Origin of the sequence: Bradyrhizobium macuxiense (assembly GCF_001542415.1) — a bacterium.
In the GTDB taxonomy this organism is placed as follows: domain Bacteria; phylum Pseudomonadota; class Alphaproteobacteria; order Rhizobiales; family Xanthobacteraceae; genus Bradyrhizobium; species Bradyrhizobium macuxiense.
This window is the reverse complement of the sequence record NZ_LNCU01000042.1, coordinates 164,169-218,913: the sequence shown is the minus strand read 5'-3', so window position 1 is coordinate 218,913 and position 54,745 is coordinate 164,169. Positions and strand designations below refer to the sequence as shown.

General features: G+C 63.2%; 51 protein-coding genes, 1 tRNA gene and 1 pseudogene. 32 read left to right on the top strand and 21 right to left on the bottom strand.

The genetic code is table 11. The annotated features are described in order from the left end of the window. The first annotated feature begins 232 nt into the window (after window positions 1–232). On the top strand, window positions 233–457 hold the full coding sequence (locus AS156_RS15990) for a hypothetical protein (RefSeq protein WP_066500179.1): 225 nt from the start codon (window positions 233–235) through the stop codon (window positions 455–457). Between the two features lie 607 nt (window positions 458–1,064). On the opposite strand, the gene AS156_RS40700 is transcribed toward AS156_RS15990, so the two are convergent. Further along, window positions 1,065–3,569 carry an MASE1 domain-containing protein gene (locus AS156_RS40700; protein ID WP_245312838.1) on the bottom strand — a complete coding sequence of 835 codons (2,505 nt, stop codon included), beginning with the start codon at window positions 3,567–3,569 and terminating at the stop codon, window positions 1,065–1,067. 352 nt (window positions 3,570–3,921) lie between these two features. Then, a complete protein-coding gene (locus AS156_RS15980; protein WP_066505860.1) occupies window positions 3,922–4,716 on the bottom strand; it encodes an adenylate/guanylate cyclase domain-containing protein in 795 nt (264 codons plus the stop codon). 305 nt (window positions 4,717–5,021) lie between these two features. Between AS156_RS15980 and AS156_RS15975 the strand changes: the two genes are divergently transcribed. From AS156_RS15975 to AS156_RS15955, 5 genes are all read left to right on the top strand, one after another. Beyond that, window positions 5,022–6,680: an alkaline phosphatase family protein gene (locus AS156_RS15975; protein WP_066505917.1), complete on the top strand. Its 1,659-nt coding sequence runs from the start codon at window positions 5,022–5,024 to the stop codon at window positions 6,678–6,680. A gap of 986 nt (window positions 6,681–7,666) precedes the next feature. Continuing rightward, the gene (locus AS156_RS15965; RefSeq protein ID WP_066505855.1) at window positions 7,667–8,122 is read left to right on the top strand and encodes an Hsp20 family protein; all 456 of its coding nucleotides are present in this window, start codon (window positions 7,667–7,669) and stop codon (window positions 8,120–8,122) included. Window positions 8,123–8,194: 72 nt separating this feature from the next. Then, complete coding sequence (locus AS156_RS40690) at window positions 8,195–8,518, top strand: hypothetical protein (RefSeq protein ID WP_136626245.1); 324 nt, start codon at window positions 8,195–8,197, stop codon at window positions 8,516–8,518. Window positions 8,519–8,528: 10 nt separating this feature from the next. Continuing rightward, on the top strand, window positions 8,529–8,849 hold the full coding sequence (locus tag AS156_RS15960) for a hypothetical protein (RefSeq protein WP_245312836.1): 321 nt from the start codon (window positions 8,529–8,531) through the stop codon (window positions 8,847–8,849). Then, window positions 8,846–9,028 carry a hypothetical protein gene (locus AS156_RS15955; protein ID WP_066505853.1) on the top strand — a complete coding sequence of 61 codons (183 nt, stop codon included), beginning with the start codon at window positions 8,846–8,848 and terminating at the stop codon, window positions 9,026–9,028. The genes AS156_RS15960 and AS156_RS15955 overlap by 4 nt, the downstream gene beginning before the upstream one ends. 1,007 nt (window positions 9,029–10,035) lie before the next feature. Here AS156_RS15955 and AS156_RS42075 read toward each other — a convergent pair. Together AS156_RS42075 and glmU are read right to left on the bottom strand one after the other, a co-directional pair. After that, window positions 10,036–10,407 (bottom strand): Crp/Fnr family transcriptional regulator, encoded by a 372-nt coding sequence (locus AS156_RS42075; protein WP_066505850.1) that lies wholly within the window; start codon window positions 10,405–10,407, stop codon window positions 10,036–10,038. A gap of 886 nt (window positions 10,408–11,293) precedes the next feature. Beyond that, a complete protein-coding gene (gene glmU, locus AS156_RS15940; RefSeq protein ID WP_066505847.1) occupies window positions 11,294–12,652 on the bottom strand; it encodes a bifunctional UDP-N-acetylglucosamine diphosphorylase/glucosamine-1-phosphate N-acetyltransferase GlmU in 1,359 nt (452 codons plus the stop codon). A gap of 638 nt (window positions 12,653–13,290) precedes the next feature. Here glmU and AS156_RS15930 point away from each other — a divergent pair. Together AS156_RS15930 and AS156_RS15925 are read left to right on the top strand one after the other, a co-directional pair. Further along, window positions 13,291–14,157, top strand: a pseudogene (locus tag AS156_RS15930) (hypothetical protein); the annotation flags it as partial. A 95-nt stretch (window positions 14,158–14,252) separates the two neighbouring features. Continuing rightward, window positions 14,253–14,633, top strand: coding sequence for a hypothetical protein (locus AS156_RS15925; RefSeq protein ID WP_066505822.1), 381 nt, complete (start codon window positions 14,253–14,255; stop codon window positions 14,631–14,633). Here the strand turns inward: AS156_RS15925 and AS156_RS15920 are convergent. Beyond that, the gene (locus AS156_RS15920) at window positions 14,593–16,218 is read right to left on the bottom strand and encodes a glycoside hydrolase family 17 protein (protein WP_066505820.1); all 1,626 of its coding nucleotides are present in this window, start codon (window positions 16,216–16,218) and stop codon (window positions 14,593–14,595) included. The genes AS156_RS15925 and AS156_RS15920 overlap by 41 nt on opposite strands. 242 nt (window positions 16,219–16,460) lie before the next feature. On the opposite strand from AS156_RS15920, the gene AS156_RS15915 reads away from it, so the two are divergent. From AS156_RS15915 to AS156_RS15885, 7 genes are all read left to right on the top strand, one after another. Next, on the top strand, window positions 16,461–17,057 hold the full coding sequence (locus AS156_RS15915) for a beta-1-3, beta-1-6-glucan biosynthesis protein (RefSeq protein ID WP_066505809.1): 597 nt from the start codon (window positions 16,461–16,463) through the stop codon (window positions 17,055–17,057). Between the two features lie 191 nt (window positions 17,058–17,248). Further along, entirely contained in the window at window positions 17,249–20,077 is a 2,829-nt protein-coding gene (locus tag AS156_RS15910) for a glycosyltransferase (RefSeq protein ID WP_066505807.1), read from the top strand. Between the two features lie 218 nt (window positions 20,078–20,295). Beyond that, window positions 20,296–20,371, top strand: a tRNA-Lys gene (locus AS156_RS15905). 373 nt (window positions 20,372–20,744) lie between these two features. Then, window positions 20,745–20,894: a hypothetical protein gene (locus AS156_RS43315; protein ID WP_201456044.1), complete on the top strand. Its 150-nt coding sequence runs from the start codon at window positions 20,745–20,747 to the stop codon at window positions 20,892–20,894. A 62-nt stretch (window positions 20,895–20,956) separates the two neighbouring features. Then, window positions 20,957–21,139, top strand: a complete 183-nt coding sequence (locus AS156_RS43725) for a hypothetical protein (protein ID WP_066505804.1) — start codon at window positions 20,957–20,959, stop codon at window positions 21,137–21,139. A gap of 3,009 nt (window positions 21,140–24,148) precedes the next feature. After that, window positions 24,149–24,601 (top strand): universal stress protein, encoded by a 453-nt coding sequence (locus tag AS156_RS15895; RefSeq protein WP_066505912.1) that lies wholly within the window; start codon window positions 24,149–24,151, stop codon window positions 24,599–24,601. A 970-nt stretch (window positions 24,602–25,571) separates the two neighbouring features. After that, window positions 25,572–25,862, top strand: a complete 291-nt coding sequence (locus AS156_RS15885) for a hypothetical protein (RefSeq protein WP_066505795.1) — start codon at window positions 25,572–25,574, stop codon at window positions 25,860–25,862. Window positions 25,863–26,134: 272 nt separating this feature from the next. Here AS156_RS15885 and AS156_RS15875 read toward each other — a convergent pair whose 3' ends face one another. Both AS156_RS15875 and AS156_RS42070 read right to left on the bottom strand, forming a co-directional pair. Further along, the gene (locus tag AS156_RS15875) at window positions 26,135–26,593 is read right to left on the bottom strand and encodes a hypothetical protein (protein ID WP_066505791.1); all 459 of its coding nucleotides are present in this window, start codon (window positions 26,591–26,593) and stop codon (window positions 26,135–26,137) included. A 24-nt stretch (window positions 26,594–26,617) separates the two neighbouring features. Further along, window positions 26,618–26,848, bottom strand: coding sequence for a hypothetical protein (locus AS156_RS42070; RefSeq protein ID WP_136626244.1), 231 nt, complete (start codon window positions 26,846–26,848; stop codon window positions 26,618–26,620). A 394-nt stretch (window positions 26,849–27,242) separates the two neighbouring features. Here AS156_RS42070 and AS156_RS15870 point away from each other — a divergent pair, with 394 nt between their 5' ends. Beyond that, window positions 27,243–27,431, top strand: a complete 189-nt coding sequence (locus tag AS156_RS15870) for a hypothetical protein (protein WP_066505789.1) — start codon at window positions 27,243–27,245, stop codon at window positions 27,429–27,431. Between the two features lie 181 nt (window positions 27,432–27,612). Here the strand turns inward: AS156_RS15870 and AS156_RS15865 are convergent, their stop codons facing one another. Next, window positions 27,613–28,464 (bottom strand): 3-hydroxybutyryl-CoA dehydrogenase, encoded by an 852-nt coding sequence (locus tag AS156_RS15865; RefSeq protein ID WP_066505780.1) that lies wholly within the window; start codon window positions 28,462–28,464, stop codon window positions 27,613–27,615. Between the two features lie 1,214 nt (window positions 28,465–29,678). Here AS156_RS15865 and AS156_RS15855 point away from each other — a divergent pair. The 7 genes from AS156_RS15855 (at window position 29,679) to AS156_RS15830 (ending at window position 33,894) form a co-directional block, all read left to right on the top strand. Next, a complete protein-coding gene (locus tag AS156_RS15855) occupies window positions 29,679–29,957 on the top strand; it encodes a hypothetical protein (RefSeq protein WP_066505775.1) in 279 nt (92 codons plus the stop codon). 94 nt (window positions 29,958–30,051) lie between these two features. Beyond that, a complete protein-coding gene (locus AS156_RS15850; protein ID WP_066505770.1) occupies window positions 30,052–30,252 on the top strand; it encodes a hypothetical protein in 201 nt (66 codons plus the stop codon). A 140-nt stretch (window positions 30,253–30,392) separates the two neighbouring features. Further along, window positions 30,393–30,641: a hypothetical protein gene (locus AS156_RS15845; RefSeq protein ID WP_066505768.1), complete on the top strand. Its 249-nt coding sequence runs from the start codon at window positions 30,393–30,395 to the stop codon at window positions 30,639–30,641. Window positions 30,642–30,851: 210 nt separating this feature from the next. Beyond that, window positions 30,852–32,141 (top strand): hemolysin family protein, encoded by a 1,290-nt coding sequence (locus AS156_RS15840; protein WP_066505765.1) that lies wholly within the window; start codon window positions 30,852–30,854, stop codon window positions 32,139–32,141. A gap of 102 nt (window positions 32,142–32,243) precedes the next feature. Beyond that, on the top strand, window positions 32,244–32,843 hold the full coding sequence (locus AS156_RS15835; protein ID WP_066505762.1) for a formyltransferase family protein: 600 nt from the start codon (window positions 32,244–32,246) through the stop codon (window positions 32,841–32,843). Window positions 32,844–33,035: 192 nt separating this feature from the next. Then, window positions 33,036–33,395, top strand: a complete 360-nt coding sequence (locus AS156_RS44400; protein WP_082747525.1) for a hypothetical protein — start codon at window positions 33,036–33,038, stop codon at window positions 33,393–33,395. Beyond that, window positions 33,340–33,894, top strand: a complete 555-nt coding sequence (locus AS156_RS15830) for a hypothetical protein (RefSeq protein ID WP_066505757.1) — start codon at window positions 33,340–33,342, stop codon at window positions 33,892–33,894. The genes AS156_RS44400 and AS156_RS15830 overlap by 56 nt, the downstream gene beginning before the upstream one ends. A 61-nt stretch (window positions 33,895–33,955) precedes the next feature. Here the strand turns inward: AS156_RS15830 and AS156_RS15825 are convergent, their stop codons facing one another. Further along, on the bottom strand, window positions 33,956–34,153 hold the full coding sequence (locus AS156_RS15825; RefSeq protein WP_066505753.1) for a hypothetical protein: 198 nt from the start codon (window positions 34,151–34,153) through the stop codon (window positions 33,956–33,958). Window positions 34,154–34,164: 11 nt separating this feature from the next. After that, a complete protein-coding gene (locus AS156_RS15820) occupies window positions 34,165–34,563 on the bottom strand; it encodes a RidA family protein (protein WP_066505751.1) in 399 nt (132 codons plus the stop codon). Window positions 34,564–34,704: 141 nt separating this feature from the next. Between AS156_RS15820 and AS156_RS15815 the strand changes: the two genes are divergently transcribed. Further along, the gene (locus tag AS156_RS15815) at window positions 34,705–35,583 is read left to right on the top strand and encodes a DMT family transporter (protein WP_066505749.1); all 879 of its coding nucleotides are present in this window, start codon (window positions 34,705–34,707) and stop codon (window positions 35,581–35,583) included. Window positions 35,584–35,694: 111 nt separating this feature from the next. On the opposite strand, the gene AS156_RS15810 is transcribed toward AS156_RS15815, so the two are convergent. Then, window positions 35,695–35,934, bottom strand: coding sequence for a BrnA antitoxin family protein (locus AS156_RS15810; RefSeq protein WP_066505747.1), 240 nt, complete (start codon window positions 35,932–35,934; stop codon window positions 35,695–35,697). A gap of 3 nt (window positions 35,935–35,937) precedes the next feature. Further along, the gene (gene cysK / locus AS156_RS15805; RefSeq protein WP_066505745.1) at window positions 35,938–36,912 is read right to left on the bottom strand and encodes a cysteine synthase A; all 975 of its coding nucleotides are present in this window, start codon (window positions 36,910–36,912) and stop codon (window positions 35,938–35,940) included. A 225-nt stretch (window positions 36,913–37,137) separates the two neighbouring features. Here cysK and AS156_RS15800 point away from each other — a divergent pair, with 225 nt between their 5' ends. After that, a complete protein-coding gene (locus AS156_RS15800) occupies window positions 37,138–37,353 on the top strand; it encodes a hypothetical protein (protein WP_066505742.1) in 216 nt (71 codons plus the stop codon). 9 nt (window positions 37,354–37,362) lie between these two features. Here the strand turns inward: AS156_RS15800 and tgt are convergent, their stop codons facing one another. Next, on the bottom strand, window positions 37,363–38,496 hold the full coding sequence (gene tgt, locus AS156_RS15795; protein WP_066505739.1) for a tRNA guanosine(34) transglycosylase Tgt: 1,134 nt from the start codon (window positions 38,494–38,496) through the stop codon (window positions 37,363–37,365). Between the two features lie 240 nt (window positions 38,497–38,736). Between tgt and AS156_RS15790 the strand changes: the two genes are divergently transcribed. The 4 genes from AS156_RS15790 to AS156_RS15775 all read left to right on the top strand — a co-directional run bounded on the left by AS156_RS15790 (window position 38,737) and on the right by AS156_RS15775 (window position 42,886). Next, complete coding sequence (locus tag AS156_RS15790) at window positions 38,737–39,876, top strand: patatin-like phospholipase family protein (RefSeq protein WP_066505736.1); 1,140 nt, start codon at window positions 38,737–38,739, stop codon at window positions 39,874–39,876. A 98-nt stretch (window positions 39,877–39,974) separates the two neighbouring features. Then, entirely contained in the window at window positions 39,975–40,718 is a 744-nt protein-coding gene (locus AS156_RS15785; RefSeq protein WP_066505733.1) for a TetR/AcrR family transcriptional regulator, read from the top strand. Between the two features lie 279 nt (window positions 40,719–40,997). Then, a complete protein-coding gene (locus AS156_RS15780) occupies window positions 40,998–41,618 on the top strand; it encodes a PepSY domain-containing protein (protein WP_066505730.1) in 621 nt (206 codons plus the stop codon). Window positions 41,619–41,860: 242 nt separating this feature from the next. Then, window positions 41,861–42,886 (top strand): aspartate-semialdehyde dehydrogenase, encoded by a 1,026-nt coding sequence (locus tag AS156_RS15775; protein ID WP_066505728.1) that lies wholly within the window; start codon window positions 41,861–41,863, stop codon window positions 42,884–42,886. Window positions 42,887–43,098: 212 nt separating this feature from the next. Here AS156_RS15775 and queA read toward each other — a convergent pair whose 3' ends face one another. The 5 genes from queA to coaD form a co-directional block, all read right to left on the bottom strand. Next, a complete protein-coding gene (gene queA, locus AS156_RS15770; protein ID WP_066505725.1) occupies window positions 43,099–44,190 on the bottom strand; it encodes a tRNA preQ1(34) S-adenosylmethionine ribosyltransferase-isomerase QueA in 1,092 nt (363 codons plus the stop codon). Window positions 44,191–44,326: 136 nt separating this feature from the next. Next, on the bottom strand, window positions 44,327–44,791 hold the full coding sequence (locus AS156_RS15765; protein WP_066505723.1) for a peptidylprolyl isomerase: 465 nt from the start codon (window positions 44,789–44,791) through the stop codon (window positions 44,327–44,329). Next, a complete protein-coding gene (locus AS156_RS15760) occupies window positions 44,767–45,204 on the bottom strand; it encodes a hypothetical protein (protein WP_066505714.1) in 438 nt (145 codons plus the stop codon). The genes AS156_RS15765 and AS156_RS15760 overlap by 25 nt, the downstream gene beginning before the upstream one ends. 6 nt (window positions 45,205–45,210) lie before the next feature. Further along, window positions 45,211–45,774, bottom strand: a complete 564-nt coding sequence (locus AS156_RS15755; protein WP_066505712.1) for a peptidylprolyl isomerase — start codon at window positions 45,772–45,774, stop codon at window positions 45,211–45,213. 46 nt (window positions 45,775–45,820) lie between these two features. Further along, window positions 45,821–46,318, bottom strand: coding sequence for a pantetheine-phosphate adenylyltransferase (coaD, locus tag AS156_RS15750; RefSeq protein WP_066505703.1), 498 nt, complete (start codon window positions 46,316–46,318; stop codon window positions 45,821–45,823). A 266-nt stretch (window positions 46,319–46,584) separates the two neighbouring features. Here coaD and AS156_RS15745 point away from each other — a divergent pair, with 266 nt between their 5' ends. The 3 genes from AS156_RS15745 (at window position 46,585) to AS156_RS15735 (ending at window position 49,916) form a co-directional block, all read left to right on the top strand. Beyond that, entirely contained in the window at window positions 46,585–46,842 is a 258-nt protein-coding gene (locus AS156_RS15745; RefSeq protein WP_066505700.1) for a hypothetical protein, read from the top strand. Window positions 46,843–46,985: 143 nt separating this feature from the next. Beyond that, window positions 46,986–48,881, top strand: coding sequence for a potassium transporter Kup (locus AS156_RS15740; protein WP_066505910.1), 1,896 nt, complete (start codon window positions 46,986–46,988; stop codon window positions 48,879–48,881). 114 nt (window positions 48,882–48,995) lie between these two features. Continuing rightward, window positions 48,996–49,916, top strand: a complete 921-nt coding sequence (locus tag AS156_RS15735; protein ID WP_245312834.1) for a phosphotransferase family protein — start codon at window positions 48,996–48,998, stop codon at window positions 49,914–49,916. 131 nt (window positions 49,917–50,047) lie between these two features. Here AS156_RS15735 and gyrA read toward each other — a convergent pair whose 3' ends face one another. The 3 genes from gyrA to AS156_RS15720 all read right to left on the bottom strand — a co-directional run bounded on the left by gyrA (window position 50,048) and on the right by AS156_RS15720 (window position 54,159). After that, entirely contained in the window at window positions 50,048–52,786 is a 2,739-nt protein-coding gene (gene gyrA / locus AS156_RS15730; protein WP_066505697.1) for a DNA gyrase subunit A, read from the bottom strand. Window positions 52,787–53,019: 233 nt separating this feature from the next. Beyond that, the gene (locus AS156_RS15725) at window positions 53,020–53,418 is read right to left on the bottom strand and encodes a DUF2306 domain-containing protein (protein WP_066505908.1); all 399 of its coding nucleotides are present in this window, start codon (window positions 53,416–53,418) and stop codon (window positions 53,020–53,022) included. Window positions 53,419–53,673: 255 nt separating this feature from the next. Continuing rightward, window positions 53,674–54,159 carry a single-stranded DNA-binding protein gene (locus AS156_RS15720; RefSeq protein WP_066505687.1) on the bottom strand — a complete coding sequence of 162 codons (486 nt, stop codon included), beginning with the start codon at window positions 54,157–54,159 and terminating at the stop codon, window positions 53,674–53,676. Window positions 54,160–54,745 lie beyond the last annotated feature (586 nt).

Genomic DNA, 54,745 nt, shown 5'->3' with positions numbered 1-54,745 from the left:
TCGGCGAGGTTGCTGCAGGCGAGCGGCGGATTGTACTTCACTGACGACTTGCATTGATCCGGCAAGCGACATACATCGTGATCGTCGCGCGATCAGGTATCTTCCGCCATCAGAGCCAAGCCGTCAGGCATCGGGCCAGCAAAACGGAAGCCGCGACCTTCCCCAAATTTCACATTCTGCGACCGTGACCGGCCTTGAGCCGGTTCACGGCGCATGACATCGAGGATCATCAATGGCAGAGACGACTGCGGAGGTTATGGTTCACCCGCTCAAATACGATCGTAAGGCCAAAACCTACCGGATGCGGACACAGGCCGAGCTGCAAGCGGAAGCCGAAAAGATTTTAGTTCGGCGGGAGCGGAAGCAGCTCTATGCTCAACTCGACGCGGAAATTGATCGGGCAATAAAGCTTGGACTCGACGGCTTTGTATTTCCGGTCAAGTTGACTAATCGCTGAACTCAACCCAAAACAGCCCGATGCCGGTCTATGGCATCGGGCTTTTTGTCGTTTAGGGTTGGCTTGCCAGCGCCATCCCGCTGGCAGAGTCGCCCATGCGTTATTCCTGCCCGGATGGCCTTGGGTAGCTCCGGAGGAAACGCCTCTGTACGAGGCCCCTAGAGGCTCTCAGGAAACTGGGAAAACATGCCAACGCATGAGAACGAACTGGGAAACGAAGGACTGGGAAGTCATTGATATCGCTAGATGCTCCGCAAATATTGCGGATTGCGACAGTCTTAAACAGCTGAGTTGATGCGAAAGGCTGGTTAATCCGGACTAACCATGCTGGTGAGAGCGCGTCATCGGCGATCCGTCAGCGCAGGTCAAGCGCCGAGCGCGAACTGGCAGGACTGCTCGGCAAGGGCGACCAGGCCTTGGGCGCCATTATCGGCTGGCTGGAACGGATTCGCGAAAGCATCGCCCCACGCAAAGGCTAGACGTGCGCAAACTGGCACGCCCGCGTGCTCGGCGAACATCGGCGCTGAAGCCGACATCGAAGCATGTCGGCGAGCGCCGGATCACGGCGTCGGCGCGCCGATTCCCCCTTCAAACTGTCAATCGTGACTTACCCCAGAGATACGCCGGATGGTCTCACTGGTTTCGGAGGCGCAACATCCTGGATGAAATCCCTGAGCGCCTCGGTATCGAACGGCTTCCGGAGTATTTTCAGATTTGGCGGAGCTGCTTTTGCAGCATCGCTGTAGCCGGTCGTCAGGGCGACGGGCAAATTTGGATACCGCGACCGAATTTCCCGCGCGAGCCCGACACCATCGATGGTCCCGGGCATGACGATGTCGCTGAAGACGAGATCGATCTTCGTGCCGGCTTCGAGCAGCTTCAACGCCGCTTCCGCCGAATCTCGATAGACGGTCTCATAACCCAGGTCCTCGAACAGCGAGGATGTCACGTCAGCCACATCGGCGCTGTCGTCGACGACGAGAACCGTCTGCCGCTGCGACTGCCGTGTTCTTGCTCTGGCGGCGGCGAGCCCCTTGTTGGCGACTTGCTCGCCGGCGGAAGACGGCAGATAGATTGTAATCGTCGTTCCCTGTCCGACCTTGCTGTCTGCGGTCACCGTTCCGCCGGCCTGGTGCGCAAAACCATAAACCTGCGACAGGCCGAGCCCGGTTCCTTTTCCGACCTCCTTGGTCGTGAAAAATGGATCGAACATCTTGGACAGAAGGTTTGGTGGAATACCGGTGCCTGTATCGCTCAGCGCGATCGCAAAGAAGTCCTTCCCGGCACGATCACCGCCGGTTTGCCGGTCTACGGTCACGGCGTGGATGGACAACGTGAACGTTCCGCCGTTCGGCATTGCGTCGCGCGCATTGACGGCGATGTTGACGATCGAAAGCTCCAGTTCGGCGAGGTCCACCTTAACAGGCGAAACACCATCGCCAATGTTTTCGTTGTACACGATGTTCCCGCGCAGCGAGCTCTCAATCATCGTCCGCATGTTCTTGATCGACGCTTTCAGATCGACGATCGTCGGGCTGAGATGCTGGTGACGCGAGAACGTCAGCAATTGGCGCGTGAGACTTTCTCCGCGCTTGGCCGCGTTCTGTATGGCTTCGATTGCTCTTGGCAGTTTTGGATCGAGCAAGCGAGCGAAGATCTGGGCGCTGCCTCCAATGATCATCAACAGGTTGTTGAAGTCGTGCGCGATCCCGCCGGTCAGCTTGCCGATTGCCTCCATCTTCTGGGACATTGCGAGCTGTTCGCGCGCCTGGACCAGCTTCTCCTCCGCGTCTCGCCGCTCGGTCGCATCCCGGAGGATATTGATGAAGCCGATCAGATTTCCTGCGTCATCATGGCTCGCAGAGACTGAGCCGGTGATGAAAAACGGCGTCCCATTCTTTCTGATGCGCCACCCCTCGACTTCGTGCTTGCCGCTCTGGATCGCCGACTCCAATGCGTGGGCCGGTGAACCCGCGCGGCGTTCATCCGGCCGGTAAAATATCCCAAAATGCTTGCCTATGATTTCGTCCGCGCTGTAGCCGATGATTTTCTGGGCGGTGTTATTCCAACTCGTAACGTGCCCCTCTTTATCAAGGGCAAAGATCGCGTAATCGACAACGCCCTCGATAAGAGTTTGGAAGTGGCGTCTGATGCTGTCGAGCGCCAGCGTTTTTCGTTCAATCCTGCGATTCAGCTCGTCCTGGACAGCGCGTAGATGGGCTTCGGTCGCCTGATGCGTCGCAACTGCCGCAGCCAGGGCAAGTGGCGGCACCGATACGCTGATCGAAAGCACCAGCAACGACAACAGCGCTCCATCCAGATCCGCCTTGGGAAACGGATCGTTGCCTAGCCAGAACCCCCACACGGCCGTTCCGATGAAAACGAGCGCAGCCGTCGCGACGCTGCGTCGATTGCCGCGCAGGCCGGCCCACATCAACGGCAGCAGCACCAGAAAGCCCAGAAGGCTCCGATACGGCAGCAGCACGTTGATGTCGCTGCCGATGAGCTCGCCGCCGATGAGCGGACTGTAAGCAACAAACCCGATGATGCCCGCCAGGACAGAGACTGCGATCGATTCCAACAGGCTCCGCTCGAAGGAAATGCGTAAGGACGTCGTTGCCCAAAGCACGACGATCGGAACGATCACCAGGGTCCCGGCTACGTCTGCAAGCCACCAAGTCGACCAGTTGGTGAGGGAATCGGAAAGGCTTGGTTCGTTGGTGAGAATGAATCCGCCCAACACGATGATTGAACTGATCATCGCTGTTGGCGCAAAGGCAATGATTGCAAACTTCGCGACACTGGAGGCTGTCGAAAACGTCTGCTGGCCGCCCGACCAGCGACCAATCAGCCATGCCCCGGCAAATGCAGCCAGGAGGGTACCGATCCCGACGGAGCCAAACTCCACGATCGGCCGGTCGGCGATGAGATAAGGAAGAAAGGCCCCCACCAGGATCGCGGGCCAGATCCGGTAACCGCGCAGCATGACCAGCGCGAGCGCAAGCCCGGTGGGTGGCCACAACGGTGTCGTGGCCGGATTTATCGCGGGCAGCAATCGCGCGGATGCAGCAAGACCACCGTAGATCGCGGCAACCGCGAGAAGTTCGGCCAAGTAGGTTGCAACGCTTCGCGGGCTGCCGAGAGCGGAAACATCTATTTTACCAAGCCTAGCGCCTTCCATTACAGGCCTTTGCGGTCGGTGCGTCAAACAAGCGGTGGGGATCCGCCCTGCAGTCCAACGTTAGCCCAAACAGTTGTATTGCCGGCACGTCACCCTGCCAAACACTCAATGCAGTTTTGACCAAAGCATGGCGGCACGATGGTCGCTGGAAGGCGGCCTAGCACACGACGCCACGGGCGCTCGGGCAGGACCATTGACCTAACGCCGGAGATCCGAAGGCGAAAAGACGGATGCATATCGGCGCAGACCGGGTCGCAACGCCGCTGTGCCCCCTCTCCCGACTTCAATGTTCGACCCGGTAGAGGCGCCATCGCTCCGGCACGCCTTTGAGCTGGTGCGCACCGCGATCCTTGAAGCGAATTCCGGACTCCGCCATCAGATCCTTGACCGTGCTCGAGACCAGGACTTCGCCGGCACGCGCTTTCGCGGCGACGCGCGCGCCGATGTGAATCGCAAGACCGATGACCTCCGTCCCGCTCACGCTGTATTCGCCCGCGTGCAGCCCCACCCTGATCTCCAGTCCCAGCGTACGCACGGCGTCCCGGATCGCGGTCGCGCAGCGGACCCCGGCAGCCGGCGCGCCGAACGTCGCCAGCAGCCCGTCCCCCGTCGTCACGATCTCTTTGCCACGCAAGGCCTTCAGCTCCCTGCGGACGGCGGCGTAATAGTGATTCATCACTTGCGTCCAACGCGTATCGCCCAGCCGCGCGGCCTTTTCGGTGGAGCGAACAATATCGACGAAAAGGATCGTAGCGAGCGCTTGCTTGAGCTCGGCGCGACGATCCGCAGCTCGACGCCGGTTCGCGATATTTCCGGTCAGCGGTTCATAGCGATGATTGCGTCGCCGCGCGATTGCCGCCTTTGCATAGTCGTTGGCACGCTCCACAGTGCGGCAACGAATGGTCTTTTCCCGCGGCGGAAGCGTCCAGTAGACCTTCCGTCCGTCTCCAGCACCATGGACCTCAACGGCGCCCCACTTCAAGAGGATCGTCGAGCCGACCCGACGAATGCACCATGCCTTTGACGTGTATCCGGAAACGTTCGACTGATGGACTCCGATGCGAAGGAATTTGGGCATGAGCGTCCGGCCGATCGAAAGACCGCTTGGGGGCCTACCTGGGTAAAGCGTAGTCATACATTCGCGCGTTGGCAACAGCACGCCCAATTGAAAAATCCACCGACGGCTCTCGCGCGAATTCGCTTTCGCAATCAACATTCACGACAGAGTGCCATCGAACGGGCCTTGGTCGAGAACCAACTCGGCCCGCGGTACGGTCATTGAAGTCGCACGAAAGCGTCATCGCAACGTCAACGGTCGGCGAAACACTCCCCGCCTCGGTGCAGGCAATTCTCATCCCACTGAAAATGGAGAGGGGCGACCTCATGCATGGTTTTCGTGACTATCTCTCGTCGACTGCCGCGATCGCGGCGGCGATGATCGCCTGCGGCGTCTCAGCCGCGCAAGCGGATGACGACGGCGGGCATTCGCAACGCCACGGCTACAAGCACGTGCTGCTGATCAGCGTCGACGGCATGCACGCCGTCGATTTGAAGCGTTGGGTCGCGAGCCACCCCGGCGGCAACTTCGCCAAGCTCACCCAAAAAGGCGTCGTCTATCCGAATGCCTTCACCACCGCCCCGTCCGACAGCTATCCCGGCATGCTCGCACAGGTCACCGGCGCCACGCCGAAGGGCGGCGGCCTGTTCTACGACGACAGCTATGACCGCACCGAATATCCCGCCAAGGCTTTCTACACCAGCCAGGGTCTCAATGATCCCGGTTGCGTAAATGCGGCCGGAACCGAACTCACCAACTTCGAGGCGCTCGACAAGAGCTACAATTATTCCACCGGGTTGGTCGCCGATTACACCGGCGGCGGCACGCTCGGTCAGGTCTACACGCAGCTCGATCCGGACCACATGCAGCGCAAGCTGGTCAATGGCCAGTGCGTCCCGGTCTATCCGCACGACTACGTGCGCACCAACACAATCTTCGAAGTCATTCATGAGGCCGGAATGCGCACGGCCTGGTCCGACAAGCATCCTGCCTACGAGGATCTGGCGGGCCCGTCGGGCAAGGGCCTCGACGAGCTGTTTGCGCCTGAGATCAACTCGCAGGACACGTTCGACAAAGGCGCCCAGACGGGCGACGACTACACCACCAGCTACACCGGCGTCCGCACTTACGACTCGCTGAAGGTGCAGGCCGTGTTGAACTGGATCGACGGCTACGACGGCTCTCGAATGCAGATCAAGCCCGTGCCCGCAGTCTTCGGCATGAACTTCCAGGCGGTCAGCGTCGGCCAGAAGCTCGCCAAGGCGGGCAACGCCGATACCGACAAATCGCTCGTCGGAGGCTATACCGACGCCCAGGCGACGCCCGGCAATGCGCTCACGCTGCAGTTCCAGTTCGTGGACGACGCGCTCGGCAAGTTCGTCAACGAGCTCAAGACGCATAACCTCTACGATTCGACGCTGATCATCGTCAGCGCCAAGCATGGTCAGTCGCCGATCAACGTCAAGGACCGGGTGGCGATCTCCGACGCGCTGTATAGCAAGGCGCCCGGGTTCGGTGCCAACGGCTTCGAGATCTGCGATGACGAGGCGCTGGTCTGGTTGTCGCCGGAAATGCAGCAGGCGACCAATCCGGCGACCGGCAATCCCTATTATGCAGATGCCAAGGCTTACATCCTGGCCCACGCCACCGATCTGCATATCCAGAAACTGCTCGATCGCGACGAACTCACTAGGCTCTACGAGGATCCGTTCCACAACAGCCGGGTGCCGGACTTCATCGCCATCACCGATCATGGCGTTATCTGCACCGGCGGCAGCAAGCTTGCCGAGCACGGCGGCTTCTCCGACGACGATCGTAACGTCCTGCTGCTGGTCGCCTCACCTCGCATGGACCATGGCAGGGTCGTCGAGGAGAAGACCTTCACCACCCAGATCGCGCCGACGATCCTCCGCGCGCTCGACCTCGATCCGCGCAGCCTCCAGGCGGTTCGCGAGGAAGGCGTTCAGGTCCTGAACGAAAAATAAGAGTCGCAGCGCCGCTTCGACATCGGCTCAAAGCAAAAGCGATCCCGCCGCAAGGGCGGCGGGATCGTTGCGATCGCCCTTGGCGGCCGCCCGGCGCTTGCGGCTTTCGGCTGGACGTCTATGACGCGAAGCGCGCCGGAACCTTTTTCCTTCTTGGGATTTTTGCTGTTTTCGCGGCAGCGAACGTCAGCATCGGAGAGAGGAGCCATCAAGCGGCGACGCCGGGTTAAGCAGATTTTCCCCCTTGAAGAGCGCCTTGCCCAGGAAGCCAAAGAGTTGCGCCAACGGGCTAAGCAGCTTCCGCCCGGTCGAGAGCGAGAAGCATTGCTGGGGAAGGCGCTGCACAACGAGACCACGGCTCAATTGACGGAATGGCTGGCGTCGTCAGGCCCACGGGTGCCCATCTAGGAGGAACGACATGCCGGCAAACCACAACCATATCGACGGAGTGGAAGTAGCCTTTCTCTGCGCTGCGGCGGTGTCCTTTGTGACGCTGATCGCGAGCGTGGCTTGGGTCCTGATTCAGTGAAATCCCGCTCCATGTGGTTCAAACTTCAAAGTCGGCCATTCGCCTGAAGGGCGGCGCTTGGTACTGTGCCTTGCAGTGGTCGCTCCCGGACGTAGCTCAGCCTGCCATCGACGGCGGCCTCGGCACGTGCGAACTCTTGAACTGTCTCTTGCCGCGTCAGACTCGCCTCATGGAACGGCTTCGATAACGCCTGCTCGTCCTCGACAGAACGCATAGCTCCCTTACCTGCAACGGCCGCCAACCCGCCTGGCAAGCTCGGCAATCGCTCTCCGAAACAGCCGGCCAAGGCCGATTTTTTTTCGCCAAACGTCTTGACTTCGAGAACCCGTTTTCTAATTTTTTTCTCGCTAGGTCCCTTGTGGGCCCAGCTCCTGGGCGCCAGTCGGGCTCAGGCAAGACGGGCACCGGTCGTGTCCGGTGCCGTTCATATCCATCTTGCTCTATGGAGGATTTGGCTATGCGCACGTACGACTTCTCTCCCCTATTCCGGTCAGCCATCGGCTTTGATCGGCTGTTTGACCTCGCTGAAACGGTCCAGCGTGCCGGCGAGGACAATTATCCCCCCTATAATATCGAACGACTTGCGGAAGATCGGTACCAGATCGCGCTCGCGGTCGCCGGCTTCGCACCTGACGAGATCTCGGTGACGGCAGAGCAGAACGTTCTGACCATCGAAGGCACCAAGGTCGAAAAGGCTGAACGCGAATATATCTATCAGGGCATCTCGACACGTCGCTTCAAGCGACAGTTCAGTTTGGCCGATCATGTCGAGGTCAAGAGCGCGGCGTTCGATAACGGCCTGCTCAAGGTCGAACTCGCCCGTGAAGTGCCGGAGGCCATGAAGCCGAGGCGAATTGCGATCAACGCAGTTCCAAACAAGGCAACGCGTCAGTTGGAAGGTGTTGCAGCCTGACGACCCGCAAAGCCGCGCTCCGCCGGAGCGCGGCTCCTCATCTCCGATTTCGTCTTAAGAATGGAGGCCCCCATGCGGCCGACGACCGCGCCTATCGACAATGTCCTTGCATTTCGCCTGCCGACAAGGGGCGGGCAAAAATATGAACACCCACGCGACCTGCTACGCGCCCCCGGCCTGACTGCGGCGGAGAAGAGAAGCATTCTGGCATGCTGGGCTTCGGACGCGTTCGCGGTTGCATCCAATCCTGCGCTGCGTGCGCCCCCAGAACTCAATTCGCCCGTTCCAGTCAGCGATATCCTGGATGCGCTGCGCGCCCTCGACGATCCGCGCGAACCGCCAGGAGGAAGACCGGCTCGGCTGCGCTCCACCGAACGCCACGTCGCTGCTGCATAAGGGAGGCCCTATGACCGACATCAGACTGCCGAAACAAGTCATCGACGGGATTGAAGATCGCTGGTGGTCAAGGTTCAACAAGGATCGCCGGCGAACGTCACAACGGATTGATGAGCGTCTCGAACGGCTGCGCGCGCATCGGAACAATATTGGTCGGTATAGGCGGCTGCTCAACACCGAGCTGTCCGACCTGGAACGCGAGTTCGTCGACCGGCGTCTTTCCGAAGAGGTGATGGCGATGCAGTTATTGACGGCCGACATGCCGCCTCTTGTCATGGACCAACCGGCGAACGAGCAAATGGTCGGGCGGTCAGGAGAGGACCAGCCATGACAGAACTGCAGCGTCTGCTCATACGTGGGAGCGAAAAGGTCATAGGCCATTATCAATTCCTGTTCGATACCGCGAAATCAGAGCACGAGCGGGAGCTACTCAAACGAAGAATCGAGAAGGAACGTCAAATGCTGAACGATCTGCTTCAAGGCTCGGATCCGGCCGCGCGTGCCGCCTGATGCAGCCGCGACAAGCTGACCCGGGAGGGGCAACTCAGCAAAAACTCGTCAAGTCCCCGCGAAAGAGATAATGCTGTTTATCAGAATTATTAACTTGGTGTATGAAGAGCCCGTCTCACCCGATTGAGGGGCCGCGTCGCGAGTGTTGCGGTGGGACCATGCGGTGGACGCCGAGCGTGTGACTGACGAGCACGTGCAAGGCGGACGGCGAAGTCGTGCAGGCCTGACGACCTAGTGGCAGGCGTCTCCCCGCAAAACGCGAAAGCGCTTTTGCGAGGACGGTGACAAAAGAGCCCAGTCTCGCCGGGGAGAGCCCGTATAAGCCGTAAACCATCGCGCAGGGAAAGCCGGATTGCTCCGGTTACACCTGTGGTCCTACCTCCCGTGCTTTCTATTCTGCACGGGACCCATGGGTGCGATCGGCACCCGGCTTTCCCTGCGCCCTCTGTTCGCAGAGTGGCGAAAACGAAATGCAAAGCTGGGACGGATCATGCCGCGAGAATGTGGATGTATGAGCCTCCGACTGCGCTACACACTCGCTGTCGTCCCGGGCAAGCGCAGCGCGACCCGGGACCCATAACCACGAATGCGAATTGCGTTACGACGCTGGGACCACAGCCCGCTTCAACAACACAGCCCTGTGGTTATGGGTCCCTGCTTACGCAGGGATGACGACTGGAGCGAGCCCCACGCTGTCATCGCCCGGCTTGCCGCCTTCGCTAAAGCTTTGGCGCGCCAGGGGTTCAGGGCCTCGTCGAAGCCTTGGCGTAGACGGGACCGGGCGATCCAGGACGCCGCGGCCTCTCGATTGAGCCACTGGCGTCTCTGGAATACTGGATCACCCGCATGCGCGGGTGATGAGATCGCGCGCTGTTTAACGGGACTCATAAGCCGCCGATTCCCGGCTGACCGCGTGACGTCGGCGCGCTGATCGTCAAGCGCACCTTCAGCTATGAGCGACAAGAGCCGGCCGAGATGCTACCCACCCTCCAGTTTGCCCCGCTGCGTCAATCGAATCCCCTATTCATCACCCGCAGTCGCTGTGCGAGCGTTCTCATGACCTTGAGGGCGAAATAGGGTGTTTGACTCACAAGGAAAAGAAACTGCTTCTCCGAGATGGGCACCAGCTCGACATCGGTGACCGCGACGGCCGTAGCGCTCCTTGGCTCGTTATCAATCAGCGCCATTTCACCAAAGATGTTGTCAGCCGCAAGCTCGGCGATAGCCCGGTTGCCGACTTGAATGCGCACATGCCCGCTCTTGATCACGAAGAGCTCGTCCGCCGGTTGCCCCTCGCGGAAAATCACGTCGCCTGCTCTCACGTTGCGCGTCTCGACACTATTCCCCGTCAAGACGCTAAAGCTTGCATCGGCCGCCATTACCAACTCCTATGCACAAGATCAGACGCTCTCGGTGTCGAGAGATGTCAGGGCTGAAACAGGTGAAAGACCACGTACGCTGCGACCGAAATCAGCGTCGCTACGGTCCAGCTCGGGACCCAAGCCTTCGCGATATCGCGGATCGCCGACCACTGCGGCCCCGACCCTTTGCCCGTCCGGACGCCCGCGACCCCGGATGATTGAGCGTTGCAGCGGATGAGCGGGAGCGCTGCGATCGCTCCCAGGTGGACAATGCCTGTCAGGGGATGAAAGCCATCTTCAAGATCCGGACCTCTCCCGAGAGCAGGCTCGATCGAACCGGGCAATCGCACTTCGCACATAAATCGTCTCAATGAATTGCAATTTGCGAATTAAAAACGTGTGACATTAGGACTACGATTATGTGACATCGATATGACAGTCGTCTGACAGCATTCGTTCCGCGGCTCCAATGGAAAGCCTTTCGACGGCCGGAATGACGATCGTCCTTGGCACTGAGTTGCCCGACGGCCCGAGTCCCCGCACCAAAAACAGTTCTGTTTTCCAGAACTGAGATTTAGTGTATGAATTATCCCGTCTCACCCGATTGAGGGGCGCGTCGCGATCGTCATGGGTATTGCGGTGAGATGCGGTGGACGCTGATCGTGCGGGCGATTCATGTCGCGAGAATGCGAGTGCACGACTCACAGTTCGTGCATCACGACTCGGTGTCGTCCCTGCGAAAGCAGGGACCCACTAATGCTTATTGGTTCGGCGAAGCTCGAACGACGAGTCCCGTTCACGACGCCCGCCGCGGAATATGGGTCCCTGCTCCCGTGCGCAATTGCGCACTAGGCAGGGACGACATCTCATATGCGGAGGCCGCTTTACGCTGACAGCAACCGGCTCACTTCCCCTTCGCCGCCTTCTGTTTCAGCTTGATCTCGCGGTAGCGCGCGGCGCCGCCTTCGCGGATGGTCTGCTGGCTGCGCTCGACCGCAAGCGCATCGTCGGGCACGTCCTTGGTGATGACCGAGCCGGAGCCGATATAGGCGCCCTTGCCGATCTTGACCGGAGCCACCAGCGACGAATTGGTGCCGACGAAGGCACCCTCACCGATCAGCGTCTTGTGCTTGAGGAAGCCGTCATAGTTGCAGGTGATGGTGCCGGCGCCGAGGTTGGAATTGGCGCCGACATGGGCGTCGCCGACATAGGAGAGATGGTTGACCTTGACGCCGGCCTCGAGCACGGCCGCCTTGGTCTCGACGAAATTGCCGATCCGCGCGCCGTCCCCGAGCGAGGTGCCGGGCCGGAGCCGCGCATAGGGACCGACCGACACCTTCTTGCCGATCCTGGCCTCGACGACGTGCGAGAAGGAATGGATCACGGCGCCGTCGTCAATCGACACACCGGGGCCGATCACCACGAACGGCTCGATGACGACGTCCTTGCCGAATGTGGTATCGGCGGCAAGATACACGGTCTCGGGAGCGATCAGCGTCACGCCCGCTTCGAGCGCCTGCTTGCGCAGCCGCGTCTGCATCACGGCCTCGGCCTCCGCGAGTTGCGCCTTGGTGTTGATGCCGCGCACTTCGTCTTCGCTGGTTTCGATCACGACGGCCTCCAGTCCCATGTCCCTGATGATGCTGACGGCATCGACCAGGTAATATTCGCCCTTGATGTTGGAATTGCCGATCTTCTCGATGATCGCGAGCGCGCGTCTGCCATCGAACGCCATCACCCCGGCATTGCACAGCGTGATCTTGCGCTCCTCCGCGCTGGCGTCCGCATGCTCGCGGATCGCGACGAGCTTGCCGTTCTCGACGATCAGCCGGCCATAGCCGGTCGGGTCGGCGGCATGGAAGCCGAGCACCGCAAGCGCCGCGCCCTCGCGCAGCGGCGCGCGCATGCGCGCAAACGTCTCGGCCGAGATCAAAGGCGTATCGCCGAATGCGACCAGGAGGTCATCGACACCGCGGACCAGCGCCTCGCGCGCGGCAAGCACGGCATGCGCGGTGCCGAGCCGTTCGCGCTGGACGAAGGTCTGCGCCTCGGGCCGCACGCGGTGCGCCTCGTCGGCGACGGCCGCGTGGTCCGGCCCGATCACGACAGCGAGCGACGATCCCTCGCCGGCGTCGGTGGCGTTCAGCACATGCGCCAGCAGCGACTGTCCGGCCACGGGATGCAGCACCTTCGGCAGCGACGAACGCATGCGCGTGCCCTCGCCGGCCGCAAGCACCACCGTCAGGCTCGATCGCGCAGTCATTCCGCATCCTCTGTGTCGCGCGCAATGGTCTGCGCCGGGCCGTCTTTAATTGTTTTCCCCGGGAGAGGAAACCGTTTCGCCGCCCCGCGCACCTGGATTCAGGTTCCCGGGCCATTTCCTGTTAATCTTTACCTTGTGATTCGGCGGGCCTCGAGGAGGGCCAATCCGGCTTTGGCCAAAGATCCCGACAACCTCGCGGCGGACCTGCAGACCGGCGACGGCCTGCTGAGCAGCGTGCTGGCCGAGGAGAACGAGTTCGATCGCCGGATGCTGTGGCGGCTCGGCTCGTGGGGCTTTGCTGCAGTCGGCGCGGTCGTCGTCGCCGTGATGGCCAACCAGTCCGCGCTGACGCTCAAGCGCGACCAGGTTGCCGCGGTCGACCTCACCCGCCAGGCACAGCAACTGCAAACGCTGGCCAAGGAGAGCCACAACGAGACGCGGCGACTCGCTTCCGCCATCGACACACTCAACAGCGACCGCGACCGGCTATATTCGCGCGTCACCACGCTGGAGCAGAGCCTCGATTCCGTGACCGGCGCGATCGCCAAGCAGGCCGTTCCGCCCGTCGCAGCCCTGCCGCCTGCCGCACAGCCGACAGCAGTCAATCCGCCGCCGGCGCAGTCTGCGACCCTCACTCNCAGTCCGTCCCATCCGACAAGCCGGCCGCTCCCGAGAAAGCGGCCGAACCAGTCGAGAAGCCGTCAGCAGCGACGGAGAAGCCGCTCGCTGCCGAGAAGAAGCCGGCCCCCGCTGCCAAGCCACGGGCCGCTTCCGAAAAGCCCATGGGGGCGACGCTGGAAAATGCCCCCGCGGCTGCGGCGTCCGCCGCTCCTGCTGCGGCCAGCCCGGTCGTCGCCGCTGCTCCGGCCGGCGCAGACGACGGAAAACCCTCGACACCTGATCCCTCGAACGCGGCGGTCGGGGACCAGTCGATGATCGGACCGCCGGCCCCTGCCACTGGCAGGCTGGTCGAACTGGCCGCGCGGCCTGCGGCCAAGGATGTCGCGGCCGGCCCGATGCACGAGATGGCTCCCGCAGCGGCGGATGAGGCCGGCACGCCACAGGTGCAGGTCCAGCGCACCGAGTTCGGCGTCGATCTCGGCACCGCCAATTCGGTCAATGGACTGCGTGCGCTGTGGCGCGGGCTGCTGAGGTCCAAGGCCAACGCGCCGCTGGCGCCGCTGCGGCCGATCATCGTGATCAAGGAGAACACCAACGGGCTCGGCATGCAGCTTCGCCTGGTCGCCGGACCGCTGAACGATGCCGGCACGGCGGCCAAGATCTGCGCCGAGCTGAGCCTGAACCAGCGGACCTGCGAGACCGCGATCTATGACGGTCAGCGGCTGTCCCTGAAATCCGACGAGCCGCCGCCGGCACGCAGGCCGGTGCATCGACGGGCCGGTCCGAAACTCGTCCCAGTCGCGGTACCGCCGCCGCCAGCGGTCGAGGAGAAGAAGCCTGAGCCCTCGACGTTCTCCTCGATCTTCCGACGCAACACCCAATGATCATGCGCGACAAGGTGTTGCAGCCGGATTTTCACCTGATTTCGCTGCTCTAGCCGAGCCTTGTCCCACACCCCATTCCCGACCATATTGCCGCAATGACAAAACCTCCGTTCCGCCTCTCGCCCTATCAAGTCCAGTTCCTGATGGTCGTGGGCTTCGTCACCGTCGGCTACGCGCTCTACGTGCGCTACCTGGCGATCGAATTCTCGCCCGTTGCGCTCGCCTGCGACGCCGGCACGCAAACCTTGATCTGCAAGGCGCGCGCGCTCTCAACCGTGCTGTTCAAGAACTCGGTGTTCGGGATCACCGCGCTCGTCATCGCGGTGCTGAACCTGATGCGGCCGTCGATCGTGCTGTTGACCGGCGGACTGATCGCCGCGGGCCTCGGGATCGTGCTCTACAATGTCGTGCTGTCGGGGATCGCGATCGGACTGTTCATCCTGGGTTTTGCGCGGCCCGCCCCCGCCACAGCGTAGCCGCAAGCAGCAGGTAGATCACGCAGGTCCAGTCCGACTGCCAGTTGACCACGCCCTCGTTGAACAACGTATAGGCCGCGGCGATCACGAGCAGGCCGGCGAACACCGATTCCGCGATCGGACGGGTGCCCTCTTTCGGGCGGTTAAACAGGGTCAGCAGCGCGAACGGCACCACGGCCATGGTCAACGACGCAAAGGGGAAATCGCGATAGCGCGGGTCGAAGGTGAAGCCGAGCGCGGTCTCCGCGGCGATCACGGTGGTCACCGCCAGCACGATGGCGAGCAGCGCCGGCAGCACCCCCTTGCCGCGATAGTCGCGCGGTCCGAGCAATTCCAGGAAGGTCGGCAGCGGGCGGCCGGCGATCAGCGCATGCGCCGTCAGCAATGGCGCGGCAATCCCCGCCGCGAGCAGCGCGCCCCATTGCAGCCAGCCGCCGACGCCGTAGCTCTCATAGGTCATCTTGTCGATGGCGACCCCGAGCAGCACGCCTGCCGTCGTCGCCGAGATGCCGACCGCGAGCCACGCCGAGGGACGCGGCGTCCACGGCCGTCGCCGCAGCGTCAGCCACGCCGCAAGGAAGATGAAGGCGCTCAGCACCATGCCGGAGCCCATGTGCAGCTTCCAGGCGGGGAAGTTGCTGATCGCGATACCCGGCGGATACTTCACCTGCCGGTGCACGGAATCGAACAGGCCCCAGTAGCCGCCGACGGTGCCCTCGAGCTTGCGCTTCCAGGGCTGGTCATAGGCCTCGATCAGGTTGACGCGAAAACCCTCGCGCTTGGCGAGATCGAGGATCTCCGAGACCACGCGGGCCTGGTTGGTGCGCGACGGCAACGCACCGTCCCGCATCCGCCCGGCGCTCGGCCAGCCGGTCTCGCCGATCAGGATCTCCTTGCCCGGAAATGCCACCGCCATCCGCTTGCGGATGTCGTCGACATGGGCGGCGGCGAACTTGGCCCTGACCGGGATGTCCTCCCAATACGGCAGGATATGAATGGTGACGAAATCGACCGCATCATAGACCTCGCGGTTCTTCAGCCAGTATTCCCAGACGTCGGCATAAGTGACCGGGACATTGGCCTGCGCCTTGACGGCGCGGATATAGGCGGCGAGATCGGCGGTGGTCATCTCGCCGCGCAGCAGCACCTCATTGCCGACGATCAGCGAGGTCACCACACCCGGATATTCCTTGGCGAGCCGCACCGCGATCGCGATCTGCTGCGCGTTCTTGAAGCGGTTGCTGCCAAGCCAGATGCCCTGCATCACCTTCAGGCCGATCTTGGCGGCAACGCCCGGCACCTGGTCGAGGCCGTTCTCGATCGAATAGGTGCGGACGCAATCGGTGACCTTGGCGAGCTCGGCCAGATCCTGCTCGATCTGCTCGGCGGCGATTTGCGTGGTCGGATCGAGCGGTGTCTGCGCGCCGCGGAACGGCGTGTATGAGACACATTGCAGCTTAGCATTGGGATCGATCGGCGCGCGCGCAAGCGTGATCGGCGTGGCGAGCCACCACCACACGGCTGCGATAACCGAGAGCGAAATCAGGAGAAGCGCCAGCGGCGTACGAAGCGAAATCGGTTCCATCCTCCGGGGGACCGTCGAATTAGCCGGTCGGAGCCCGTCTGCCAATAGCGGGAATCGGTCAATACCATGGTTGTCCTGCGACAGTTTTGCGCTGATGCGATAAAGTTGTGAGTTTGCTGGACAAAATCTCAAATTCCGGTCATGGGATTCCACCAGAGTCTCCGCCGCACTGGAGACCTATTTGGACGGCATCACGCGGACCGTTAGAATGTGGCGCGGGGTAGGAACATATCGGGGAATGCATGCGTCGACGGCTGCTTAAGTTGAAGAACACGGGTTTGCGCCACCTCGCCGTAACCGGCCTTGTGCTTCTGATGGGGGCCGGCGGCGCTTTGGCGCAGAGCGGGACGCCCAATCCGCAGGAGCAGTCCAAGCAGCAGTCCGGAAACCCGGCCGACGCCACTGTGAAAGCCGCACGGGAGAGCAACCAGCGCAAGGTCGAGGAATTCACCGAGGCCCAGCAGGCCATCAACGGCCCGGCCGGCAACCCCGAATGCGTCTGGCTCGGCCGCCGCGTCGTCCGCTTGATGTATAACGACGACCTCGACACCGCCTTCCGGCATCTCGACCTCTATGACCGGTTCGGCTGCCCCGGCGGCCACGTCCAGGCCGCCTTCCGCTGCCTGAGCCGCTTCCTCGCGCAGATCGATGACAAGGTCGCCGGCAGCCTCGACAACCGGATCCACTCGTGCTGGATCAACCCGGGCGCCCAGCCGCAGGCTGCGGCAGCTGCCTCGCCGACCCCGGCCCCGACGACGGCCGGCAATGCGTCGCCGACGCCGGCCGCATCGCCCTCGCCTGCGCCAACTCCGTCGGCGTCACCGACACCTGCGAAATAGCCGAATAGGCCATCCGTTCCGACCGGGATTTTTTGCGGCCGGAACAGCTCACGCCTTTAAAGCGCCATCGCGGCATACCAGTTGTTAAATCGTGTGGTGGAGATATCTTCGCCTCCGCCACCGTACCGGTCGAACCCAGGGGACGGGTTCGCATTAGTCCTCAATCTCAGGCCCCGTATGGTTTAACCGCGATGCGCGCCGTCGTCGCCGTCCTGTTGCTTGTCACCGCCGCTCACGCTGCACTGTGGGGCCTGTTTCAGGAGAAGCAGTCGGCGCCTGATTTCCGCGGCACGCTGCCGAGCCTCTCCTACGCACCGTTCGAGCGGGGCCACACGGTGGTCGACCTCGCCGCCGACACCGAGAAGGTGCGCGCCGACCTGAAGACGCTGTCCACGCTGACCCGCGCGGTGCGTCTGTACTCGTCGACCGAGGGCGCCGAGCTGGTGCCCCCGATCGCGGCCGAGTTCGGCATGAAGGTGATGCTGGGCGCCTGGATCGACACCGACGCCAACCGCAACAACCGCGAGATCGACGCCGCGATCAACCTCGCCAAGCGCAACAGCAACGTCATCGGGATCGTGGTCGGCAACGAAACCGTGTTCCGCGGCGAGCAGATCCCGCTCGAGAACCTCGGCTCGGTTCCGGAGATCGGGATCACGCCCGAGGAGACCGAACGCATTCTTCGCGAGGAGGCGCAACGGCTGCACGACGCAGAGACGCAGCCCGAGGAGAAGCGGGCTGAAGCGTCGAAATGGGCCGTCGCCGAAAACAACGTGCAGCGACTGATCAAGGTGATCCAGCGCGTCAAGAAGTCGGTCAACGTTCCCGTGACGACCGGTGAAATCTGGAACATCTGGCGCGACCATCCGCAGCTTGCCAATTCCGCCGACTTCATCGCCGCCCACGTGCTGCCCTATTGGGAAAACTTCACCGACAAGCAGTCGGTCGACCAGGCGGTGGACCGCTACAACCTGCTGCGCGACCTGTTCCCAGGCAAGCGCATCATGATCGCGGAATTCGGCTGGCCGAGTCAGGGCTACAATCTGCGCAACGCCGAACCCGGCCCGTTCGAGCAGGCCTCGGTGCTGCGGAACTTCGTCGCCCGCGCCGAAGCGATCGGCATGGACTACAACATCGTTGAAGCCATCGATCAGCCCTGGAAATACTTCGAAGGTGGCGTCGGCCCGTACTGGGGCATTCTCAACGCCGACCGTGAAGCGAAGTTCGCCTGGACCGGTCCGATCACCGATCTGAACTATTGGAAGATCGCCGCGGTCGCCGTTCTCGTCGGCCTTTTCATGTCGCTGCCGATCCTGCGACTCGACTCACCGACCGTGATGCAGGCGCTGCTGCTGTCGGCCGCCGCCAACGGTGTCGGCGCGTGGGCTGCGACAGTCTTCTCGTTCTGGACCACGCACTATTTCGTCTGGGGTTCCGCCTTCGCACTGACCCTCGGCCTCGTGCTCCTCGTTCCGCTGGTGCTGATCGCGATGGCGCGAATCGAGGAGATCGCAGCCGTGGCGTTCGGTCGCGGCCCGCGCCGCTTGATCCACAAGAGCGCGGCGCTTGCGCCCGCGACGATCGGCGAGAACGTCGCCTTCCCGAAGGTCTCGATCCACATTCCCGCGTACTACGAGCCGGTCGAGATGCTGAAGCAGACGCTAGATGCGGTGTCGCGGCTCGACTACCCGAATTTCGAATGCGTCTGCATCATCAACAACACGCCGGACCCGGAATTCTGGCGGCCGATCCAGGATCATTGCCGCCTCCTCGGCGAGCGCTTCAAGTTCATCAACGCCGAGAAGGTGCAGGGCTTCAAGGCCGGCGCCTTGCGCATCGCGATGGACCGCACCGCGGCTGACGCCGAGATCATCGGCATCATCGACGCCGACTATGCCGTGCACCCGGACTGGCTGAAGGACCTTGTGCCGGCCTTTGCCGATCCACGTGTCGGCCTCGTGCAGGCGCCGCAGGAACATCGTGACGGCGATCGCTCGCTGATGCACTACATCATGAACGGTGAGTATGCCGGCTTCTTCGACATCGGCATGGTCCAGCGCAACGAGTTCAACGCCATCATCGTGCACGGCACGATGTGCCTGATCCGCCGCGCCGCGATGGACAATGCCGGCGGCTGGTCCAGCGACACGATCTGCGAGGACACCGATCTCGGACTGACGATCCAGCAGCAGGGCTGGCTCACGCACTACACCAATGTGCGCTACGGCGAAGGCCTCCTGCCCGACACCTACGAAGCGTTCAAGAAGCAGCGCCATCGCTGGGCCTATGGCGGCTTCCAGATCGTCAAGAAGCACTGGCGCCGCTTCCTGCCGGGCGCCAGCCGGCTGACGCCGGATCAGCGCCGTGAGTTCTCGCTGGGCTGGCTCAATTGGCTCGGCGCGGAAAGCCTCGGCGTCGTGGTTGCGATCCTCAACCTGATCTGGGTGCCGATCGTTGCCTTTGCCGACATCGCGATCCCCGACAAGATCCTGACGCTGCCGATCATCGCCTCGTTCATCGTCTCGCTGGTGCATTTCGTGGCGCTGTACCGGCTGCGGGTGAAGATCAAGGCCGGCCAGATGCTCGGCGCGATGATCGCGGCGATGAGCGTGCAGTGGACGGTGTCGCGCGCGGTGGCCCAGGGCCTGATCACCGAGCATCTCGCCTTCGCCCGCACCTCGAAGGGCGGCCTGTCGCGGATGTCGATCGAATTCCAGGCGTTCTGGGAAGCCGTAATCGGCGTGCTGCTCCTGATCGGCGCCGTCGTTCTCGTCGTCACCAACGGCTTCAAGCAGGTCCGCGAGATCTACATCTTCGCCGCCGTTCTGGTGCTGCAAAGCCTGCCGTTCCTCGCGGCGGTGGCGATCGCGATCCTGGAGAATTCGCGGATCAACGAGTTCTCGTTCTGGCGCAACAGCGCGATCCGGACGGCGGAACTGATCGGCCTGCGTCCGGTCAGCCTGCCCTCGGTGGCCGCCCCGTCCCAGCCGGTCGGCTCCGAAGTGCGCCGCGAAGGCTGAGCCGGAGCGCAGCAATGCCGTGGACGAGCAGCCCGGCCCACTTCAAGAAGCGGCCGTAAGCGCAGATCCCACAAGGCTGAATCCGGAACGCTCCGCGCCACGATTGCCGGGCCCTCGGCTATTGACCCGATGGGCCCTGCCCCCTACACAGCGCGGACTGATGTATGTCCGGAGATGCGGGTACCACCCCAACATCGGGATCGGCTGCTCAGGTGAGTGAGCGCGTAGCTCAGGTGGTAGAGCACGTGACTTTTAATCATGGGGTCGAGGGTTCGAGTCCCTCCGCGCTCACCAAGCAAATTCAATTGGTTAGATCGAAATTCTGCAGACCGTTGAGAAGTCATTTTAGTCCCGGGCCACATCGAGGGCCGCTTGGCGAATAAAGACGCCAAGCCCGCCCAAACTGGGCTTTTCTCATCGAACCTTCACCAAGGTCGTTCGGCCAATAGGTGAAGCGCCGCGATCCCCTATCCCGCTTCAAGCCCACAGAAAGCCCCGCTTCCCCAAGGCGGGGTTTTCGCGTTTGGCTGATGTGCGTGCGTTCGAGATTTGCGCGCGACGAAACAAAATCTCTCGGGATGAAACTCTTCTCCGCACCTCACGAAGCCAAGGTGAAACGTCCAGGCACTACGCAGGGGCTATCGAGACAACGACAGGGGACGCTGTCATGGCGGATCGGCGCGGTTTGAAATTGATCGGCTTCATCTTCGCAACTGTCACCATCGCGGTGATGCTGGTCACCACCGCCGTGGTGACGAAGAGCTACGCCGACGGCGGCATTTATGCGCTCGAGAGCGCTCCGATCGGCAGCCGCTAGACAAAGAGCTATCAGGTTAGTAGCGTGCCGCTCCCCTTAGTATCAGTTAGGGACGCCCGCCAATGTCTGCTCTCCAAGCAAAACTCGAACGATTTGAAATCCTCGCGGACGAATGCGAGCTGATCGCTAGCCGGGCAATTGATGGGGGCAACCGCGAACTATACGAGCGGCTGGGTGTGCGCTATCGCGAGCTCGCGACCGATATGCGGACCGTGATCGCGACTATCGCTGGTCCGGCAGTGTAAAGCCCCGATCCCGCGAGCGCGGCGCAGCAATCCTTCCATACCCACGAACCGCAGTAGCTCCGCGCGGTTCCCGACCGCAATAGATTGATAATTTGTGAGATGGCTTTGTCCCCGCTGTGACAGCGGAATTACCTCATCGCCGATACAGGAAATGGTTCGGCCACTATCCGCCAGGCCCCGCGGGTTGGCTCGCTGACGGTCACGTCACCTGCAATATCGAGTGTCACGGTGCCGCGTGCGATCGACGAATCCGATTGGGGGCGCCGCCGAACGCGGATCATCTTGGCAACCTTGCACGCACGCAGCTGCTCCTCGGGCAGATCACGGCGCGGCTCACGGCTATCTACAGGCGTCCACGAGTAGCGTGGGACCGCTGATCGGATTGTGTTCCGTCGACGGCCGTCCCTTCACAGGGCGGGCTCAGGTTTCACGTCCGTGTCGGCTGGCTTATCCGCGGGCGCGGCAGGTTGCTCGGTCGACCGATCGGGCTCGGGCCTATCAGGCGCCACTCGCCCTAGCCGCGCAAACTTTGCGGCCCACCGCTGTGCGAGCTTTCTTTCGACGTCCAGAGGGACAGTACACATGACCCGAACTCCGGCGTTGGGCCTGCCCCAGCGTTGCGCCATAACGTACAACTTGCCTAAAAGATCCTAATGACTGAGGCGCGGGACCGAAGTCCTACGTTCCGTCCAGTTCACTTGAAGTCCGGAACGACTGAGGCGATTTCAGACCACAGCCGATGACCGGCGGCCGCATCAGGACAGCGTTCCGCTCGCCTCAGCCGCAAAAGGCTGATCTTCTCTTCGAGACGCATTTCGCACCTCTTTGATGCTGTCGTGCCTTTGAGTGCCGCGGGCGAGACAGGGGGTGAGGCCACCCGATCTAGCGCGAATCGAATTTTGAGCGGACGGCAAGGAACGAGCCTGGCGGCAAACTGAGGGCTGGGCTGTATCGCCCTGCATCCACGGCAGATGCTGCCGAGCCTCGCGGCAAACGAAAAGCCCGGCAGAAGTTTGCCGGGCAATTCGAAAATATAAACCGGTGAAATATGCTCCTATTAAAGGCCAGCATTCGTTACAGCGCCATGAGATTCGCGCCCGTATGATTTCGGAGATCCTGCTGGTGCACACCTACGCTCACGGATAGGCGCACGCTGGCGGTCTTTCTGCGATCGACACTGGGGTGAAAAAAAGCACGGTCTCCAGCCTTGGAGATACTGGAGCCGTGCGGGCAGCGAGGTGTCTGGGCTGGGGAACTTCGACACCTCGCGCATGCAGGAATTCAGAGCCGCCCCGGCGCTCCAGTCAATGACCCAAACGGATCACCTCGCAGGGGTTAGGAGACCAGGCCGTGTGTGCACTTCTATACAAACGGCTGGCACCGCAGTTGCTTGATTTCCTATGGCAGAAAGCTCGCGGCCTGCGCGATGCGCGCATTGCCTCGTTGCGCTCGCGGGCTATCGCCTTGCTGTCCGAAGGTCGGGGGCGGCACATCTCTAATCAGGGCCGCGCCCGCAAGCGCGTTCGGGCGATGTGATCTGCTTCATACATCCCTCCCTGAACATGACCTATTGATGACGGGCGTTGCCATGGAGGAATGCCCCCATGCTTGCCGAAAAATTTGTATTGGTTCTTGAAACGCTCATTGCCCGTACCGTCCACGCTGAGCCTGCTCGGTACCCCGACGGGAGTCCCAAGATAGTGAGCGAAGCGCGCCACGTTCCCATCAGCTTGTCGAACGCCGACGCCGCCGCGGAGCCACCGACCAAGCACTGAGACGCTTGGCCAGGAGCAGTGACTGCGCAGCACCCGAACCCAGGCTACCCGGCCGACAATGGACCGGCGCCTCCCGGAGCGTCGCCAGCCGAGGGACCCGCGTATATGATGGGGTGTGACTGATCGTCCTCACAAGCTTCAGGAGGAGAAACGCAATGAAAGCTACTGCGCGTATTTTGCTCGCTCTTTCGATACTCGGACTAGGTGCCGTTGCAACGTCAGGATCGGCGCTGGCTGATGACGCGCTGGGTGGGCCCTGGCAATTTACCTGGGGACCCGGGTGCGGATCTCCCGCGACTTACGACGGCTACGTTTTCGCTGGCGGCTGTCCTGTCTACACAGGCTACGATGTAACAGCCATCGCTGTCGATTTAACTCCCTCCGGATTTCGACACAGGCGAGTCGTCGGGCCAGGAGTTATCGTCCATCGTCCACATCCATACTGGTGGTGATTTCGCGGGCAAGAAAATCCCAAGAGAGACTTCGCAACAGCAGCCGTCCTCCATCGAATGACTGGAGACGAGCACACTGCGGTCGAGAACGCGCCCGGCTCGAAGATGCCGCTGTGCAGATCGGGATTGCTGGTCGAGGCACCGCCGCGGTTCCCCGGCGATGACGGTCGACACACTTGTGAAGCCTTGTCTGAGGGCGTGCGCCATCCGTCACCACCGGAGAATGTTCAGGTTGCTGTGGATTCGCTGAGGCGGCAACACGCCGCGGTCTTTTGGTTGTGCATTAATTATGATGCAATCGCGGCAATGGAACCGATTGCGGTGGCACAAACTGCACTTCCATCAAGAAGCAGGTGTGATCTGATTGCACCGGATTGACCCGGCCCCCACCAGCTGCAAATCGAATGGTCAATCCGTACACGTGGCGATGACGGCTCTGACGCGATCCCCTCCTCCCATTCGCGTCGGGGCCGTCGAAAAGCCTTGGGCGTCATTGCCATGGCGAAGCGAACAGTCACCGAATGGACATTCGTCGCCGCCGATTGCTGGCTTGCGCTGCTCGCGGCGACGCTGACAATCATGTTGCTGACATGACACCTGCGGCATTGAATCTCGGGCGACGCTCCAGATGGAAGGGAACATGCGTAGCGCGAGCGGATTGGCTTCTGCGCCAGCGCGTCAATCCTGCGCAGCTCATCGGCTGCAGCAAAGCGGCGACGACCAGACCGTGAGTAAGGATCACGCTTTTAGGAAAAATGTGCCACGAGCAAGGGAGCGCCGGCATGTACGCAAACATTCTCTTGAGCACGGATGGATCCGATACCGCGAGAAAAGGCATCAAGCACGGGATTGCCTTGGCAAAAGCCCTGAATGCCAAGGTGACAGTCATCACCGTGACCGAACCGCTGCCGGTCGACTATGGGACCGGATTCGCTTCGGGATGGATTCCGTCGCAGGAAGAGGCTGACGCCTTTGATGCCGCATGCAAGGAAACCGCGCGTAAAATTCTCGATGAAGCTCGATCCATGGCCGAGCAGACCGGGATATCTGCAGAACTCCTGCACGTTCCGAATGCGCACCCGGCCACTGCGATCATCGAAACCGCGAAGTCCAAAGGCTGCGATCTGATCGTCATGGCCTCTCACGGGCGTCGCGGCCTCAGGAAGCTGTTCTTGGGGAGTCAGACGTCGGAGGTCCTGATGGACGGAAGCGTGCCGGTGCTCGTCGTGCACTAGCGCGTGGTGCAGCGGCACGTTCGTGAAGAGCGACGCAGCCGCGCAGGATACATTGCGTGACAGGAAGGAGCCGCACCGTTTCCGTCAGCTCTCTGCTTTGAAGTCGTATCGCCTCACGAGCCTGCAAAGCGAGAACCCGCCGGCACAGGCCGACGGGGCCGTTTTCAATCCCGCTCCCGGAGCGCGCGAGCGTCAGCAGGCCAAAGCACCGGCCTAGCGCTGCAGCGGAGGTCTGCCGCCGCCTCCGGGACCTCCACCTCCAGGTCTACCGCCGCCTCCAGGCCGACCACCTCCACCAGGCCCTCCGCCTCCGGGCCTGCCGCCGCCGGGCGGACGACCGAGACCGGGTCGATGCCCCGGTGGACGGCCAATTCCCGGACCGCCTCCGTGGGGCGGACGGCCCATTCTGGGACGCGGGCGCGGAGGATGGCGATGATTCCAGCCGCGCCATCCGGCGGGACCACCCCAGCCGAAGCCACGACGCCAGGCATAGCCGCACCAATAGAAGCCGGGACCGCGCCAGCCGCTGGGGTACCAGCAATACCTGCGGCCGCCGAAGAAGAACTGCGCTTGCTCGATATTGGTCGGGACAGCCGCAGGCGTCAGATGGTCGACCGGCATGGCGGGNCCCCGCCGCAAAGAGGACCGCAAGCGACGCCGCGGCAGCATAGACGAGTGGTCGCATGACCCATTCTCCACTTCTGGTTCGAAATCCGCCCCGTGACGGAACGCCATATAAGGCCCCGCACGCCCCTCGCGTTCCAACATCCCGGCACAACCGCTGGTCCGCAAGAGTCGGCCCGCGTCAGGTGCCCTACTCGCCCGTGATTGTGCACCAAGCTCGCCCGTGGTTCTTTCGACACAGGTCATGGCCGAAAAGCCGCGGGTCACCGGAAAATGAATTGTGGCGGCAGCGGGTATGACCAGATAAGTTAAAGGTTGTTTTTGTTCGCCTTTTTGGACCACTGCAGTGCGAACTTTGCTTATCCTGCTGGGAATCTGGCTGCTCCTGAACGTCCTCTTTGTGGTCGTCATGGTGCCGCCGCGCAGATTGCGACGAACACAGACGACGGCTCAGGCCGGCCGCGACCTTGCGCCTGCGCCGATCGACAAGAGCGCCTACCCGTTTGCACGTGAGGAGAGAGTCTCGCTGCGCCACATCATCGTCTCGGTCGGGATGGGCGCATTTTTCGTCTTGTCGCCGTATTTGCTCGAAGCGATCGAGGCCACCAAACGCTTCTTCCGAAGAGGCCGCGAGTAAGGTGACGCCGGATTGGCCTTGTTCGACCAGTTGAAGAAACGCGATTGGGTTTTCGTCGCGGTCTGTATCGCAGGCGCGTTGCTGTTCGGCGCCTGGAGCGTCCAGATGGGCGTCGCATATCATCGATCCCAGCACGGACCGACCGATCTCAGCAGTTCGAATCGGCGTGGCGGAGATGCTCCTTCCCCAACAGCACCGGCACCGGCCGAGACGGACAACGCCGATGCGCCGACGAGGCCGGCGCGCTAGGTCCGATGATCCGCTCGGCCTCGCTAGGCCCAGGCGAGGCTGGGCACGACGGCGACGTCATCGTCATCCGTGTTCGCTCGACCGAGTTGCCTGCGGCGACCTCCGCCCTTCGCACGGCGGTGACGAATATCGAACCGGCGCAGCCCGATCGCCACACGCTGCAACATCCACCGGAATTCATCGACGGCCTGTTTGGCGGCCATCAAGACAGTCGCGATACGCGTGAAGAAGCCGATCAGCAGGATCACCGAGAAGATGTCGATATAGGCGAGCACGTCGCCCAGCAGCATCAACTCGGGAGGAAGCGGAATCCGATGCAGATACGCCACGATCAGAATGACCAACGGGATGATCGCGATGACCTTCCGCAACGTCAGCCGATCAAGCAGGGCCGCGAGTTCGACGACCAGGATCTGCCACAGCCAGTCGCCCAGCGCTGCGGGCTTGTCGATCGTCCAGGTCCGCCACATCCGCTTCCACATCGTCGCGTTCCCCCTCGCCACGCGCTACGGATCGGACGACGCCTGGCTTCCGTTGCCTTCGGACGGATCTGCTTGCTCGCTGCCGATACTGTGCGACGGAAACACGCGCTCGTAGTTCGCGCGGGCCTCGCGTATCAGGCGCGCACGCTCGCGTTCGGATTTCGATATGAACCGGACGACCTCGCCCATTTGCTCTCCGATGCAGAATAACTCATCAATGCGACCCGCGATGCGAACATCGTGCCAGTCGGTCACACGGCCCAATGTCTCCAGGCGCAGGCATTTCTGTGGCACCCGGCACGCCGCCAATCCTGGCTGGTGCCCCGCCGATACCCGTCTTCCGCTACCGATCTAGGTACGGAAGCCGGCTCCGCGAGGTTTCCGGCCGCCGCCTCAACAAGCTGTGAGGACGGCGCGCCCCACGTGAAACCGGCTGAACAGCCGTCAGCTCGCACGCGCTCGTGGTCAGCGGACATCCCCTGCTTCGGCTTCCCGAAGGCAGTTGGTTAACCGGCACATAATCCAACCGCGGTGGTTGAGCGACGTGACTTAAGCGCGCTGCAATGCGCGTGCCCTAGGCTCCGCGGCGGTCGTCACGACGAACGGCGACCAAGGTTCGAAGGAGCTGTTCGCCAAGGACGCCTACGCATTGAAGAACCAGCAGGAGTTCTTCGCGGTGACGGCTAGCATCTTCCTGGCCGGCGCGGACTCCGCGCACGAACCCTTCACGCGCGCCAAGTTCAAGGAGAAGATGCCGGAATACTACAAATATCTCGCCGGCCTGTTCGGCTTCGACCCTGATGAGACCAGCATCACGCCTGTCGCATCGGCGAAGTGAACCTTCAGACCCCCACAAAAAAACACGAGGCCCGGTGTGCCTAGGAGACCGGGCCTCGTGTCTTCTGTCCCCCGCCTCACGTGGCGGATCAGATGTCTGATGAACCGGGTGTTACGCCAACCCGCCAGCGCGATCCATTCCGGATGACTACGGTGTTGGCCGCGCGGCGGTGAGCGGGACCCTACTTGTTGTAGCTGTAGAAGCCCTGCCCGGTCTTGCGGCCGAGATGCCCGGCATCGACCATCTCCTTCAGGAGCGGCGCCGCCCGGTATTTGGGATCGTTGAAACCGGTGTAGAACACCTCCATCACCGACAGCATGGTGTCGAGCCCGATCATGTCGGCGAGCGCGAGCGGCCCGATCGGATGATTGCAGCCGAGCTTCATCCCGGCGTCGATCTCTTCGGCGGTCGCGATGCCCTCCTGCAACGCGAAGATCGCCTCGTTGATCATCGGGCACAGGATGCGGTTGACGGCAAAGCCCGGGCTGTTCTTCGCCGTGATCGCGACCTTGCCGACGCGCTTGGCGAAGGCTTCGGCCTTGGCGACCGTGTCGTCGGAGGTCTGCAAGCCTCGGATCAGTTCGAGCAGCGCCATCACCGGCACCGGATTGAAGAAGTGCATCCCGATGAAACGGTCGGGACGGTCGGTCGCAGCCGCCAGGCGGGTGATCGAGATCGACGAGGTGTTGGTCGCGACCAGCGCGCTCGGCTTCAGCGTGGCGCAAAGATCCTTCAGGATCTTGATCTTCAGCTCCTCATTCTCGGTCGCCGCCTCGATCACGAGATCGCAGGCGGTGAGCTTCGCCTTGTCCGTGGTCGCGGTGATGCGCGCGAGCGTTGCCTCGCGATCCGCGGCCGTCATCTTCTCCTTGCTGACCAGACGATCGAGGCTTGCACCTACTGTCTTGAGGCCGCGCTGCACGGCCGCGTCGGATATGTCGACCATGGTGACGCCGAGCCCCGCCGCTGCGCACACCTGGGCTATGCCGTTGCCCATAGTCCCGGCCCCGATGATGCCAACCGTCTCAATCATTGCACTCGTCCTCCGTCGCTTGTGCCGCGTCGCGCGGCCCGTATCGTCAAAGCGGGCGTACCTGCGGCCCGCGGGTGGCGCATGCATAGCAGTCCGGCCCAATGGCCGATACGGGGGCGTCCGGTATTATGGTGACGCTATTCGGGGCGCGGCGGCGATGAGCGCCGGGGCGGAACGGCGGTGCGCGGCGGCACGTGAGCTCGCGTTGGCTCGGCGGCGCGAGACGGCTCGAACATGCGATTGAGCCTGACGATCCACCAGGCCAGCCGTCCATGGCTGCGGCGCAACGCCGACCCGACGCTTTCGCCGATGTCATCCTCCCGGTCCATCGCGGCATTGCTAACGTCGATCCTTGAACGAACGGTGTGGTGCGACCGCGTGCTGCAGCACCAAAACTTAGGGGCTCGCTAACCATGCTTGCGGGTCGGAACCTAGTCACCGGCCCGAAAACGACGCTCCACACGAAATGGAACCGAGATCTGCCCCTCTTGCTACTTCCACGTGAGCCGAAACATTGCTAAATTGTCATAGTGATGGCTTACTGAAACGCTGAGGGGTGCGGTGTTTCAACTGTTTCATAGATGGAAGACGCGCAAGCTGAGCCTGGCTTGCCCGCATTGCAAGGAGCTCGCCTCGTCCGAGGTGTTCCGACGCGGCCGCTATTTGGCGGGCGGTGCCCCGTTGCGCTGCGAGTATTGTGGAGTGACGGCGCCGATTACGCTTTGGCGCTTTGAAGGCCTGTCCCAGAGCGCCGATCCACTGGTCTGCGGCAGGCGTTCGCTCGTGTCGGAGCCGAGCACAAACTAGCGCGATGGCGCGGCGTAAGCCGGCTCAAGGCCCCGGTAATCCCCAGGTAGCAACGACCATTCGGCACAGCCGGTAATTTACCGGATTGAAAGTGCGCGCGACGGCGGCGCAACATCGCGAAACCGACGCGCTTCGCGTTTTGTTGATCGAATTTTCACGCGCCGGCTACGACCAATAGGAATAATCGACAAGGGCTACGCCCATGCTTTCTGAAAAGTTCATTTTGTATCTCGAGACACTGCTCCAGAGCCAAACCTATCCCGACGGAGGCCCGCGCGTGGTGAGCACTTCGCCCCACGTCCCGGTCAAGCTGCCGAGCCGGAAATAGTCCGGAGGCCATGGACCATCGGTGAGATTGCTGGCAGCCTTGTGCGACGGGCCTGCCCGGCCCGCGATGAGGTGAGCAGATGAGACGTGCACCGGTGCACCTCGCCCTGGCCCTGATCGTCACCGCACTGCCTGCGGCAGCCGACGAACTCTGGCCGGCCGTTTCAAAACGTGCTGCGCACGCGCCGTTGCAGCACGCCTGGGTCCCTTACCGCTGCAGCGCCGGTCCCGTGCGTAACGCCTACCGCGGCGCCCTCTATAGCGAGCCGCAAGCCATCCATCGCGGCTACGCGTATCGTCCGTACTATCGCTACACCGCCTACCGTCTCATCCCGCGCACCTACCTCTGTGCGGAGTAGACCGGCCGCGCAAGCAGCGCATCACTCGTGAGCTATCTCACACTCTGCCGCCGTCAGCTGCGCTACACCGGCTCCGCCACAACGCGGTGCCGCCGTGGACAGCAAGATCGACTTCGCGACCATCATCGTCGCAATCTGCGTTGCCGCCTACGCGGCGATCATGCTCGCCTATGTCGCCCATGATTTCGGCCTGCCCGGCGCACAGATCCGCCGCCTCTCGATGGCTGCGGCGCTTTTCCTTGCGCTCCCGGTCGCGCTGGACCTGCTGCGCTCCCGGCCCGACAAGGCCGGTTGACGTCGCGCGGATCGCGGCATCACCCACCTGCCGCGGCCGCGTTCTAGCACGCCGCGCATTCATCCGCTCAATATCTCGCTAGGTGAAATAACGCGAATCAGCGTTACTTCACATCTGATCACTCTTTGAGGTTTGGCGGCATGACACAGCCCGAAGCCTTGGATCAGAATATTCGTGCCCTGCAGGAATGGCTGCGCGCGGCTTGGGTGCAGCTAGGCGACCCCTCGCTCACCGCCTTCTCCCGCCGCGAATTGCGTAACCAGATGAAGCAATGCACCGCGGACTTGCGCATGCATCTGCAGGCCGTATCCGAGCGGCGGCCCGAGCCTCCGGCCACGCCGCCCAAGACATTCGCCAAGCCGGCGTTGCGGCTGCTGGCCTGGAGTTAGCCTCGGGAGCGGACCGCCGGCTTTCGTCGCGCGGTCCGACAGCGCTCACGGCAGAGTGGCGCGCCAAAATGCCGCGACTTTGCATGCATGCGGGTCGTACGCGCTATCAGCTTATCACCGCTACCCCACAAGGCACAGCAAAGCTGCGTCGGCGTGCTTATATTGGTGCTGTTGTGCCGCGGCCAATGCCGCCAATCCTCAGGGACTCTCGTGCTATATCTGGAACTTGCGATCGTGGCGGTGTTGATCGTCGTCAACGGCCTCTTGTCGATGTCGGAGCTTGCCATCGTCTCCTCGCGCCCGGCGCGGCTTGCGGCGCTGGTCGAGAAAGGCGTCGGCGGTTCACGCCTCGCGCTCGCACTGGCCTCCGATCCCGGAAAATTCCTCTCCACCGTGCAGATCGGCATCACGCTGATCGGCGTGCTGTCGGGCGCATTCTCGGGCGCGACGCTCGGACAGCGCCTCACACAATGGCTGATCGAGCTCGGGTTGTCGCCGCGCATTGCCGATGCGATCGGCGTCGGCCTCGTCGTCGGCGTGATCACCTATGCCTCGCTGATCATCGGTGAGCTGGTGCCGAAGCAGATCGCGCTGCGCGATCCCGAGGCGATCGCGGTGAAGGTCGCCCCGGCGATGACGCTGATGGCGAAACTGTCGCTGCCGGTGGTCTGGCTGCTCGACCACTCCGGCAAGGCACTATTGTGGCTGCTCGGCCATCGCGAGGACGCGCAGGACCGCGTCAGCGAGGACGAGATCAAGACGCTGGTGGTCGAAGCCGAGAACGCCGGCGTGCTCGAGCCCGGCGAGAAGGAGATGATCGCCGGCGTGATGCGGCTTGGCGACCTACCGGTCGGCGCGGTGATGACGCCGCGCCACGAGGTCAGCCTGATCGACCTGTCCAGCCCCGCATCGGAAATCCTGTCGGCACTGCAGAAGAGCAATCACTCTCGCTGCGTGGTGTTCGACGGCAATCGCGACCACGCGCTCGGCATCGTGCAGGCCAAGGACGTACTCGACATCTATCTCGACGGCCGTACGCCCGACATCCGCGCGCTGACGCGCGATGCGCCGATCATTCCGGAAACCGTCGACGCCCGCGACGTAGTCGCGATCCTGCGCGACTCCGCCGTGCATATCGGCCTCGTGCACGACGAGTACGGCACCTTCCAGGGTGTCGTCACCAGCTTCGACATTCTCGAAGCCATCGTCGGCGCCTTCCACACCGAGGAAGGTCCGGCCGAACCGGCCTATGTCAGGCGCAGCGACGGCTCCTACCTGATCTCGGGCTGGATGCCTGCGCTCGAACTCGCCGAACTGCTCGGCATCGCACTGCCCTCGCCGCGGCCGTACCAGACCGCGGCAGGCTTCCTGCTGCACGCGTTCGGCGCGATCCCCGAGGTCGGTGCCAAGATCCATGCGCAGGGCTGGGACTTCGAGATCGTCGATCTCGACGGCCGGCGTATCGACAAGGTGCTGGCGAGCCGCCTGCAGGCGGCCTGACATTGCCATCCGCCCGCCCTGTTGATAACCGGCAGGAAGACGACCTGGGCTGCCGCGGTGTGCTATCCGCATAGCGACCCGCCAACCACGGAACTAGTCCCCATGAAAATTACTCTCGTCGGTTCCCGCCATTTCGGTGTGACGACCCTGAACATGCTGCGCGACCACGGCATCGCGATCGCGAGGGTCGTGGTTCATGACGGCGAGGACCGGTTGGCGGCGGCAGCGAGGGCGGCCGGCATCGATGTTGTCGTGCAGGCGGACCCCAAGCTGGTGACCGCATCCGAGATTGCCCCGGACACTGACCTGATCGTCACGGCTCACAGCCACGCCCGCGTGAGCAAGGAGGCGCTCGCGACAGCGCGGCTGGGCGGCATTGGCTACCATCCATCGCTGCTGCCGCGGCACCGCGGTATCGCGGCTGTCGAATGGACCATCAACGAAGGCGACCCGATCGCCGGAGGCACCATCTATCACCTCGCCGATCGGATGGATGCGGGCGCGATCGCTGCCCAGGATTGGGTCTTCGTGAAGAAGGGCGAGACTGCACGCGAGCTCTGGGAGCGCGCACTGGCGCCACTCGGCCTGCGCCTGCTCGCGCAGGTCATCGACCACGCCAAAACCCACAAGACCCTGCCGTCGGAGCCGCAGGACGAAGAGTTTGCAACCAAGGCGCCCAGCATGCCCGGGAGCAAGCACTAGGTATCAAAACAACGCATCTGTGGCACGGGTACCCCGATCCATCGCCGTGAATCGAGCTGTATTCACCATCCTGGTTCACTATGATGTGCTTGAGTTCACAGGAACTTTCCGGGACTCTTGCGACGCAGCAAATTTTGGTCACATTGTGCCCGGATAAGCTGCGCCATCTCCACAATGACAGGAATTTGATTCATGCGTTCGACCCGCATTCGGGACCTGCTTATTGCGTCCATCACCGCCTCCGCAGCCCTTGTCGCGGCGGGTCCCGTTTCCGCCCAGCAGCCCTATGACGGCCTTTGGAACGTTACTGTCGTGACCAAGACCGGCAGCTGCGAACCATCGACCAGTTCGATGGTGACTGTGAGCGAAGGAAAGGTCTCGGCACAGGGTGCGGCGATCTCCGGAACCGTCGGCAGCGGGGGACTTGTGCGAGTCTCGATCAATGGTGCATATGCGAACGGTCAACTCAGTGGCAACTCCGGATCGGGGAAGTGGAATGGGGCATCAGCTGGCGTACCGTGCAGCGGCCGATGGGAAGCATCTCGTCAGTAAGCTCAGCAGCACATCAGGATTTTTCGCCAAGGCGCGGCGGCCCGCATTTGCAGCCGTCGCGTTTTTCGTGACTGCCCTGGCTAGCTCAGCCGGACATGCGCAGTCGGGTCCGTTCGCCGGCATGGCCGGCACATGGTCCGGCAGCGGCTCAGTCATGCTGGACGACGGTTCGAGTGAGCGGATTCGCTGCCGTGCAACCTATCGCGTCAGCGGCCCGCGGATGACCATGAGCCTGACCTGCGCGAGCGACGCCTACAAGTTCAACCTGGCGGCCGACGTGCAGGCCGAGGGCAGCGCGGTCACCGGATCCTGGAGCGAGTCAAGCCGCAACGTCAGCGGCGACCTGCGGGGTCGCGGCGGCGGAGGCAACTTCCAGGTGCTCGCCAGCGCCCCGGGCTTCAATGCCGACATCTCGATGCGCACCAGCGGCAACCGGCAATCGGTTTCCATCAGAGCCGACAGCCAGTTCCGCGGCGCGAACATCGCGCTGGTGCGGTAACGGATACGCCCACGAAAAAGCCCTCGGGTCGACCCCCGAGGGCTTTTTTGTTGGTCGAACGTTATGCCCCGGGTGGCGTCGCGAGCTTCTCGGCGGTCTGCTGGATGGTGCGAGCAATCAGCAGCGCCTGTTCCTTGTTCACGAAGAAGTCGTGCACGCCCTTCTCCGTCGTCATGGAGATCACCATGATGTCGGGTTGCTGTTCGGGCCAACCGGTCGCGAACCCCGTGAGATATTCCGGCCTTGTGAGATTGTTCATGGCATCAAGTCCTATGCGGCAGGCACGAACGCGGTAACTTCGATTTCGACCTTGGTACGGTGATCCACCAGTCCGTCGATGTAGAGCAGCGTCGAGGGCGGAAAATTGCGCCCGATGGTCTCCTTCCAAGCCGCGCCGATGCCCGCGCCCGCGGCCTCGTATTCGCTGCGGCTGGTCAGGTACCAGGTCAGGCGAACGATATGCTCGGGTCCTGCGCCGGCTTCGTTGAGCAGCTTGATAATGCGTTTCAGCGCGGTGCCGACCTGGGCGGCCATGTCGGGCTGATACGCCCCCTGTTCGTCGCCACCGGTCTGGCCGGCCAGCACGATCCACTTGCCAGGGGCGTCGAAAGCGACGCCGTGTGAGAAGCCGCGGGGTTTCGACCATTCGGCCGGTTGCAAGACATGCATAGGCAGATCCTCCTCGTTATTCCGGACCGATGCTTAGCACCGATCGCATCGGCGGGGCATCACCGCATCGGCAGAATTGCGCATTGCAAATTGCGACCATCTCGTCGATACCGCAGGTCTCTCCCCGCCTCGTTCCCGACCATGGACCGCACGCCCTCAAAGACCCGCGCCGCGCTGTGGATGTCCGGCTGGCTCGCGCTGATGCTGATCGTCGCAGTCGCCGGCCGCGAGGCGACGCGCGAGGTGAACGTCTTCCAGCTGATGGGCGTACGCGGGGTGCTCGGCTTCGCGATGCTCTATCCGCTGATCCGCGTGAACGGCGGCTTCGCAATTCTGAAGACGGCTCGGGTGCATGTGCACATCGTGCGCAACCTGATCCATTTCAGCGCGCAACTCGGCTGGTTCTTTGCGCTGACGCTGATCCCGATCGGCCAGGTGGTTGCGATCGAGTTCACCATGCCGATCTGGACCGCGATCCTCGCCGCGAGCTTCCTCGGCGAGCGGATGACCGCCATGAAGATCGCAGCGATCATGCTCGGCCTTGTCGGCGTGTTCGCGATCGTGCGGCCAGCAACCGGCGAGATCAATCCGGGCCAGCTCATCGCGCTCGGGGCGGCCGTCGGCTTCGGCGTTTCGATTGCGATCGTGAAGTCGCTGACGCGGACGGAGCAGACGCTGGCGATCATCTTCTGGATGCTGGTGGTGCAGTCGGCCGCAAGCTTCTTCCCGGCGCTCTATGTCTGGACCTGGCCATCGCTCGTGACCTGGGGCTGGCTCGTGGTGATCGCGTTCTGCGGCACGTTCTCGCACTACTGCATGGCACGCGCACTGTTGCACGCCGACGCCACGGTGGTGATCCCGATGGACTTCCTGCGGGTCCCGCTGACCGCGCTCGTCGGCTGGCTGATCTACGCGGAACGGCTCGACGCCTTCACGGTGCTCGGCGCAGCGATGATCCTCTGCGGCAATCTTCTGAACCTGAAGCCGAGCACGGCGGTCGCGGCGCGCGCCGGAACTTGAATTCGCCCACGCTATGTGAACCACGTCACGCGCCGGTACATCCCACAATGCCGCAGCGCATCGACAGCGAGAAGTCCGGGAGCGCCCCGGGCTTGCTGTATTGAGACGGTGCTATTTCCCTGCGGCCTTACGGAGCGCCGCGTTGATGCGGTCCTGCCATCCGGGACCGCCCTCCTGGAAGTATTCCAGGACGTCCTGATCGATCCGCAGCGTGACCTGTTCGCGTATGCCCGGGGCCGTTGTCACCTTCGGCGGCGCTTCCGCAACCTTGGTGGTGGCCCGCTTGAAGGCCGCTTCGGCCTCGCTGCGGGCATCGCTCAGGGTCCGCGGTCGCCTCGGCTGATCAGCCATGTTTTAAATTCCTTCAAACAACACAGTCGACAGATAGCGCTCCGAGAACGAGGGCACAATCGCCAGGATGGTCTTGCCCGCCGCCTCGGGGCGCTCGCCGATCTGCAACGCCGCAGCGATCGCTGCGCCCGATGAAATGCCGCCGGGAATGCCCTCGCTGCGCGCCAGCGCCCGCGAGGTCTCGATCGCGGTCGCGCTGTTGATCTTGACGATCTCGTCGATCACCGACCGGTCGAGGATCTCGGGAATAAACCCGGCGCCGATACCCTGGATCTTGTGCGGCGTGTGCTGGCCGCCTGAGAGCACGGGGCTCTCCTCGGGCTCGACCGCGACGATCCGCAACGACGGCTTGCGCGGCTTCAGCACCTGCCCGACCCCGGTGATGGTGCCGCCGGTACCCACGCCGGCCACGAAGTAGTCGATGTTGCCGCCGGTATCATTCCAGATCTCCTCGGCCGTGGTGCGGCGATGGATTTCGGGGTTGGCGAGGTTCTTGAACTGCTGCGGCATCACCGCATTCGGTGTCGTACGCACCAGCTCTTCGGCGGTCGCGATCGACCCCTTCATGCCCTGCGACGCCGGCGTGAGCACGATCTCGGCGCCGAGGAACGCCAGCATACGGCGACGCTCGATCGACATCGATTCCGGCATCACCAGCTTCAGGCGATAGCCGCGCGATGCTGCGACATAGGCGAGCGCGATCCCGGTGTTGCCGGATGTCGGCTCGATCAGCACGGTTTCGGGATTGATGATGCCCGCTTTCTCCATTGCGACGATCATCGCGGCACCGATGCGATCCTTCACGCTTGCCGCGGGGTTGAAGTATTCCAGTTTGGCAAGGATCGTGGCGTTGACGCCGCTCGCCTGTGGCAACCTGCGCAGGCGGACGACCGGCGTGTCGCCGATTGCATCGACGATGGAGTCGAAGACGCGGCCGCGTCCGGGTTGCACTGCACTCGTTGTCGACGATGCGTCCATCAAGCGGCTCCTGTAGCCAAATGTGCGAGAGTGATGCGGTCACATTGAAATGTGATGCAGCGCGTCATACCGCGCAAGTGAGAAACCGATTCATCCGGCATTCGTTGCATCGCAAAATGAGAGCCTGCGCAAATAACGTAAAACCTACGCATTTGTGTTGCGACAAGGTCAAACAATTCGGGCTATATACTTCCATCACACGCTCAGAACGCAAAGGAGGTCACGATGCCAGCGCTTGCTGAATTCCGGTCGACCGTCGCGTCTAGGCCTGATCCGCGTGGCTGCGATCTACCGACCTGTCCGGTGTGTGCCGATTCCATGGTGGCGGCGGAAGCGTCCGCCTACCTCCATGACAATTTGATCAGTTATCTCTGGACCTGCGACACCTGCGGTTACGGCTTCGTGACCAAACATTCGGTGAAGCCGATCGTCTGCAACTGACGAAGCCACTCACCTCTGAGTGATGTCCCCGCGCGCCCACCCGGCGCGCGTTTGGTTTCTGAAGCTCTCGAAAGTGCCGTTCGCGATCGCGCCGCGGATGCCCTGCATCAGCTCCTGGTAATAGGCGACGTTGATTTCCGACAGCAGCATCGCGCCCAGCGTCTCGCCCGACCGCACCAGATGGTGCAGATAGGCACGAGAATAGCTGCGCGCCGCCGGCCACGGGCTTTCCTCGTCCAGCGGCCGCGGATCGTCGACATGGCGGGCGTTGCGCAGATTGATCTGGCCGAACCGGGTGAACGCCATGCCGTGGCGTCCGTTCCGTGTCGGCATCACACAGTCGAACATGTCGATACCGCGCGCCACCGCCTCCAGCATGTCCTCGGGCGTGCCGACGCCCATCAGATAGCGCGGCCGGTCGGCAGGGAGCGCCGGCGCTGTTTCCTCGATCATCGACAGCATGACCGCCTGCGGCTCGCCGACCGCGAGGCCGCCAATCGCGTAACCGTGAAAACCGATATCGGTGAGCCCCCGTGCGCTGACCTGGCGCAGCGCCGGGACGTCGCCGCCCTGGGCGATGCCGAACAACATGTAGCCGTCAGGCGCGGCTTCGAAAGCGCGCTTGGAGCGCTCGGCCCAGCGCAGCGACAGTTGCATCGCCCGCTCGATGTCGGCGCGCTCGGCTGGTAGCCGGACGCATTCGTCCATCTGCATGGCAATGTCGGAGCCGAGCAATCGTTGCACCTCGATCGAACGCTCCGGCGACAATTCGACCTTGGCGCCGTCGATGTGTGAGCGGAACGTGACAGCCTTCTCGGTGACCTTTCGGAGCTCCGAGAGCGACATGACCTGGAAGCCGCCTGAATCCGTCAGCATCGGGCCACCCCAGCCGGTAAAGCGCTGCAAGCCGCCCAGCCCGGCGACCCGCTCGGCGCCCGGCCGCAGCATCAGGTGATAGGTGTTGCCGAGCACGATGTCGGCCCCGGCCTCGCGCACCTCGCGCCAATGCATGCCCTTCATCGCGCCGGCGGTGCCGACCGGCATGAACGTCGGCGTCCGCACAACTCCGTGAGGCGTCGTCAGGCGCCCGGTGCGGGCGGCGCCGTCGGTGGCGAGGAGTTCGAAATGGTTGGGAAGATTCATGCGGCTGCTTATTGCGTGCCGTCGGTGCCCGATCAACCCGCCTCGCGGGGCTTCGGGAGCGACCGAACGGGGCTTGCCGTCGTCGCTGCCTTTATTTAAACAAAACGAAACCGTATCGTTTTATGACGACAACGTGGCGATGAGATGCCCTCGGCGCCTGCATGTGCTTCAGAGAGTGACAGGCGACCGATGTTTCCAGCCCGCAAGGCGTTAGCGTCCACCCGCGTCGCTCGTCGGCTCATGGCATCTGTCGCGCACACGGCATGGCGGGTGGCGCTGCTCTGCGGCCTCGCGCTCGCGCTGGCGGGCTGCAGCACACTTGCGCCGCGCTTGCCCTACACCGCTGCTGACGCTGCCGATGCGCGCGTGCTCGACCTCGACGGGCTACGGCGCTACGCCGACGAGCCGGCGACGAAATTCCGCCTCGACAAGGAGATCCGCGCGCCGATCACCACCTATCTGGCGCTCTCAGGCGGCGGCGCCGACGGGGCTTACGGCGTGGGCGTCCTGAATGGCTGGACGGCAGCGGGCACCCGCCCGACCTTCTCGGTCGTATCGGGGGTCAGCACCGGCGGCCTGATCGCCCCCTTCGCATTCCTTGGCTCACGCTACGACGCGACGCTGAAGGACGTCTACACCAGCGGCATTGCCGAGACCCTGCTCAAGGATCCCAGCCTGATGCGGGTGCTGTTCGGCTCCGGCCTGTTCGGCAACAAGCGGTTGCGCGAGCTCGTGGCCCGCTATGTCGGGCCGGAGATCCTGAGCGAAGTCGCGCAGGAGAACGCCAAGGGCCGGAAGCTCCTGATCGTCACCACCGATCTCGACACCCAGCGCTCGGTGATCTGGGACATGGGCCGGATCGCCGCCGTCGGAACCCCGGAGGCGCTGCAGTTGTTCCGCGATGTCATGGCGGCCTCGGCCAGCATTCCATTGGTGTTTCCGCCGATCATGATCGACGCGGAAGGCCAGGGCCGGCGTTTCCAGGAGATGCACGTCGATGGCGGCGTGACGGCGCCGGTCCTGACGCTGCCGGACGCCCTGCTGTTTCGGGACCGCAAATGGCCCGCCAACCGGCGCCTGAACATCTACATTCTCGTCAACAAGAAGCTCGAACAAGGGTTCGAGCTCGTCTCGAATTCCACGGTCGACGTCGCCTCGCGCAGCATCTCCGCAATCACGCAGGCGCAAACGCGGTCGGTCATCCTGTCGACCTACGACTTCGCCCAGCGCAACCGGCTGGGCTTCCATCTGTCCTATATCGAGCGTGATTATCCCTCGTCGGACTCGCCAGGATTCGACACGGCGTACATGCGCGCCCTGTATCAGTACGGCTACGAGAAGGCCGCATCCGGCCGTGCCTGGGCGTCGACGCCTCCGTGAGAGGCAGCCGCCCTAGCTGCGCCCCCGCATGGACGAATCCGGCCGCCGCGGGTTATAGACCGGACAAACCCGTCCGACACACAACGAGATGAATGGGAATGGGATTGACCGCGACCAGGGTCAAGGCAGCGAAACGCAACGTTCCGAAGTCGCGCGGCGGCCGGCCGACCCGGGATGCCGCGATCGAGCGCGACCAGCGGCTGATCGAGGTCGCCACGCGCCTGTTCCTTGATCGCGGCTTCGATGCAACCTCGATCGACGCCGTGGCCGAGGCCGCCCGCGTCAGCAAGCCCACCGTCTATGCGCAATACGGCGACAAGCGAGGGCTGTTCACCGCCGTGCTCAGGCGCGAAATCGCGCGCTGGCTCGCTCCGCTCGCCGCCGCAGCGGCCGAGATGCGGGTCGACAGTGCCTCGGATCGTTCGGTCGAGGAGCGTCTGATCGATCTCGGACGCCAGCTGTTGACGCTGAATTGCAGCGCGGACTCCATCGCATTCAGCCGTATCCTGACCGCGCAGGCGATCAATTTCCCCGAGGTCGCCAAGCTTGCCGTCGATGAGGGCTGGTCGAAAGCCGTTTCGACCACGGCTGACTTCTTCGAGCATCTGGTCGACAGCGGCGCACTCGATCTCGAGGACACCACGATCGCCGCCGAGACGTTTCTCAACATGGTCGTCGGTCACACCCACCGGATGGCGACGTTCGGTATTCCGGTGGAAATGACGACCGCCGAGAAGCGCATGGAAGTATCGATCAGGCTTTTTCTCGCCGGGGCCCTTGGACCGCCGGGTCGGGCTCATATCTCCTCCGCCAAGGCGCCCCGCCGCCGGCCGGCGCGCTGACGGTTCCACGCAGGTCTCGTATCGATTCGCCCCGTGCACCGCGGCAATTCTGCCCTTGACCGAAACAAAACGACACCGTATGGTTTTATTTATAAAGAGACGCGAACCCACTGCAACGAGCCCCCCAAGGGTCTCGCGTCGCCTGATAAACTTCGATCGCCGCAACGGAGCCTCCGCCGTCGCTCCGCCAGACGTTCGGCGGCCGACCTCAAGCACAAGGTCGGCCGCGCTTTCTCCTTCTGCACGGCCACGTGAAGCGCGCACAGCACGGGTTCGACGATGACGACAGGACGACTGCGCAGGCTGGGGCATTGGGCGTTCGGAACGCGGCTGCTCGCGATCGCATTGCTCTCCCTGCCCTTCGCAACTCCGGCCCATGCGGTCGCCACCTCGAATGCCGCGGCGGGCTCGCTGCAGGACGACGACGGCGCGCAGCTCGACGCCCAGGCGGTCCGCCGCGAGATCGACAGCTTCCGGGCCGCCCAGGTCTCGCTGCGCCAGGCCATGGCGATCGCCGAGGCGCAGCATGCCGGTGCGACGACCGCGGATGTCAGCTTCGACGGCGGCGTGGAGCCCGCGGTCTACCGGGTCAAGACGGTCCAGCAGGATCGCGTGTGGCAGCACGCCATCAACGCCGCGACCGGCGCAATTACCGGCGGCGAAGCCGCCTCACCGCTGGCGATGCTGGACGACGAGGACCGCAGCAATCTGGTGGTGCTCCGGAGCCTCCGGCACCGGCTGGCGGATGCCGTGCGCGTCGCCGAGCACGCCACCTCGGGAAAGGCGATCAGCGGTGGGCTGACGCGCGATCGCGGCAAGCTCAATTTCGTGATCGTCGTCGTCAGCGGCGCCGATCTGAAAGAAGTTATCCTCCAGCCGCCCGGGGTCCGACGGCGGTGATGCCGGCGCCGGCGCGCGCCACCCTTTCGCCCAAAAGCCGTTGACGGACGCCGATCTCTCCCGCATAAGTCCGCACCATGATCAACGCGACCAAACGCACGACCAAAACCACCAAGCCCTCCGGGGCCTCGGGAGGCGTGCGCGCGTAGTCGGTCGAACCGCATCATCTCTACCCGAAGCCCCGCCTGATGAAGGTCCGGGGCTTTTTTATTGTCTGCAGCACATCTTGAACGGAGGACAAAGTGAGTAACGATCCCGTCGTCGCGATTGTCGGCGTCACCGGCGCCGTCGGCGCCGAATTCATCGCCACCATGGACAAGCGCGGCTTCCGCGTCGGCAAGCTGAAGGCGCTGGCGAGCGCCCGCTCGGCCGGCAAGACCGTCAACTTCCGCGGCAAGCCCATCGTGATCGAGGAGCTCACCGAGCGCGCCTTCGAGGGCGTCGACATCGCGCTGTTCTCGGCCGGCAGCGGCATCTCGAAGAAGTTCGCGCCGCTGGCGGTGAAGTCCGGCGCCGTCGTGGTCGACAACTCCTCGGCTTTCCGCATGGATCCGAACGTGCCGCTGGTGATCCCGGAGATCAACGCGCGCCGCATCCGCGATCACAAGGGCATCATCGCCAATCCGAACTGCGCCGCGATCACCGCGCTGGTGCCGCTCTGGCCGATCCATCAGAAGCACCACATCAAGCGCGTCATCATCTCGACCTATCAGGCCGCGAGCGGCGCCGGTGCAGCCGCGATGGACGAGCTCGTCGAATCGACCCGCGCCAATCTCAACGGACAGGTCTACACGCCGAAGGTGATGCCGCACCCCTATGCGTTCAACCTGTTCAACCACAACACATCAGTCGATCCCGAGACCGGCTACAACGACGAAGAAACCAAGGTCATCAAGGAGACCCGCAAGATCTTCGAGGACGAGACCATCGCGATCGGCGTCACCTGCGTCCGCGTGCCGGTGCTGCGCGCGCATTGCGAGGCGATCACCTTCGAATGCGAAAAGCCGATCACCGAGGATCAGGTGCGCGCGATCATGGCGCAGGCGCCGGGCGTGAAGGTGGTCGACGACCGCGCGAAGAACTACTTCCCGATGCCGATCGACGCCTCTGGACAGGACGACGTCCTCGTCGGCCGCATCCGCAAGGATCTCAGCGATCCCTCCGGGCATTCGATCTCGATCTTCGTCGCGGCCGATCAGCTCCTGAAGGGCGCGGCGCTCAACGCGGTCCAAATCGCCGAACTGTTGCCCGAGCGCGTGCCGGCGTGAGGTAAACTTCTTGACCCGTCTCCCCGCACAAAGGCTTCGCCTTTGTCGCTGGAGGAGCGCGTAGCGCGTCTCGAAGGATGCACGGCCCCAGTTGGGCCGTCGTCCTTCGAGACGGCTGCTGAGTTTATCATCGGGCCGCGCTTTGCGCGGACCCGTTGGCAGCCTCCTCAGGGTGACGGTTATAGAGTTGCGCTTGCGAACACCCTACGCATCTACAAATCGGCATGCGGCTCGTGCGCCCGAAACAACAGGCACGCATCTCCATACGAATAGAATCGATAGCCGTGCTTGATCGCGTGCGCATAGGCGCTCTTCATCGCCGCGAGCCCGGAGAAGGCCGAGACCAGCATGAACAGCGTCGAGCGCGGCAGGTGGAAGTTGGTCAGGAGAATATCCACCGCGCGGAAGCGATAGCCCGGCGTGATGAAGATCGAGGTCTCGGCCGCAAACGGATGCACGGTGCCGTCGGCTGTCGTGGCGCTTTCGAGCAGCCGCAGCGACGTCGTTCCGATGGCGACGATGCGGCCGCCATCGGCGCGCGCGGCGTTCAGGGCAGATGCGGTCTCGGCGCTGATGCGGCCCCATTCGGCGTGCATCTTGTGCTCGGACGTCTCCTCCGCCTTCACGGGCAGGAACGTCCCTGCCCCGACATGCAGCGTCAGCCGGTGCAGCCCGACGCCGCGAGCACGCAGCGCGGCCTCCAGCGCCGGCGTGAAATGCAGGCCCGCGGTCGGCGCGGCCACCGCGCCTTCGTTCGTCGCGAACATGGTCTGGTAGTCGGCGCTGTCCTGATCGTCGGGCGTCCGCTTCGAGGCGATATAGGGCGGCAATGGCGTCGCGCCGACGTCCGATATCGCCTGGTCCAGGGTGGGGCCATGGAACGAGAACGACAGCGTCACCTCGCCCTCCTGCCCCTTGGCCTCGACCTCGGCATCGAGATGACCGAGCAGGCAGACCTTGCCCTCATTGCCGAAGCGGACGATGTCGCCGACGGCAAGCTTCTTTGCCGGCTTGACCAGCGCCTGCCAGCGCGAGCCGTCGAGCCGCTTGATCAACGTCGCCTCGATCTTCGGTTCGGTCTCGCGCCCGATGCGGCGGCCCTTGAGCTGGGCCGCTATCACCTTGGTGTCGTTGACCACGATCTGGTCGCCGGCTTCCAGCCAGTTCGGCAAATCGGCGATCCCTGCGTCGCGCAGCACGCCGTCGGGATACACGACCAGCATCCGCGCGGAATCGCGCGGACTCGCGGGCCGGAGCGCGATGCGTTCAGGGGGTAGTTCGAAATCGAAGAGATCGGTGCGCATTCAATCGGCACACTGGACCCTCATCCTGGGGAGCGCGACAGCGCGTCTCGAAGGATGAGGCCCAGTTCGTTGCTGCATCGTGGCCTCATGGTTCGAGACGCCTGCTGCGCAGGCTCCTCACCATGAGGGAAGCCAGTTATCCCGCGTCGGCGGCCATGCGCGCCTTGACGATCTTGTCCGGATCCTTCACGGGCTCGCCGCGCTTGATCTTGTCGACGTTCTCCATGCCCTCGGTGACCTTGCCCCAGACCGTGTACTGGCCGTTGAGGAAGGAGGCATCGTCGAAGCAGATGAAGAACTGGCTGTCGCCGGAATCCGGGTTGGCGGCGCGGGCCATCGAGGCGGTGCCGCGGACATGCGGCTCCTTGTTGAACTCGGCCTTCAGCTTCTTGCCGGAACCGCCCATGCCGGTGCCCTGCGGGCAGCCGGTCTGCGCCATGAAGCCATCGATCACGCGGTGGAACACGATGCCGTCGTAGAAGCCTTCGCGCACCAGCTCCTTGATCCGCGCGACGTGGTTGGGCGCGAGGTCCGGGCGCATCTCGATCGTGACGGGACCCTGGGTGGTTTCGAGGATCAGAGTATTCTCGGTAGCAGCCATGCTCGCTTCTCCTGGCTTCTGGGTGGATATTTCTTGTTCCTGAACGGGATCGCGAACGGACGGCCGGCCACCGCGCCGCCCAAGCTCTCCGTAAATGGCAACGGCGTGCAGCGTTGCAACGCCTCCATCACCGCGATCCGGTATTGCACCCGGTCATTATCGGTCGCCTGCTCCGATTCGTAGCTGATCCTGGGATGCCCGAGGATCGCGCCATTCCGGTTGAAGCTCACGATGACCGTGATGTCGATCGGGCTTGCCTTCTCCAGCGGCGGCGGTCTCCAGCATCGGTGAATGGCCAGGACGACATCCTTGATCGTGTCGAGTTGCTGGGGCTCGGCTGGCGCCGGCGCGGTCAGCGCAAGCCACACGAGCGGCGCGGCAAACCAGAACCATGGCTTGCTGCGCGCCGCCATCATGGATCACTTGATGTCGGATGCGACCTGCACCTTCACCATCTTGTCGGGATCGGTGACGGTGCCGCTGGCGGAACCCGCAGGCGCCTTCTTCAGCTTGTCGACCACGTCCATGCCCTGCACCACCTCGCCGATCACGGTGTACTGGCCGTTCAGGCTCGGGCCGTCGGCATACATGATGAAGAATTGCGAATTGGCGCTGTCGACGCTGTCGCCGCGCCGGGCCATGCCGACGATGCCGCGCTTGAACGGCACGTTGGAGAATTCCTGCTTCAGGTTCGGATATTTCGATCCGCCGGTGCCGTTGAAATTCTGCCCGTCTCCGGTCTGCGCCATGAAGCCGTCCATCACGCGGTGGAACGGCACGTTGTTGTAGAAGCCCTCGCGCGCGAGCTGCTTGATGCGCTCGGCGTGCTTCGGCGCGATGTCGGTGCGCAGCTTGATGACGATGCGGCCCTTGGTGGTGTCGATCACGATCGCATTGGCCTTGTCGAGACCGGCGGGCAGCGGCTGTGCGATCGCGGGAACGACGCAGAACAGCGCGGCAACGAATGCAAGAATTCGGATCATGGAAACTCCGGATCAGAACGTTCGGGATGTGGCGGGCGCCGGCATCTCAGCCGGCGAATTTGGCCTTCAGGCTAGCGGCGACTGATGACGGCACGAATGCAGAGAAGTCGCCGCCCATCTGGGCGATTTGACGTACCAGTGTGGCAGTGATCGGGCGGACCGCGACCGATGCCGGAACGAACACGGTGTGCACCTCCGGCGCCATGGCCTCGTTCATGCCCGCAAGCTGCATCTCGTAGTCGAGATCGGTGCCGTCGCGCAGGCCGCGAATCATGATGTTCGCACCAAGCTTCCGCGCCGCTGTCACCGTGAGATTGTCGTAGGTCGTGCAATCGAAGGCGCAGCCCGCCTTCTGGGCGATCGGCCCGCACACCTCGCGCAGCATTTCAAACCGCTCATCGGTCGAGAACAGCGGTTTTTTGCCGGGATGGACGGCGATGGCGACGATCAGGCGGTCGCACAAATGGACGGCCTGCCGGACCACATCCAGGTGGCCGTTGGTGACGGGATCGAAGGAGCCAGGATAGAGCGCGATACGGGACATGGTCCCCTCTAACCCGCCCTGCATTCCCCGGCAAGCGGGCCCGGTTCCCCGGCGCCCGGCCTTTTTATTTCACCTCGGCCAGTGAACCACTCCTGGCATCCCAGCGTCTATCAGGCCGAATGTTTCGTCAGCCGTTGGCGGACGAAACAAACCGGCCCCGGACGAAACCAATTTCGCGCACGGCGAAGACATCAGGAAACGGGCGGCCGATACAGGTTGGACAACGAAACGACGGGCCCGGGGGGCCCGACCACAAGGGACCGTCAATGATCAAGGCATTTTCCGCTATCGCAATTGCCGCGTTCATCGCCGCGGCGCTTACCGTTCTGCCCGGCTTCGCTCCGCAGGTCGAAGCCTCTACCCCGCAGCCGCTCGCCAAGGCCGATCGCCTGGATATCCGTCCGGCTGCCAAGGACTGCTCGCAGCAAGCCTGGCCGAATTTCGATGCATCATGCCTGCACACCGCCGGCAGCAAGCAGTCGGTTCGTGAAGCCCGCCTCGTCACCGCCGACCGCACGCCGTAGTCAGCCCGGCGTCAGCTAGCTCCGTCACGCAAATCCCATAGAAATTTGCGACGACCCGTCGCAGACTATAGTCGAATGCGCCCACCGGATGTCCCGGCGGGCGCGCGGCATCGGGGGATTTGCACGTGACCAGTACGCCCGCCATCGCTTCCTCCGACCACCATCCGAGCCCCCTTCCGCTCGCAACGACCCTGGGCGCGCTCGGGGTTGTCTATGGTGATATCGGCACGAGCCCTCTTTACGCCCTGAAGGAAGCGGCCAAGGCCGCGGCCCATGGGGGCCCCCTCACCGCGGACGCCACCCTCGGCGTGGTCTCGCTGATCCTGTGGGCGCTGATTCTCATCATCTCGCTGAAATATGCGTGGCTGATCCTGCGTGCGGACAACCGCGGCGAAGGCGGCATCGTCGCGTTGCTGGCCCTGCTGTCGGCGCGCAACGCCGCGCCCGGCACCTGGCGCGCTCAGCTTCTGATCGTTGGCCTGATCGGCGCTGCCCTGCTCTACGGCGACGGCGCGATCACCCCGGCGATCTCGGTGCTGTCGGCCATCGAAGGCCTGAAGGTCGACGCGCCGTCGCTAACGCCCATGGTGGTGCCGCTGACCATCATCATCCTGGTCGGCCTGTTCGTGCTGCAGAAGCACGGCACGAGTTTCATCGGCCGGATCTTCGGCCCGGTGATGCTCGGCTGGTTCGCGGTGCTGGCGGCGCTCGGCATCCACGGCATCGTCAAGGCCCCCGGCGTATTGGTGGCGCTTAGTCCGTTCTACGCGTTCGATTTCCTGATCCACCAGGACTTCCATATCAGCTTCACCATTCTCGGCGCCGCATTCCTTGCCGTCACCGGCGGAGAGGCGATGTACGCCGACATGGGGCATTTCGGGCGCTTCCCGATCCGGCTGGCCTGGTTCGCGATCTGCCTGCCGGCACTGGTGCTGAATTATTTCGGCCAGGCGGGCGAACTGATCAACGACCCGACCTCGATCGACAATCCGTTCTTCCAGCTCGCTCCCGACTGGGCGCATTATCCGATGATCCTGCTCGCCACAGTCGCCACTGTGATCGCCTCGCAGGCGATCATCTCGGGTGTGTTCTCGCTGACCCAGCAGTCGATCCAGCTAGGCTTCCTGCCGCGCATGCACATCCAGCACACCACTAGCGATGCGATCGGGCAGATCTACGTGCCACTGGTGAACTGGCTGCTCGCCGCCGCAACGCTCGGCGCGGTGCTGGCCTTCGGCACGTCGGACGCTCTCGCCGGCGCCTACGGCATCGCCGTGTCGCTGCTGATGGCGATCACGACATTGCTTGCGGCCCTGGTCGCGATCCAGTGGGGCTATCCGCCGATCCTCGTGATCGCAGTGAACGGCTTCTTCTTCATCATCGATACGATCTTCTTCGCGGCCAACACCGAGAAGCTGTTCGAGGGCGGTTGGTTCCCGCTGCTGCTCGCGGCCGCCGTGGCGTTCCTGATGATGACCTGGCGCGGCGGCGTGAAGCTGGTCGAGAAGGCGCGCGGCAAGTTGCGCCAGCCGGAAGAGGATCTGATCGAGACCGCGGTCAACAAGTGCCAGAGCCGCCTGCCCGGCACCGCCGTATTCCTGGCATCGGCGCCCAAGGGGGTGCCGCTCGCGCTGACGCAGTTCGTCAAGCACAATCACGTGCTGCATCAGCGCGTGCTGCTGGTCACCGTGCAGATCGAGGAATTGCCGCGGATATCCGATGAGGACCGCGCCGAGGTGATCGAGATCATCCCGGGCATCACCCGGATCATCCTGCATTACGGCTTCATGCAGTATCCGACGATCTATGAAGGGCTGAAGCTCGCCTGCCGGCAAGGCAAGCTGCCCGGCATCGATCTGTCCGACGTGACCTACTATATCGGCCGCGAGACCATTATCCCGAGCGAGGATATTCCGGGCATGTGGGTGTGGCGGGAATCGCTGTTCGCCTTCCTCCAGCGCAACGCCGAACGGACCGCCGCCTTCTTCGGTGTCCCAAGCGGACAAGTCGTGGAATTCGGCACGGAGATCGAAATCTAGCGTCGTAGCCCGGATTTCGCTTCGCTCCATCCGGCCAACCGGCACTTGCGGGGGAAAGCGTGTCAGACGATCCGCCTCTTCAGCTGAAGCCCCGGCTCGCGATCTCGCGAGCAGGTGCAGACGATCGTCGATCGCGTGGTCCCTCGCTCAACGGTGTGCGACGTCATCGAGCTGCGCGGCGGCGAAATCAGTACAATTCTCGAGATCGCGCTGACGGACGCGGCAAGCTGTATCCTCAAGATTTACCCGGAATCATTGCAGTGGAAGATGGCGAAAGAGGTCTACGTCCTCGGACTTCTCGACAAAGCCGACCTGCCGGTCCCCCGCATCCTGCTCGCCGATGATACCCGCGCGGTAATCGACCTCAGCTTCGTGCTGTTGACGAAACTCGACGGCGTCGTGCTCGGCCACCGCGAGCCGACACTGACGGATCAGGAGCTGTTCGCGGTCCATGCCGAGATGGGCGCCGCGATGCGTCGGATCAACGAGGTCGTCCTCGGCAGTTTCGGCTATATCGGCCCGAACGGCGTCTGGACATCTCACGCCAGCAACCGCGCCTACATGTCCGCCCAGTTCGCGCGCAAGCTCACCGAATTCTGCACCCGCGGTGGCGACGAAGCGCTGAGCGCGCGGCTGCGCGACAGCATTGCCGCGCGCAGCGGCCTGCTCGACGCCGCCGTCACGCTCCGCCTCTGCCATTATGATTTCCACGCCAGCAACATACTGGTGACTGCGGAGGGCTCACCGAGGCTCTGCGGTATCGTCGATTTCGAGAACGCCACCGCCGGCGATCCCCTGATGGATATCGCCAAGGCGCTCTATTACTTCACGCCGAAGGATTTGCCGAAGCGGGAGGGATTGCTCGAAGGCCACGGCACACGCGATCGCCCGGATTGGCAGGCCACGATCGAACTTTATCGACTGGCCTGCACACTGGAGCTCTGGTGCTGGATGGCCCAGATCGGCCGTGCAGACGCACTCCCGGAGCTCACAGGAGCGCTGGAGGAAGCCGCCTGGTCCCGTAAGCCCGGATGAAGCGCAGCGCAATTCGGGGCAACTGCCCCAGCGTTGCGAGAAGCCCGGATTTCGCGCCGCTCCATCCGAGCTGCAGACAATCTCAGCAAAAGGCGGGTATCGGACGATCCTGAGCCGCAACGGCGGCGGCGCTAGCCGCCGTTGCCGTTGCCGTTGCCGTTTTCGCCGTTCTCTTCTTCCGGAATATGCTCGACCGAGACCACATGCTCGTCCTCGGCCGTGTCGAACACGATCACGCCCTGGGTCGAACGGCCGGCGACACGGATGTCGGCGACCGGGCAGCGGATCAGCTGGCCCTTGTCGGTGACCAGCATGATCTGATCGGCATCCTCGACCGGGAACGAGGCGACCAGCTTGCCGTTGCGGTTGTTGACGCTCATCGCGACGATGCCTTTGCCGCCGCGGCCGGTGGTGCGGTACTCGTAGGATGAGGTCCGCTTGCCGTAACCGTTGACCGAGACGGTGAGCACCACCTGCTCCGCGGCCGAAAGCTCGGCATAGCGCTCCTGCGACAGCTGGATCGCGTTCGAGGTCTCCTCGCCCTCGGCCTCCGCCGGCTCCTCGGCAGCAGCTTCGCCGGCGACTGCGCGGCGCATCTTCAGGTAGGCCGAGCGTTCGTCCGACGTGGTCTCGACATGGCGCAGGATCGCCAGCGAGATCAGCTTGTCTGCTTCCGGAAGCGCGATGCCGCGCACGCCCATCGAGGTGCGGCCGGTGAAGACGCGCACGTCGGGGACCGCGAAGCGGATGCACTGGCCGCCGGCGGCGGTCAGCAGCACGTCGTCACGCTCGGTGCAGATCTGCACGTCGACGATCGCCTCGCCCTCATCGAGCTTCATCGCGATGATGCCGGAGCGACGGACGTCGACGAAGTCGGACAGCTTGTTGCGGCGGACGTTGCCGCCTGTCGTTGCGAACATCACGTCGAAATTGCTCCAGGAGGATTCGTCCTCCGGCAGCGGCATGATGGTGGTGATGCGCTCGCCCTGCTCGAGCGGCAGGATGTTGATCAGCGCCTTGCCGCGCGCATTCGGTGCGGCCATCGGCAGTCGCCAGACCTTTTCCTTATAGACCTGGCCGCGCGAGGAGAAGAACAGCACCGGCGTATGCGTCGAGGCCACGAACAGACGGCTGACAAAATCCTCGTCGCGGGTCTGCATGCCGGCGCGGCCCTTGCCGCCGCGGCGTTGCGCCCGGTAGGTCGACAGCGGGACGCGCTTGACATAGCCGGCGTGCGATACCGTTACGACCATGTCCTCGCGTTGGATCAGGTCCTCGTCCTCGACCTCGCCTTCCTGCTCGACGATGATGGTCTTGCGCGGGGTGGCGAACTTCTGCTTCACCTCGGCAAGTTCGTCCTTGACGATCGCCTGAACGCGGGCACGTGAACGCAGGATGTCGAGATAATCTGCGATCTCCACCGCGAGCTTGTCGAGCTCTTCGGAAATCTCCTCCCGCCCCAGTGCGGTCAACCGTTGCAGCCGCAGGTCGAGGATGGCTTTCGCCTGCTCCATCGACAATCGGATCGTGCCGTCATCGTTGATACGGTGCCTGGGATCGTCGATCAGCGTGATCATCGCCTCGACGTCCCGTGCCGCCCAATCGCGTGACATCAGCGTGTCGCGCGCGGTGTTCGGATCGGGCGAGGTCCGGATCACGCGGATCATTTCGTCGATGTTGGCGACGGCGATTGCAAGGCCGACCAGGATATGGGCGCGGTCACGCGCCTTGCCGAGCCGGAACTTGGTCCGACGGGTGACCACCTGCTCGCGGAAGCCGACGAAGATGGTGAGCAGGTCCTTGAGGGTCATCGTCTGCGGACGACCGGAGTCCAAGGCCAGCATATTGGCGGGGAAATTCGTCTGCAGCGGCGTGAACCGGTACAGCTGATTGAGCACCACGTCGGGCACGGCTTCACGCTTCAACTCGATCACGACGCGATAGCCGTCGCGGTCGGACTCGTCGCGTAGATCGGCGATACCCTCGATCTTCTTTTCCTTGTAGAGGTCGGCGATCCGCTCGACCATCGTCGCCTTGTTCACCTGATAGGGAATTTCGGTGATGATGATCGCCTCGCGCTCCTTGCGCATGGTCTCGAACTCGACCTTGCCGCGCATGACGATGGAACCGCGGCCGAGGTGGTATGCACTACGGATGCCCTGGCGACCGAGGATGATACCGCCGGTCGGGAAGTCGGGTCCGGGAATGATGTTGATCAGTTCGTCGATCGTGAGCGCCGGATTGTCGATCAGCGCCACGCAGGCATCGATCACCTCGCCGAGATTGTGCGGCGGGATGTTGGTTGCCATGCCCACAGCGATGCCGCCGGCGCCGTTGACCAGAAGGTTCGGAAACTTGGCCGGCAGAACCGACGGTTCCTGCTCGGAATTGTCATAGTTGGGCTGGAAGTCGACGGTGTTTTCGTCGATGTCGCCGATGACTTCCTGCGCCGCGCGCGTCAGGCGCGCTTCGGTATATCGATAGGCTGCCGGCGGATCGCCGTCGATCGAGCCGAAATTGCCCTGGCCGTCGACCAGCGGCACGCGCATGGAAAAGTCCTGCGCCATGCGGACCATCGCGTCGTAGATCGACTGGTCGCCGTGCGGATGATATTTACCGATGACGTCGCCGACCACGCGCGCCGATTTGACGTACTTCTTGTCCGGCGTATGCCCCTGCTCGTGCATCGAGTACAGGATGCGCCGGTGCACCGGCTTCAGCCCGTCGCGCGCATCGGGCAGCGCACGCGACACGATCACGCTCATGGCGTAATCGAGGTAGGACTTCTTCATCTCGTCGAGAATCGAAACGGGACGAATGTCGGAGGGCACCGGCGGCTCGCCGGGCTTGTCGTCTTCGGTATCGGACAAAGGGGAAATCCGGATCGTTTTACTCGAGAATCATATAGCGTATCGAGGGCCCGAAAACCACCCTCGCCCGGCTCTCGACGGTCGTTTTTCCCTTCGTTTTTTCATGCACTTACCGGCCGCTCATCGAGTTCCCCGACGCGGTGGTTTTGCGCGGCCGACAGCGGCTCGTTTTGAGGGCAAATAGCTGACGTCGAAGGGCGGGCGAAAGCTCTGTTGGGCGCTGGGCTGCCTGCTCACTGCCCGAACACCACCGCATGCATGATCCGGCCGGGCACGAAGGTGAACAGCCCGGCGATCACGAGCGCGCCGAAGAAGATTCCGATCATCGTGAATTTGTGGGTGCGGACATTATGGCCTCGAGCCGCTGTCACGCCGAGCACCAGCATCGCCAGCGTGAAGATCGACAGCAGATGGATCGGGCTCCACGGGCCCACCAGTCGTATCTGATGGATCCAGAACGAGCTCAGCGCCACGACCAGCATCAGGATCACCCAGATCCAGCCGAGTGTCCGATGCGGCAGCGTGCCCTTCGGCGCGGCGAGTTGAATCGAGCCGAGCACGAAGGCCGCCATCGCGGCGAAGGCATGGAGCGGGATTGCCGGGGCGGCTTCGAGCAACGGTGCGAGGCTCACGGTGCAGCCCTTGAATGTCAATCACGGCAGACGCTTCGCCGCAGGCAAATGTTAATAACATTAACATTTACCTCTGTCAAAACGCGAAACCTCGCCGACATGCCGAGGGAGATACGTAAGCGGTATCAGTTATATACCGAGTTATATTAATCGATCACATGAAAGCGCGATCATCGCGCAAAATGACGCGGCTCCGCGAAATGATCTTCACGGAGCGGCGTCGCTGTGGATCGGATGGAAGTGCGGACGTTCCGTTCAGAACGGAATGTCGTCGTCCATGTCGCTGTTGCGGCTGCCCGCGGCGACCGCGCGGCGCGGCGCCGAGCTGACCGGACCGGCCGACCCGAAATCGCTGCCGCCATCATCGGCGAAGCTGCCGCCTCCGCCGCCCCGCCCGTCGAGCATGGTGAGGTTGGAGTTGAAGCCCTGCAGCACGACCTCGGTCGAATACTTCTCGACACCGCTCTGGTCGGTCCATTTGCGGGTCTGCAACTGACCCTCGATGTACACCTTGGCGCCCTTCTTCAGGTACTGCTCGGCAACCTTGCAAAGCCCTTCGTTGAAGATCACGACGCGATGCCACTCGGTCTTTTCCTTGCGCTCGCCGGTGCCCTTGTCGCGCCAGGTTTCCGAGGTGGCGATGGAAAGATTTGCGATCGGACGACCGTCCTGGGTCCGCCGGATTTCCGGATCCTTGCCGAGGTTTCCGACCAGAATCACCTTGTTCACGCTTCCTGCCATCGCATCATCTCCACAAAACCGGGCAGCCGGACATCGGCCGCCACTCTCAACCTTCGCCACTTACTGCAGGCGTCGCGAACGACCCTATACGCCGACACCGGCCCGTCGCCTGCGCCGTCGCGCAGCCGTCCCGCGGTTATCCCCACATATAGCGCTGCGCGGCTGAATGTTCCAGCTTCGTTCTCTACAACCAGCCGTAGCAGCGATTATCGGACCGGTTCCACCGAACAGGCGGCCGGAGGCGGTCCCGACGCTCGAAAAACATAATACACATCAATGACTTGCAATGGCCACATTTCGTCCGCGAGTGTGGCATTTGGGAGACGGTCTTTCCGGTTGAGTCGGAGTATAGATGTGACCAGATGGCGCGGGCGCTCGCGCCGCCGCTTCGGGACCAAGGAAGCGGAACGGGTGGGGAGATTGATCATGAAAAAGTATTTGCTGGCTACGGCAGCACTGATTGCATTCGCTGCGCCGGCGGCTGCGGCCGACCTCGCGGCACGTCCCTACTACACCAAGGCGCCGCCGATCGTGGCTCCGATCTATGATTGGACCGGCTTCTATATCGGCGCCAACGGCGGCTGGG

Bases quoted from the DNA above. Each gene is read 5' to 3' on its own strand.
- AS156_RS15960 (WP_245312836.1), top strand. From the start codon at position 8,529: ATGACCGACATCAGACTGCCGAAACAAGTCATCGACGGGATTGAAGAT.
- AS156_RS15790 (WP_066505736.1), top strand. From the start codon at position 38,737: ATGGCATCTGTCGCGCACACGGCATGGCGGGTGGCGCTGCTCTGCGGC.
- AS156_RS15920 (WP_066505820.1), bottom strand. From the start codon at position 16,218: ATGGAACCGATTTCGCTTCGTACGCCGCTGGCGCTTCTCCTGATTTCG.
- AS156_RS15800 (WP_066505742.1), top strand. From the start codon at position 37,138: ATGCCAGCGCTTGCTGAATTCCGGTCGACCGTCGCGTCTAGGCCTGAT.
- AS156_RS43315 (WP_201456044.1), top strand. From the start codon at position 20,745: ATGGCGGATCGGCGCGGTTTGAAATTGATCGGCTTCATCTTCGCAACT.
- AS156_RS15975 (WP_066505917.1), top strand. From the start codon at position 5,022: ATGCATGGTTTTCGTGACTATCTCTCGTCGACTGCCGCGATCGCGGCG.
- AS156_RS15760 (WP_066505714.1), bottom strand. From the start codon at position 45,204: ATGGCGGCGCGCAGCAAGCCATGGTTCTGGTTTGCCGCGCCGCTCGTG.
- tgt (WP_066505739.1), bottom strand. From the start codon at position 38,496: ATGAATCTTCCCAACCATTTCGAACTCCTCGCCACCGACGGCGCCGCC.
- AS156_RS42075 (WP_066505850.1), bottom strand. From the start codon at position 10,407: ATGGCGGCCGATGCAAGCTTTAGCGTCTTGACGGGGAATAGTGTCGAG.
- AS156_RS15780 (WP_066505730.1), top strand. From the start codon at position 40,998: ATGACGACAGGACGACTGCGCAGGCTGGGGCATTGGGCGTTCGGAACG.
- AS156_RS15980 (WP_066505860.1), bottom strand. From the start codon at position 4,716: ATGCCCAAATTCCTTCGCATCGGAGTCCATCAGTCGAACGTTTCCGGA.
- AS156_RS15765 (WP_066505723.1), bottom strand. From the start codon at position 44,791: ATGGCTGCTACCGAGAATACTCTGATCCTCGAAACCACCCAGGGTCCC.
- AS156_RS15915 (WP_066505809.1), top strand. From the start codon at position 16,461: ATGCGTCGACGGCTGCTTAAGTTGAAGAACACGGGTTTGCGCCACCTC.
- AS156_RS15875 (WP_066505791.1), bottom strand. From the start codon at position 26,593: ATGTGGAAGCGGATGTGGCGGACCTGGACGATCGACAAGCCCGCAGCG.
- AS156_RS15825 (WP_066505753.1), bottom strand. From the start codon at position 34,153: ATGAACAATCTCACAAGGCCGGAATATCTCACGGGGTTCGCGACCGGT.
- AS156_RS40690 (WP_136626245.1), top strand. From the start codon at position 8,195: ATGCGGCCGACGACCGCGCCTATCGACAATGTCCTTGCATTTCGCCTG.
- glmU (WP_066505847.1), bottom strand. From the start codon at position 12,652: ATGACTGCGCGATCGAGCCTGACGGTGGTGCTTGCGGCCGGCGAGGGC.
- AS156_RS15990 (WP_066500179.1), top strand. From the start codon at position 233: ATGGCAGAGACGACTGCGGAGGTTATGGTTCACCCGCTCAAATACGAT.
- AS156_RS15845 (WP_066505768.1), top strand. From the start codon at position 30,393: ATGACACAGCCCGAAGCCTTGGATCAGAATATTCGTGCCCTGCAGGAA.
- cysK (WP_066505745.1), bottom strand. From the start codon at position 36,912: ATGGACGCATCGTCGACAACGAGTGCAGTGCAACCCGGACGCGGCCGC.
- AS156_RS15965 (WP_066505855.1), top strand. From the start codon at position 7,667: ATGCGCACGTACGACTTCTCTCCCCTATTCCGGTCAGCCATCGGCTTT.
- AS156_RS15820 (WP_066505751.1), bottom strand. From the start codon at position 34,563: ATGCATGTCTTGCAACCGGCCGAATGGTCGAAACCCCGCGGCTTCTCA.
- coaD (WP_066505703.1), bottom strand. From the start codon at position 46,318: ATGTCCCGTATCGCGCTCTATCCTGGCTCCTTCGATCCCGTCACCAAC.
- AS156_RS15895 (WP_066505912.1), top strand. From the start codon at position 24,149: ATGTACGCAAACATTCTCTTGAGCACGGATGGATCCGATACCGCGAGA.
- AS156_RS43725 (WP_066505804.1), top strand. From the start codon at position 20,957: ATGTCTGCTCTCCAAGCAAAACTCGAACGATTTGAAATCCTCGCGGAC.
- AS156_RS15720 (WP_066505687.1), bottom strand. From the start codon at position 54,159: ATGGCAGGAAGCGTGAACAAGGTGATTCTGGTCGGAAACCTCGGCAAG.
- AS156_RS15755 (WP_066505712.1), bottom strand. From the start codon at position 45,774: ATGATCCGAATTCTTGCATTCGTTGCCGCGCTGTTCTGCGTCGTTCCC.
- AS156_RS44400 (WP_082747525.1), top strand. From the start codon at position 33,036: ATGCGTTCGACCCGCATTCGGGACCTGCTTATTGCGTCCATCACCGCC.
- AS156_RS15745 (WP_066505700.1), top strand. From the start codon at position 46,585: ATGATCAAGGCATTTTCCGCTATCGCAATTGCCGCGTTCATCGCCGCG.
- AS156_RS15810 (WP_066505747.1), bottom strand. From the start codon at position 35,934: ATGGCTGATCAGCCGAGGCGACCGCGGACCCTGAGCGATGCCCGCAGC.
- AS156_RS15855 (WP_066505775.1), top strand. From the start codon at position 29,679: ATGAGACGTGCACCGGTGCACCTCGCCCTGGCCCTGATCGTCACCGCA.
- AS156_RS15925 (WP_066505822.1), top strand. From the start codon at position 14,253: ATGACAAAACCTCCGTTCCGCCTCTCGCCCTATCAAGTCCAGTTCCTG.
- queA (WP_066505725.1), bottom strand. From the start codon at position 44,190: ATGCGCACCGATCTCTTCGATTTCGAACTACCCCCTGAACGCATCGCG.
- AS156_RS15910 (WP_066505807.1), top strand. From the start codon at position 17,249: ATGCGCGCCGTCGTCGCCGTCCTGTTGCTTGTCACCGCCGCTCACGCT.
- AS156_RS15830 (WP_066505757.1), top strand. From the start codon at position 33,340: ATGGGGCATCAGCTGGCGTACCGTGCAGCGGCCGATGGGAAGCATCTC.
- AS156_RS15785 (WP_066505733.1), top strand. From the start codon at position 39,975: ATGGGATTGACCGCGACCAGGGTCAAGGCAGCGAAACGCAACGTTCCG.
- AS156_RS15955 (WP_066505853.1), top strand. From the start codon at position 8,846: ATGACAGAACTGCAGCGTCTGCTCATACGTGGGAGCGAAAAGGTCATA.
- AS156_RS15815 (WP_066505749.1), top strand. From the start codon at position 34,705: ATGGACCGCACGCCCTCAAAGACCCGCGCCGCGCTGTGGATGTCCGGC.
- AS156_RS15835 (WP_066505762.1), top strand. From the start codon at position 32,244: ATGAAAATTACTCTCGTCGGTTCCCGCCATTTCGGTGTGACGACCCTG.
- AS156_RS15865 (WP_066505780.1), bottom strand. From the start codon at position 28,464: ATGATTGAGACGGTTGGCATCATCGGGGCCGGGACTATGGGCAACGGC.